Origin of the sequence: Acinetobacter sp. YH12106, from assembly GCF_013418995.1 — a bacterium.
GTDB lineage: Bacteria > Pseudomonadota > Gammaproteobacteria > Pseudomonadales > Moraxellaceae > Acinetobacter > Acinetobacter pseudolwoffii.
In genome coordinates this window covers 1-57,671 of sequence record NZ_VPAV01000006.1, presented here as the reverse complement: position 1 = coordinate 57,671, position 57,671 = coordinate 1, and the positions used below count along the sequence as shown (strand labels likewise).

57 protein-coding genes and 1 pseudogene (1 of these 58 running past the window's edge) are annotated in these 57,671 nt (G+C 44.0%); 11 read left to right on the top strand and 47 right to left on the bottom strand.

Annotation, left to right across the window (positions count from 1 at the left end):
* The 5 genes from FTU45_RS07105 to FTU45_RS07085 form a co-directional block, all read right to left on the bottom strand.
* Positions 1-549 carry the 5' portion of an SOS response-associated peptidase family protein gene (locus tag FTU45_RS07105; RefSeq protein WP_100355363.1) on the bottom strand. The gene continues 114 nt to the left of window position 1, outside the view, so only the first 549 of its 663 coding nucleotides appear in the window; the start codon lies at positions 547-549; the stop codon falls past the left edge of the window.
* Positions 550-632: 83 nt separating this feature from the next.
* Positions 633-2,081, bottom strand: a complete 1,449-nt coding sequence (locus FTU45_RS07100) for an aldehyde dehydrogenase family protein (RefSeq protein ID WP_180076200.1) — start codon at positions 2,079-2,081, stop codon at positions 633-635.
* A gap of 127 nt (positions 2,082-2,208) precedes the next feature.
* The gene (locus FTU45_RS07095) at positions 2,209-4,374 is read right to left on the bottom strand and encodes a malate synthase G (RefSeq protein ID WP_180001811.1); all 2,166 of its coding nucleotides are present in this window, start codon (positions 4,372-4,374) and stop codon (positions 2,209-2,211) included.
* Positions 4,375-4,745: 371 nt separating this feature from the next.
* Entirely contained in the window at positions 4,746-5,891 is a 1,146-nt protein-coding gene (zapE, locus tag FTU45_RS07090; protein WP_005097301.1) for a cell division protein ZapE, read from the bottom strand.
* An 84-nt stretch (positions 5,892-5,975) separates the two neighbouring features.
* A complete protein-coding gene (locus tag FTU45_RS07085; RefSeq protein ID WP_005097302.1) occupies positions 5,976-6,983 on the bottom strand; it encodes an AraC family transcriptional regulator in 1,008 nt (335 codons plus the stop codon).
* Positions 6,984-7,124: 141 nt separating this feature from the next.
* Here FTU45_RS07085 and FTU45_RS07080 point away from each other — a divergent pair, with 141 nt between their 5' ends.
* Positions 7,125-8,624 carry a flavin-containing monooxygenase gene (locus FTU45_RS07080; protein ID WP_373685742.1) on the top strand — a complete coding sequence of 500 codons (1,500 nt, stop codon included), beginning with the start codon at positions 7,125-7,127 and terminating at the stop codon, positions 8,622-8,624.
* Positions 8,625-8,692: 68 nt separating this feature from the next.
* Entirely contained in the window at positions 8,693-9,601 is a 909-nt protein-coding gene (locus FTU45_RS07075) for a lysine exporter LysO family protein (protein WP_180076198.1), read from the top strand.
* Positions 9,602-9,715: 114 nt separating this feature from the next.
* Here the strand turns inward: FTU45_RS07075 and FTU45_RS07070 are convergent, their stop codons facing one another.
* From FTU45_RS07070 to FTU45_RS06930, 29 genes are all read right to left on the bottom strand, one after another.
* Positions 9,716-9,943, bottom strand: coding sequence for a hypothetical protein (locus tag FTU45_RS07070; protein ID WP_074383246.1), 228 nt, complete (start codon positions 9,941-9,943; stop codon positions 9,716-9,718).
* 113 nt (positions 9,944-10,056) lie between these two features.
* Entirely contained in the window at positions 10,057-10,737 is a 681-nt protein-coding gene (gene pyrF / locus FTU45_RS07065; protein ID WP_005097309.1) for an orotidine-5'-phosphate decarboxylase, read from the bottom strand.
* A gap of 36 nt (positions 10,738-10,773) precedes the next feature.
* The gene (locus tag FTU45_RS07060; protein WP_074383247.1) at positions 10,774-11,133 is read right to left on the bottom strand and encodes a lipopolysaccharide assembly protein LapA domain-containing protein; all 360 of its coding nucleotides are present in this window, start codon (positions 11,131-11,133) and stop codon (positions 10,774-10,776) included.
* A 23-nt stretch (positions 11,134-11,156) separates the two neighbouring features.
* On the bottom strand, positions 11,157-11,462 hold the full coding sequence (locus FTU45_RS07055; RefSeq protein ID WP_005097312.1) for an integration host factor subunit beta: 306 nt from the start codon (positions 11,460-11,462) through the stop codon (positions 11,157-11,159).
* A 163-nt stretch (positions 11,463-11,625) separates the two neighbouring features.
* Entirely contained in the window at positions 11,626-13,305 is a 1,680-nt protein-coding gene (rpsA, locus tag FTU45_RS07050; RefSeq protein ID WP_005097313.1) for a 30S ribosomal protein S1, read from the bottom strand.
* A gap of 110 nt (positions 13,306-13,415) precedes the next feature.
* Positions 13,416-14,099: a (d)CMP kinase gene (cmk, locus tag FTU45_RS07045; RefSeq protein ID WP_180040955.1), complete on the bottom strand. Its 684-nt coding sequence runs from the start codon at positions 14,097-14,099 to the stop codon at positions 13,416-13,418.
* Between the two features lie 17 nt (positions 14,100-14,116).
* Positions 14,117-14,548 carry an SRPBCC family protein gene (locus FTU45_RS07040; RefSeq protein WP_180076197.1) on the bottom strand — a complete coding sequence of 144 codons (432 nt, stop codon included), beginning with the start codon at positions 14,546-14,548 and terminating at the stop codon, positions 14,117-14,119.
* A 55-nt stretch (positions 14,549-14,603) separates the two neighbouring features.
* Entirely contained in the window at positions 14,604-15,119 is a 516-nt protein-coding gene (gene tadA, locus FTU45_RS07035) for a tRNA adenosine(34) deaminase TadA (RefSeq protein WP_100358124.1), read from the bottom strand.
* A gap of 7 nt (positions 15,120-15,126) precedes the next feature.
* The gene (locus tag FTU45_RS07030) at positions 15,127-16,248 is read right to left on the bottom strand and encodes an enoyl-CoA hydratase/isomerase family protein (protein ID WP_180076196.1); all 1,122 of its coding nucleotides are present in this window, start codon (positions 16,246-16,248) and stop codon (positions 15,127-15,129) included.
* Positions 16,245-16,958, bottom strand: a complete 714-nt coding sequence (ung, locus tag FTU45_RS07025) for a uracil-DNA glycosylase (protein WP_074383250.1) — start codon at positions 16,956-16,958, stop codon at positions 16,245-16,247. The genes FTU45_RS07030 and ung overlap by 4 nt, the downstream gene beginning before the upstream one ends.
* 46 nt (positions 16,959-17,004) lie before the next feature.
* Complete coding sequence (locus tag FTU45_RS07020) at positions 17,005-17,601, bottom strand: 6-carboxytetrahydropterin synthase (protein ID WP_180076195.1); 597 nt, start codon at positions 17,599-17,601, stop codon at positions 17,005-17,007.
* 153 nt (positions 17,602-17,754) lie between these two features.
* Positions 17,755-18,723 (bottom strand): type II secretion system minor pseudopilin GspK, encoded by a 969-nt coding sequence (gene gspK, locus FTU45_RS07015; RefSeq protein WP_180076194.1) that lies wholly within the window; start codon positions 18,721-18,723, stop codon positions 17,755-17,757.
* 12 nt (positions 18,724-18,735) lie between these two features.
* A complete protein-coding gene (gene gspJ / locus FTU45_RS07010; protein WP_180076193.1) occupies positions 18,736-19,371 on the bottom strand; it encodes a type II secretion system minor pseudopilin GspJ in 636 nt (211 codons plus the stop codon).
* Positions 19,368-19,814 (bottom strand): type II secretion system minor pseudopilin GspI, encoded by a 447-nt coding sequence (gspI, locus tag FTU45_RS07005; protein ID WP_180076215.1) that lies wholly within the window; start codon positions 19,812-19,814, stop codon positions 19,368-19,370. Before gspI ends, gspJ begins: the two co-directional genes overlap by 4 nt.
* Positions 19,815-19,875: 61 nt before the next feature.
* Positions 19,876-20,427, bottom strand: a complete 552-nt coding sequence (locus tag FTU45_RS07000) for a type II secretion system protein (RefSeq protein ID WP_180076192.1) — start codon at positions 20,425-20,427, stop codon at positions 19,876-19,878.
* Positions 20,428-20,436: 9 nt separating this feature from the next.
* Positions 20,437-21,051, bottom strand: a complete 615-nt coding sequence (locus FTU45_RS06995) for a TetR/AcrR family transcriptional regulator (protein WP_180076191.1) — start codon at positions 21,049-21,051, stop codon at positions 20,437-20,439.
* 40 nt (positions 21,052-21,091) lie between these two features.
* Positions 21,092-21,865 (bottom strand): TatD family hydrolase, encoded by a 774-nt coding sequence (locus tag FTU45_RS06990; RefSeq protein WP_100535277.1) that lies wholly within the window; start codon positions 21,863-21,865, stop codon positions 21,092-21,094.
* A 27-nt stretch (positions 21,866-21,892) separates the two neighbouring features.
* On the bottom strand, positions 21,893-22,234 hold the full coding sequence (locus tag FTU45_RS06985; protein WP_005170399.1) for a PilZ domain-containing protein: 342 nt from the start codon (positions 22,232-22,234) through the stop codon (positions 21,893-21,895).
* Between the two features lie 15 nt (positions 22,235-22,249).
* Positions 22,250-23,230, bottom strand: coding sequence for a DNA polymerase III subunit delta' C-terminal domain-containing protein (locus tag FTU45_RS06980; protein WP_180076190.1), 981 nt, complete (start codon positions 23,228-23,230; stop codon positions 22,250-22,252).
* Between the two features lie 14 nt (positions 23,231-23,244).
* A complete protein-coding gene (gene kdsB, locus FTU45_RS06975; RefSeq protein ID WP_180076189.1) occupies positions 23,245-24,006 on the bottom strand; it encodes a 3-deoxy-manno-octulosonate cytidylyltransferase in 762 nt (253 codons plus the stop codon).
* 12 nt (positions 24,007-24,018) lie between these two features.
* Positions 24,019-25,023 carry a tetraacyldisaccharide 4'-kinase gene (gene lpxK, locus FTU45_RS06970; protein ID WP_180076188.1) on the bottom strand — a complete coding sequence of 335 codons (1,005 nt, stop codon included), beginning with the start codon at positions 25,021-25,023 and terminating at the stop codon, positions 24,019-24,021.
* Positions 25,024-25,026: 3 nt separating this feature from the next.
* Positions 25,027-26,754, bottom strand: a complete 1,728-nt coding sequence (gene msbA, locus FTU45_RS06965; protein WP_005097331.1) for a lipid A export permease/ATP-binding protein MsbA — start codon at positions 26,752-26,754, stop codon at positions 25,027-25,029.
* Positions 26,754-27,176, bottom strand: coding sequence for a biopolymer transporter ExbD (locus FTU45_RS06960; protein ID WP_004278885.1), 423 nt, complete (start codon positions 27,174-27,176; stop codon positions 26,754-26,756). Before FTU45_RS06960 ends, msbA begins: the two co-directional genes overlap by 1 nt.
* 10 nt (positions 27,177-27,186) lie before the next feature.
* Complete coding sequence (locus tag FTU45_RS06955) at positions 27,187-27,825, bottom strand: MotA/TolQ/ExbB proton channel family protein (protein ID WP_180076187.1); 639 nt, start codon at positions 27,823-27,825, stop codon at positions 27,187-27,189.
* A 33-nt stretch (positions 27,826-27,858) separates the two neighbouring features.
* Positions 27,859-28,746 carry a ParB/RepB/Spo0J family partition protein gene (locus tag FTU45_RS06950; protein WP_005097335.1) on the bottom strand — a complete coding sequence of 296 codons (888 nt, stop codon included), beginning with the start codon at positions 28,744-28,746 and terminating at the stop codon, positions 27,859-27,861.
* Entirely contained in the window at positions 28,743-29,525 is a 783-nt protein-coding gene (locus FTU45_RS06945; protein ID WP_005170377.1) for a ParA family protein, read from the bottom strand. The genes FTU45_RS06950 and FTU45_RS06945 overlap by 4 nt, the downstream gene beginning before the upstream one ends.
* Positions 29,526-29,550: 25 nt before the next feature.
* On the bottom strand, positions 29,551-30,183 hold the full coding sequence (gene rsmG / locus FTU45_RS06940; protein WP_005097338.1) for a 16S rRNA (guanine(527)-N(7))-methyltransferase RsmG: 633 nt from the start codon (positions 30,181-30,183) through the stop codon (positions 29,551-29,553).
* A gap of 85 nt (positions 30,184-30,268) precedes the next feature.
* Entirely contained in the window at positions 30,269-30,958 is a 690-nt protein-coding gene (murU, locus tag FTU45_RS06935) for an N-acetylmuramate alpha-1-phosphate uridylyltransferase MurU (protein WP_180076186.1), read from the bottom strand.
* Positions 30,959-31,972, bottom strand: coding sequence for an aminoglycoside phosphotransferase family protein (locus FTU45_RS06930; protein ID WP_005170371.1), 1,014 nt, complete (start codon positions 31,970-31,972; stop codon positions 30,959-30,961).
* 121 nt (positions 31,973-32,093) lie between these two features.
* On the opposite strand from FTU45_RS06930, the gene FTU45_RS06925 reads away from it, so the two are divergent.
* Together FTU45_RS06925 and FTU45_RS06920 are read left to right on the top strand one after the other, a co-directional pair.
* Positions 32,094-34,547, top strand: a complete 2,454-nt coding sequence (locus tag FTU45_RS06925; protein ID WP_180075022.1) for an LPS-assembly protein LptD — start codon at positions 32,094-32,096, stop codon at positions 34,545-34,547.
* Positions 34,547-35,854, top strand: a complete 1,308-nt coding sequence (locus tag FTU45_RS06920; RefSeq protein WP_100329628.1) for a peptidylprolyl isomerase — start codon at positions 34,547-34,549, stop codon at positions 35,852-35,854. Before FTU45_RS06925 ends, FTU45_RS06920 begins: the two co-directional genes overlap by 1 nt.
* A gap of 119 nt (positions 35,855-35,973) precedes the next feature.
* Here the strand turns inward: FTU45_RS06920 and hfq are convergent, their stop codons facing one another.
* From hfq to tsaE, 4 genes are all read right to left on the bottom strand, one after another.
* Positions 35,974-36,507, bottom strand: a complete 534-nt coding sequence (hfq, locus tag FTU45_RS06915) for an RNA chaperone Hfq (RefSeq protein WP_074383259.1) — start codon at positions 36,505-36,507, stop codon at positions 35,974-35,976.
* Positions 36,508-36,599: 92 nt separating this feature from the next.
* A complete protein-coding gene (miaA, locus tag FTU45_RS06910; RefSeq protein WP_005097348.1) occupies positions 36,600-37,544 on the bottom strand; it encodes a tRNA (adenosine(37)-N6)-dimethylallyltransferase MiaA in 945 nt (314 codons plus the stop codon).
* A 6-nt stretch (positions 37,545-37,550) separates the two neighbouring features.
* The gene (gene mutL / locus FTU45_RS06905) at positions 37,551-39,527 is read right to left on the bottom strand and encodes a DNA mismatch repair endonuclease MutL (RefSeq protein ID WP_005170358.1); all 1,977 of its coding nucleotides are present in this window, start codon (positions 39,525-39,527) and stop codon (positions 37,551-37,553) included.
* Positions 39,517-39,996 (bottom strand): tRNA (adenosine(37)-N6)-threonylcarbamoyltransferase complex ATPase subunit type 1 TsaE, encoded by a 480-nt coding sequence (gene tsaE / locus FTU45_RS06900; protein ID WP_005097351.1) that lies wholly within the window; start codon positions 39,994-39,996, stop codon positions 39,517-39,519. Before tsaE ends, mutL begins: the two co-directional genes overlap by 11 nt.
* A 125-nt stretch (positions 39,997-40,121) precedes the next feature.
* On the opposite strand from tsaE, the gene FTU45_RS06895 reads away from it, so the two are divergent.
* The 3 genes from FTU45_RS06895 (at position 40,122) to FTU45_RS06885 (ending at position 42,033) form a co-directional block, all read left to right on the top strand.
* A complete protein-coding gene (locus tag FTU45_RS06895) occupies positions 40,122-41,030 on the top strand; it encodes a pseudouridine synthase (RefSeq protein ID WP_005097353.1) in 909 nt (302 codons plus the stop codon).
* A gap of 114 nt (positions 41,031-41,144) precedes the next feature.
* Positions 41,145-41,492 (top strand): type II toxin-antitoxin system RelB/DinJ family antitoxin, encoded by a 348-nt coding sequence (locus FTU45_RS06890; protein ID WP_005097354.1) that lies wholly within the window; start codon positions 41,145-41,147, stop codon positions 41,490-41,492.
* A 97-nt stretch (positions 41,493-41,589) separates the two neighbouring features.
* Complete coding sequence (locus FTU45_RS06885; RefSeq protein ID WP_005097355.1) at positions 41,590-42,033, top strand: N-acetyltransferase; 444 nt, start codon at positions 41,590-41,592, stop codon at positions 42,031-42,033.
* Between the two features lie 39 nt (positions 42,034-42,072).
* Here the strand turns inward: FTU45_RS06885 and FTU45_RS06880 are convergent, their stop codons facing one another.
* The gene (locus FTU45_RS06880) at positions 42,073-42,783 is read right to left on the bottom strand and encodes a pseudouridine synthase (RefSeq protein ID WP_005097357.1); all 711 of its coding nucleotides are present in this window, start codon (positions 42,781-42,783) and stop codon (positions 42,073-42,075) included.
* Positions 42,784-42,922: 139 nt separating this feature from the next.
* Between FTU45_RS06880 and FTU45_RS06875 the strand changes: the two genes are divergently transcribed.
* Positions 42,923-43,375, top strand: a complete 453-nt coding sequence (locus tag FTU45_RS06875) for a DUF441 domain-containing protein (protein ID WP_005097358.1) — start codon at positions 42,923-42,925, stop codon at positions 43,373-43,375.
* Between the two features lie 272 nt (positions 43,376-43,647).
* Here FTU45_RS06875 and FTU45_RS06870 read toward each other — a convergent pair whose 3' ends face one another.
* The 6 genes from FTU45_RS06870 to hrpA form a co-directional block, all read right to left on the bottom strand.
* Positions 43,648-43,974, bottom strand: a complete 327-nt coding sequence (locus tag FTU45_RS06870; RefSeq protein ID WP_180040984.1) for a gamma-glutamylcyclotransferase family protein — start codon at positions 43,972-43,974, stop codon at positions 43,648-43,650.
* A gap of 30 nt (positions 43,975-44,004) precedes the next feature.
* Positions 44,005-45,720 (bottom strand): AAA family ATPase, encoded by a 1,716-nt coding sequence (locus tag FTU45_RS06865; RefSeq protein ID WP_005097360.1) that lies wholly within the window; start codon positions 45,718-45,720, stop codon positions 44,005-44,007.
* A gap of 89 nt (positions 45,721-45,809) precedes the next feature.
* Entirely contained in the window at positions 45,810-47,816 is a 2,007-nt protein-coding gene (locus FTU45_RS06860; RefSeq protein WP_180076185.1) for a hypothetical protein, read from the bottom strand.
* A 160-nt stretch (positions 47,817-47,976) separates the two neighbouring features.
* Positions 47,977-48,753: a 1-acyl-sn-glycerol-3-phosphate acyltransferase gene (locus FTU45_RS06855; RefSeq protein WP_180076184.1), complete on the bottom strand. Its 777-nt coding sequence runs from the start codon at positions 48,751-48,753 to the stop codon at positions 47,977-47,979.
* A 26-nt stretch (positions 48,754-48,779) separates the two neighbouring features.
* The gene (locus FTU45_RS06850) at positions 48,780-49,889 is read right to left on the bottom strand and encodes a beta-ketoacyl-ACP synthase III (RefSeq protein WP_005170328.1); all 1,110 of its coding nucleotides are present in this window, start codon (positions 49,887-49,889) and stop codon (positions 48,780-48,782) included.
* 30 nt (positions 49,890-49,919) lie between these two features.
* Positions 49,920-53,843 carry an ATP-dependent RNA helicase HrpA gene (gene hrpA / locus FTU45_RS06845; protein WP_167381280.1) on the bottom strand — a complete coding sequence of 1,308 codons (3,924 nt, stop codon included), beginning with the start codon at positions 53,841-53,843 and terminating at the stop codon, positions 49,920-49,922.
* 489 nt (positions 53,844-54,332) lie between these two features.
* On the opposite strand from hrpA, the gene ahpC reads away from it, so the two are divergent.
* Together ahpC and FTU45_RS06835 are read left to right on the top strand one after the other, a co-directional pair.
* Positions 54,333-54,896: an alkyl hydroperoxide reductase subunit C gene (gene ahpC, locus FTU45_RS06840; RefSeq protein ID WP_005097370.1), complete on the top strand. Its 564-nt coding sequence runs from the start codon at positions 54,333-54,335 to the stop codon at positions 54,894-54,896.
* A 308-nt stretch (positions 54,897-55,204) separates the two neighbouring features.
* Complete coding sequence (locus FTU45_RS06835; protein WP_005170323.1) at positions 55,205-55,411, top strand: KTSC domain-containing protein; 207 nt, start codon at positions 55,205-55,207, stop codon at positions 55,409-55,411.
* Here the strand turns inward: FTU45_RS06835 and FTU45_RS06830 are convergent.
* Positions 55,408-56,013 (bottom strand): annotated as a pseudogene (locus FTU45_RS06830) (O-methyltransferase). The gene FTU45_RS06835 and the pseudogene FTU45_RS06830 sit on opposite strands and share 4 nt — an antisense overlap.
* 24 nt (positions 56,014-56,037) lie before the next feature.
* A complete protein-coding gene (locus FTU45_RS06825) occupies positions 56,038-56,256 on the bottom strand; it encodes a DUF1653 domain-containing protein (protein ID WP_005097373.1) in 219 nt (72 codons plus the stop codon).
* Between the two features lie 234 nt (positions 56,257-56,490).
* Here FTU45_RS06825 and ahpF point away from each other — a divergent pair.
* On the top strand, positions 56,491-57,671 hold a 1,181-nt coding region (ahpF, locus tag FTU45_RS06820), incomplete at its 3' end, for an alkyl hydroperoxide reductase subunit F (RefSeq protein WP_180076183.1).

Sequence of the window (57,671 nt, the reverse complement as noted above, 5' to 3'; positions counted from 1 at the left end):
ATGACGCAATGTCAGCCATTCTTGCAGTCGCTCATGCGGGATCACGATAACCGAACGTTTGATGTTTCCAGGCTCATGAAATTCTTTCATCATCGGATGGTCGATGGCATCCATGGTGATCATACTGGCAGAGCGTACAATTTCTCCCTGAATCCGGGCAATCTCGTAGACTGCGGCTATGAAAGTCGCCTGACCATCTTTACGTCTTACTCCCCAACGCTGCGGTTTATTGTCAAAATATTTGGACTCATAAAACTCTGATACCGGAATAACGCCAAAATGACATTTGGCCGTGGCTTCAGCAAAAGTGGGTTTCTGCAATAAAGTTTCATTTCTGGCGTTATAGGTCTTGGTTCCTATACTTTTGTCTTCTGCCCATTTCGGAATGAGGCCAAAATTCACCGAGCGCCATTCCAACCCTTGAACGGACTGGAATAAAAGTGGTGCAGCATAATTGGGATAGACTTCTTCTGGATATTCAAAAGGAATGTCTGGCAATCCCAGATCATGCAATTGTTTTAAGCTTAAAGGTTTAAAGTTGGCGCACATGGCTCATACATGTAAATCATTCGTCTATGAGATTATAGCCTGCTGCCAACTCTAAACCTGTAATATTGATATAGATTTGAGTATCATGAATTCGGTATAGTCAACCAGTGTGTCCGGGTAAACTCCTCAAAAATCCAGCGACCATTAAAACGTCCGAGTCCTGAGTTTTTCTCGCCGCCAAAGGGTGCATTAGACTGATCTGCAACACTGATCCCGTTAATATGGGTCATGCCAATATCCAGTTGTGCCGCAAAAGCGCTGCCGCGTTCGATATTTGATGTACAGACTGCACTGGACAAACCGAACTCTGTTGCATTGGCTAGATTTAAAGCATGGGCCTCATCACGTGCTTTTAAGATCGGTAAAATCGGACCGAAGCTTTCTTGTTGTGCTAAATCAGAATCGGCTGCGACGTTAATGAAAATATGCGGATAGACCAGATTTCCTTCAATTCCGCCCTCATATACCAGCTGTGCGCCCTGCTCGCTGCCTGTCTGAATGATCTGTTGATGCTTTTTGACCTGACTCCGATTAATGATCGGCCCGATGATGGTATCTTCCAGATTCGGATCGCCCACTGGAATCATTTTGACCCGATCCAGAAGCTTATCCACATAAGCATCATGAATAGATGCATCGATAACAACCCGATTGGTGCTCATGCAAATTTGTCCCTGATGCATAAAACGCCCCATCAAGGTCAGTTCAACCGCCAGATCAAGGTCGGCATCATCCAGAATCACCAAGGGTGCATTGCCGCCCAGTTCCAGTGCCAAACGTTTGATTCTGGAACTGGCCAGAGCTTTACTGCCGACACTTTTCCCCACTTCAGTCGAGCCGGTAAATGAAATCATTTTTGGGACTGGATGTTCTACAAAATAGTCACCAATTTCACTACCGGAACCGGCAACAATGTTTAATGCACCTGCGGGCAAACCGGCCTCTTCAAATAGCTTGCCAATTAATGTACCGCCAGTCACCGGCGTATCACTGGCTGGTTTCAAGACAACCGTATTGCCACAGGCAATCGCTGTCGCCACTGAACGCAAGGACAGATGAAATGGAAAGTTCCATGGGCTGATGACTGCAATCACGCCTAAAGGTTTACGCAAGACCAAACTTTTCCGTACTGGATCTTTGCTTTCGAGCTGTTCAGTTTTCAGCTGATCTGGAAATGCCAGACTTTCGTGAATAATCCCCAAGGCAGCATCTACCTCAAGGCCGGCTTTAATGCGCGTACTGCCTGATTCAATAATCAGCCAGTCAATGATTTCTGCACGGCGCTGCTGAATAATATTAATTAAATTTTGCAATACTGTTTTACGGACTTCAATGGAATTCAAAACACCCTGTTGAAAAGCCTGTTCTGCTGCCGTATACGCACTGTCTACATCGACAGAGCTGGCAGCTGCAAGACTCATAATTTCGGTTTGGGTAAAAGGATTGATATTTTTTATGATTTTGGTTGAAGTTCCATGTTGCCACTGACCATGAATAAACTGCTGGTCTAAGTCCTGATATACCGTCATCATTTTATTGTTCCTCGCAAGCTTTGCTCCACTTTAAGAGTTCAACTGAAAAATTTCTAGTCAGAAAGACAGCCGCTTACCATTAGACAATAAAAAAGCCTCCGAAGAGGCTTTTTTAAGTTAGACGGGATTAGTCACCTGTATAACCTTTTAACTTTAAACGTGCTGCATGTAAAAGTGGCTCGGTATAACCTGATGGCTGTTCACCACCTTTAAAGATCAGGTCAGACGCTGCCTGGAATGCAATATTGTTGGCAAAGTCTGCAGACATTGGCGTATACAACGGATCATTGGCATTTTGCTGATCTACAATTTTCGCCATACGCTGCATCACTTCTTCTACTTGCTCACGGCTTACCACACCATGACGCAACCAGTTCGCCACGTGCTGTGAAGAAATACGTAGAGTCGCACGGTCTTCCATTAACCCGACATCGTTGATATCGAGTACTTTAGAACAACCTACACCTAAGTCTACCCAGCGAACTACATAGCCCAAGATCCCCTGACAGTTATTTTCAAGTTCTTTGGTTTTCTCTTCTTCAGACCAGTTAGTGTCTGTTGCTAATGGTGGCGTTAACAAGTCATCTAGTGACAAGGCTTCAGTTGCCAATAACTCTTGCTGACGATCCGCAACATTAATCTGATGATAGTGAATCGCGTGAATTACCGCACCTGTTGGTGATGGCACCCATGCACAGCTCGCACCTGCTTCCGGATGTTCAGTTTTGGTTTTATACATGTCGAGCAACATGTCTGGTTTTGGCCACATGCCTTTACCGATTTGCGCTTTGCCACGTAAACCTGCTTGCAGACCGATCATCACGTTACGGTTTTCATAAGCCGGGAACCAGATCTGACCTTTGACTTCGCCTTTACGTACGAATGGGCCTGCTTCCATAAAGGTATGGATTTCGTCACCGGTACGGTCCATGAAGCCTGTATTGATGAAAATAGTACGGTCTTTGGCTTGTGCAATACAGTTCTTCAGGTTTACAGAAGTACGGCGCTCTTCATCCATAATCCCGATTTTTAAAGTTTTTGCAGGCAAACCCAGTACCTGTTCCGCACGTTCAAACAATTCAACGGCAAATGCCACTTCTTCAGGACCATGCATTTTTGGTTTAACGATATACATTGAACCTTGACGCGAGTTCTTAATGGTATTTTCACCTTTGATGTCGGCAAAAGACAACAAAGGTGTAATCAAGGCATCCATGATGCCCTCAAAAATCTCTGCACCATCGACCAGAATGGCAGGGTTTGTCATCAAATGACCGACATTACGCAGCAACATCAATGAACGACCATGAACCTTGGTTTCACCACCTTCCACATTTTTGAAAGTACGGTCTGCATTCAGTGTACGGGTAACTGTTTTACCATTTTTCTGAATGGACTCTTCTAAAGTGCCTTTCATCAGACCTAACCAGTTACGATAGCCTTCCACTTTTTCTTCAGCATCAACCGCCGCAATCGAGTCTTCCAAATCCTGAATGGTGGTAACTGCAGCTTCAAGAACTACGTCTTTTACGCCAGCGGCATCAGTCTGGCCAATCGGGCTCGTTGCATCAATTTGCACAATAACGTGCAGACCGTTATTTTTAAATACGATTTCAGTCGGTGCTGACGCTTCGCCATTGAAGCCAACAAATTTAGCGCTATCCGCAACAGTCGTTGTAGAACCATCTTTTAATGTTACAACCAGTGCGTTGCCATCAACTGCATATTGAGTTGCGTCTGCGTGTGAACCTTGTGCCAATGGGAAAGTTTCGTCAAGGAAATTTTTCGCAAATGCGACAACTTTTTCACCCCGTTTCGGGTTATAGCCTTTGCCTTTTTCAGCGCCATCTTCTTCAGAAATGACATCGAAACCGTAAAGCGCATCGTACAAAGAACCCCAACGTGCGTTAGCTGCGTTGAGGCAGTAACGTGCATTACGTACCGGAACGACCAGCTGTGGGCCTGCCAGTACAGCGATTTCTTCATCTACGTTTTCAGTGCTGATCTGGAAATCTTCTACTTCTGGTAACAAGTAGCCAATTTCAGTCAAGAAAGCTTTGTAAGCTTGTAATTCAAATGTGTTATTGCGGTGCCATTCATCGATTTTCGCTTGAATGTCATCACGCTTAGCCAAAAGTGCTTTATTTTTAGGGCTAAGATCAACAACGACTTGTTCAAAGTTTTTCCAGTAAGTTTCACTATCCAAACCAGAACCTGGTAGTGCTTCATTTTCGATAAAATCGTAAAGTTCTTTAGCAATCGCTAACTTGCCTTTTTGAATACGTGCAGTCATTGTCTTTCCTGATATTGCTACTTTTTATACAAGAGATTCTAGTATACCGATTAAAATCTAGCTGAATAGTATTATCAAATTGCTAAATACTGAGCATTTTTCATAATATGAGTACCCTCATAAACATATCAGACGTCGCTCAGCCGCATTGAGATATCATTCTGCTAAATACCCTAATGACAGTGTATAAAGTTTTCGAAATGTAGAAATTAGACTTAAGTTCAGATTTTCGAGTAAAAATTATGCATTCTAGTTATACACGATCATATTTAGATCAAGATTAAGCCATGTTTGGCCCTAGTTGTCGATCAATTACCTGCTTATTTTTATAAAAAAGCGCCAGTCAATGACCAGCGCTTTTATTCTGCTTCCTACTCACTCGAGATAGTTTTCTGAATCTGACGATGTTCAGAATTCAGATATTCATCCGACTGCATTTCCAGTAAACGTGAACGCGTCCGTTCAATTTCAAAGACCAGTTTTTCACCTTGGTAAATATCAATAATATTGTCTTCCGAGGTCAATAACAGTTTGACACCACGGTCATAGAACTCATCGACCAGATAAATAAAACGGCGCGTCCCATCATTGAGGAAATCGGTCAGGTGCGGCACATTACTGACTAAAACCGTATTATAAATATTGGCAATTTCAATAAAGTCAGCCGGGCTACGTGGTTTTAGACACAGCTCAGAAAACTCGCACCACAATACATCTTCGGTATGTGACACAGTTTCCACAATACGGTTATTGATGATAATCGGCTCTTCAGAGCAGGTTTGCGTCTGAGTCAAAGCGCTGAAACGTTGCGCAATCCAGTTTTTATGATCATGGGTTAATGGGAATTTGAATAACTGCGCCTGTTTTAATACGCGTAAACGGTAATCGACGCCGGCATCGACGTTTAACACCACACAGTTTTTCTTGACCAGTTCAATCGTCGGCAGGAAACGGTCACGATGAATCCCGTTTTTATACAAACCATCTGGGGCAATGTTCGAAGTTGCAACCAAAGTAATCCCGCGTTCAAATAGTTTCTGGAACAGATCACTCAGAATCATGGCATCGGTGACATTGGATACAAAGAACTCATCGAAACAGATAATCACCGCGTCTTTATAAATCTGATCCGCGACCAGATCCAGCGGATTACGCTGCCCAGAGAGCTTATTTAATTCACGATGCACATGCTGCATAAAGTGGTGAAAATGCATCCGGGTTTTACGGCGAAATGGAATCGAATCATAAAACTGATCCATTAACCAGGTTTTGCCACGACCCACACCACCCCACATATACACGCCATTGGGAGAAGTCTGACGGCGAAAACGGCGAAAGGCTTTTTTCGAGGCCTTAAAACGCTGAATCAATTCCAGCCAGACACGATTCAGTTCATGTACTGCCATTGCCTGTGCATCATCAGGCATAAACTGTCCCGAAGATATTGCTTGTGCATAACGTTCTGCAGGAGAAATCGGACTAAAGGCGGTGCTGTGCTGTGAATTAAAATCAGACATAGAATTTCGTACTATTTGGGATCAATTTAATTATAGCGGAGTTTAATCAACACACTATAACACTTTGGCATAAACAAGCTTAGGCTATTTCACATATTGCCGAGGGCTTTGCCCAAACCAGCGTTTAAAGGCATGGTTAAAAGCAGCCGGCTCAGAATAGCCCAACAACTCTGCAATCATTTCAATTGAATACTGTTTATATTCAATCAATCGCAAAGCCTTATCTTTAATAATGTCTTCGCGAATCTGTTTATAACTGGTATCGCACTGCTGTAACTGATGCCGCAAGGTTCGCTCCGGAATATTTAGCGCCTGCGCAGTTTCGGCCATGCTCGGCATCAAACCACTTTGTATTTCCAGATAATCCTGAACGCGCTGCACCACTGTCGGTGTCTGCTCATCCTGTTGCAAACGTTGCAATTCAGCAAAACACTTGGCTTCATACAGCGCAAAGGTCACCGTATCCGCAGAGGGAATTTTAATATCCAGAACTGCTTCATCAAACCAGAATGCCGCACTTGGTGCATCGAACTGAACCTGTGTCCCATAATAATCATGATAGACTTTTAAGGTGTTCGGCTCTTGCGGATGGGCAAATGGTAACTCGATCCGTAAATCAGGTTTGGACAGGCCCATCATTTTGTAAATATCACGGATAAACTTGAAAGTTCCCGAAATCTCCGCCTGTGCCAGCAACACACCCAAACCATCTTCCAGATTTTTCGGTCGATAACACAGCGCGCTATGATGCTCGCTTTGTTGCAAACCCAATTGTCCTGTCAAATGCGTCAACTGTTGAAAGCGGATCACCTGATGCAGCGCATCACGTACCGTCGGACTGGTAACCAGTAACATCAACAACGGACCATAACCTGCCAATGCATAATGCTGGCCAATCAATAATCCCTGCTCAGCTTCGATTTCCTGCCCTACCACCTTAAGTACATCATGTTCCAAACTCGGATGAATAATCGAGCCAGGATCAAAGGCATCGACACGCAGTCCAATGTTTTGTAGCTTCTGATCGACGTCTATGCCCGCCTTTCGCATCCCTTGAATCAAATACATTAGACTGAGAACAGAACGTTTCATAACCATACAAATACAATGTGATAGTCTTAGTTGTACTATAAAAATAAGTGTACTGCTATTGCCGTTTAGATCAATTTTAGGTCTAATCTTTTATCAGTGAATGATGATAATAATCTCTTATTAAAATAAGCAAGGAATGCAATGATGCTGGAAAATACAAGTGCCACCCGCTCGCCACCCTTTACCAAAGTCGCCATTATTGGCGCCGGTTTTGGCGGTATTGCCATGGCAATACGTTTACAGCAGCAAGGCATCCATGATTTTATTCTGCTGGAAAAAGGCCATGAATTTGGTGGAACCTGGCGAGACAACCAGTACCCTGGCGCAGCCTGTGATGTGCAGTCACATTTATATTCCCTCTCATTCGCTCCGAAAAGTAACTGGTCAAAACGCTATGCCGAAGCACCCGAGATATTTTCCTATATTCAGGATCTGGTAAACGATTATAAGCTGCGTGCGTTCTGCCGCTTAAATACTGAAGTCCTTTCAGCGCATTACCAGGCAGAGCGCTGTCTGTGGCAATTGCAGTTACAAGATCAAACTATCCTGGAAGCCCAATTTGTCATATTTGCTTCAGGGCCTTTACATATTCCCCAGATTCCACCTATCCCCGGTATTGAGAAGTTTCAAGGGAAAGTCTTTCATTCTGCACAATGGGATCATGCTTATGATTTAAATGGCAAAAATGTCGCATCGATTGGCACAGGTGGCAGCGCCATTCAATATGTTCCGGAAATTGCCCCACAATGCAAACAACTCTATGTCATGCAACGTACTGCAGCCTGGATCATTCCTCGCGATGAACGTGTCTATCACCCTCTCGAAAAGACACTATTTGAAAAATATGACTGGTTCCGAAAACTGCACCGTGCCCGCTTATATTGGTCAAATGAATCGCGGGTCATCCCCATCGTTAAACCCGGAATCATGAAATACACCCAGAAACTGGCAGAACTGTTCATCAAATACCAGATTAAAGATCCTGAGTTAGCTCAAAAACTCACTCCGGATTACATCATGGGTTGTAAACGAATTCTGGTTTCTAATAGCTATTTCCCGACTTTTAACCGCAGGAATGTAGAACTGGTGACTGAAAAGATTCAGGAACTCACTGAAAATAGCATCATTACCCAAGATGGTCAGGAACGGCCAATTGACTGTCTGATTTATGGCACCGGGTTCATTACCGATCCACGCATCTATATGAAGAATTTTCAATGTACTGGGCTGGATAATCTACAGCTCAATGACGTCTGGAAACAGGGGGCTGAAAGTTATTATGGAATTTGCATGAAAGGTTTCCCAAACCTATTTCAGTTACTGGGCCCAAATACCCTATTGGCACACAACTCTGTGATTTTTATGATTGAGGCACAAGTTGACTATATCTTACAGCTCATGCAGCGGGTCGATCAATCACATAGCGATGCCATTATGGTCAAAGAGCAGGCGCAAGATACATTTAATCAGCAGGTGCAACATATGTTTGAACAGACCGTATGGCAATCTGGCTGTGTCAGCTGGTATCAGCAGGAAGGTGGCAAGAATTTTGCCCTATGGCCGACTTATACCTGGAAATACTGGCTGAAAACCAAGAAACCCAATACCGCAGATTATCGATTATTCAATAAAGTTAGCTAAAAGCTTTTCACCATCTAGCATCAAGCGATGGCATAATTTAAAGATAATTTTTTCAATCTATTAAACTTATGCAATCGCTTTGGCTCATCTTTCAGCTTCTTCTCTGTTTGGCACTCGGTTTTGCTTTGGCGAAACGGATTCCAGTATCGATGATTAAAATCTGTTTCAAGCTCTTACCTTATTTTAGCTATGTGTTACTGATTGCGATTTCCTTTGAATTCTCACAGCTTGTGGATGAATTACAGCATCCCCTACAGATTCTGAGTACATCCATCAGCATTGCCTTTCTGACATCACTCGGTGCTTTTGCTATTTGCTATTTGCTGTTCAAGTGGGCTGGTTTTCTTCCCAGTTCAGGCAGAGTATCCCTTGATCTGGTAATTAAATCCTTACTGAATATGAGTTATGCTTTTTTGGCACTCGCAGGCGGATACTTTTTACATGCTGGCTTGACTCTGTTTGATTTATCCTTGCACATTAGCACCTGGCATTTGTTACTGATATTTATGTTTTTCATTGGTTTAGATCTGGCTTATTCGCCACTGGATCGTTCTTGGTTAAATATCAAAATTCTTCTGGTTCCAATCGGTTGTATCTTCGGTTCATTATTCGCAGTTATGCTGTATTCATTCTGGAACACACAGATTGGCCTGAAAGATTTGATCATGCTGTCACAAGGCTATGGATTTTACTCAATGTCAGGCGTTGTCGTGACCGAGCTTCGAAATGCAGAACTCGGCAGCATTGCACTAATGAATGACCTGTTTAGAGAAATTTTTGCCATCTTACTGATGTATTGTATGGGCTGGAGATATCCAAGATCGGCCATTTCCGCAGCGGGTGCAACTGCAATGGATGTGACTTTACCGATGGTTAAGCAGGCATGCGGTCACGATTTTATTCCGCATGCTATGGTCAGTGGATTTATTTTGTCATTGTTAGCACCAGTCATGGTGAGTGTACTGGCAGCGATTTAATTGCTTTATTGCTTTCTCAATCCCCCTAAGTCTCTCTTTTCTAAAGAGAAACTTTCCTTCCTGACTAAGTTCTAAAGCAGGATTTTAAAACGAAGCACAAGCAAGAAAGGCTGACTAAAAACTTAAATCAATATCACTTAAGGCATCGCCTACTGTTTCAATAACATCCGAAGCAAGGCTGATGGCATCAGATGCCAAACTGACCACATCGATCCCCGTTGTCCAATCTGCTGAGCTTGCCTGCTGTTGTTGCTGTTCTTGTTGCCTAAGCTGTTCCGCCTGTTGAACATTTTGAATCACGTCATTCTGTTCTTTTTCTAATTGTGGTTCAGATGAAGTCATCATTTTTCCTTTTTATTTTATAACCATTTTTTTCAATAGGCGGATTCAAGCGGCAAGTGCAACAGTATAAAAAAAGCCTTTCGACTGAAAGGCTTTTTGTCATTCAAACCATATTAAAGCGTTGCCAAAATATCTTTTAAAGTCTGACGCATATTCTTAGACTGGGTAATAGGACGGCCAATCACCAGATGAGTCGATCCGTCCAGCATCGCCTGTTTCGGTGTCACAATACGCTTCTGATCATCGGCATTTGAGCCTTCAGGACGAATACCGGGTGTTACCAAAGCAAAGTCTTGGCCTAATGTTTCACGTAACATTTTTGCTTCTTGAGCTGAACACACCACCCCGTCCAGGCCACTGTTTTTGGTCAGTTGAGCCAGACGCTTGACATGCTCATTTGGCTCAATATCCAGACCAATATCTTTGAGGTCTTCACGACCCATTGAAGTCAGCACTGTCACAGCAATGAGTTGAGTTTTATAGTTGCCTGCTTGTAAACGCTCCACACAGGTTTCCATCATTTTTCGGCCACCAGATGCATGTACATTCACCATCCATACACCCAAATCAGCTGCCGCGCAGACTGCCTGTGCAGTCGTATTTGGAATATCATGAAATTTCAGATCCAGAAATACATCAAAACCTTTGTCTTGAAGTGCTCTGACAATGATTGGACCTTCATGGGTAAATAACTCTTTGCCCACTTTTAGTCGACACAAGGCAGGATCTAGCTGTTCTGCAATGGCTAAGGCATCAAATTGGCTTTTGGCATCTAGTGCAACAATGATACTCAAGAGATTATCCCTTCAAATAGGCAAAAAATAAGCCCATTATAATGGGCTTTGATTTTCATTGGTAATATCTAATACAGTTTTTTCATGCCGGGTATGGGCTGCTGCTTCAGCGGCCATTAACTTGGCTGTATTCAACTGTTCCTTACGCAGATGTTCAATGTCTTTACGTAATCGCTTGATTTCCCAATTGGTCTGGAAAACCCGGAAGATTTGAACGCCCAATAACAGGCCTAACACGACGCCTAGAGATAGGGTAAGGAGCAGCAATAATCCTAGACGCATTGCAGGAACTTGAGTAAATAACAAGTCCACGGACAATTCGGTACCATTTTGCAAAACCAAAGCCAATGAATAGCCAAACAGCACCAATAAAAGAACGACCAGAACGTAACGCATGAACACCCCGTAAATATTTACAATTATTTATTTGCAGATTCGTTTACAGCATCCCGAAGGGCCTTACCTGGCTTAAAGTGCGGAACTGCTTTTGCAGCCACTTCTACAGATTTACCAGTTTTAGGGTTACGACCCACGCGTGGCTCACGATGATGCAATGCAAAACTACCAAATCCGCGAATCTCGATACGATTGTCAGATGATAAAGCTTCTATCATTTGATCAATCATAATTTTAACCGCTTCTTCCACTAAAGGCTCGGCCAAATGCGGATTTTTTAATGCAATGCGCTCTATTAAGTCAGACTTATTAAGTGCTTCAGTAGTCATCTGCGACCTCTTTAATTATCAAGCTACTTGGGATCTATTTCCCGATAATAACCTGTTTAAATACAAAACGGTAGCGCAATAATTAAATACTACGCTACCGTTTACAGTATTTGTATAAAAAGTATTAGTTAACTTACATTAACAATACAATTCAAACGTCTACTTAGTTGCCCATTTGAGCTTTGATCAGGTCACCAATCGTCTTAGGACCATTGTCTTGACCAGCAGCTGGCGCTGTTTTCAAGTTAGCAACTGCTTCTTTCTCTTCAGCTTCGTCTTTCGCTTTGATAGACAAGTTGATTGCGCGAGATTTACGATCAACGTTGATGATCTTCGCTTCTACTTCTTGACCAACTTCAAGGAACTTAGTTGCATCTTCAACGCGATCGCGGTTGATTTCAGATGCTTTCAGAGTCGCTTCAACTTCGTCAGCTAACTTAACAGTCGCGCCTTTCGCATCAACTGCAGTTACAGTACCTTTAACCAACGCACCGCGTTCGTTAGCAGCAAGGAAGTCATTGAACGGATCGTTGTTCATTTGCTTGATGCCAAGGCTGATACGGTTGCCTTCAGCGTCTACAGAAAGGATAACCGCTTCAACAGTGTCGCCTTTCTTGTAACGACGAATCGCTTCTTCGCCTTGTTCGTTCCAAGAAATATCAGACAAGTGAACTAGACCGTCGATACCGCCTGGTAAACCGATGAAGATACCAAAGTCAGTGATAGATTTGATCGTACCAGAAACTTTTTCACCTTTGTCGTGGTCTTTAGCAAACTCTTCCCATGGGTTAGCACGAGTTTGTTTGATACCAAGAGAAATACGACGACGCTCTTCATCAACTTCAAGAACCATAACATCAACTTCATCACCGATCTGAACAACTTTAGATGGGTGGATGTTTTTGTTCGTGTGATCCATTTCTGAAACGTGTACTAAACCTTCAACGCCTTCAGCGATTTCAGCGAAACAACCGTAGTCAGTCAGGTTAGTTACGCGCGCTTTAACGATTGAACCTTTAGGGTAACGGTTCATGATCGCTAACCATGGATCTTCGCCAAGTTGTTTAAGACCTAGAGAAACACGGTTACGCTCGCGGTCGAACTTAAGTACTTTAACAGTAACTTCTTGACCCACTTCAACAACTTCTGAAGGATGCTTGATGCGTTTCCAAGCCATATCAGTGATGTGAAGAAGACCATCAATACCGCCAAGGTCAACGAATGCGCCGTAGTCAGTAAGGTTTTTGATTGTACCAGTAACAGTTTGACCTTCTTCAAGCTGAGCAAGAAGAGCTTCACGGTCAGCTGAAGATTCAGCTTCCATAACAGCACGACGTGAAACAACAACGTTGTTACGTTTAGCGTCAAGTTTGATTACTTTAAATTCTAACTCTTTGCCTTCTAGGTGAGTCGTATCACGAATAGGACGAGTATCAACTAAAGAACCTGGAAGGAACGCACGTACTGGACCGATGTCAACAGTGAAACCGCCTTTAACTTTACCAGAGATAACACCAGTAACGATTTCGCCGTCTTCAAAGATTTTTTCAAGTTTAGTCCAAGTCTCAGCGCGTTTAGCTTTTTCGCGAGAAAGAACAGTTTGACCCATACCGTTGTCAAGCGCTTCAACAACTACGTCTACAGTGTCGCCAACTTGAACTTCAAGTTCGCGCTGTTCATTTAAGAACTCAGCACGGTCAACAACGCCTTCAGATTTAAGGCCAGTGTCAACAGTTACCCAATCAGAGTCAATGCTTACTACAACGCCCTGGATAACTGCACCCTTTTCAACGTTGAGGTTTAATTCACTTGCTTCAAAGAGGGCTGCAAAAGATTCGGTCATGATATTTCCGATAAAGTCAGCGGTCTTGGATCAGACAAGGCCGGTTTAATTAAGCATCTACATAGTCCATATAAAACTGATCAAGCTATGCGTTTGCTGATAAAATCAGGTTAATTGGCTAACTGCTGGTCCACATAAGTGGTCATCAACTGGAATACCTCATCAATGTTCAAATTTGAACTATCGATAATGTAAGCATCATCGGCAGGCTTGAGTGGAGCGACAGTGCGTTCCATATCTCGTTTATCACGCGCGATGATATTAGCTAAAATATCGTTTATTTTAACATCCAGCCCCATACCCTGCAACTGCTTTACACGTCTTTGCGCGCGCGATTCAGCCGATGCAGTCAAATATATTTTAGCCTGAGCTTGCGGGAAGATACTTGTGGCCATATCGCGGCCATCTGCCACCAAACCAGGTGCCTGTGCAAAAGCATGTTGACGTGAAACCATTGCCGTTCTAAGCTCAGGAATTGCAGCAACTTTTGAAGCAAATTCTCCGACGCGTTCAGTTCGAATAGTCTGGGAAACATCTTCGCCATCCAAGTACACCTGCACCCCGGTTTCGCTACTGACAAACTGGATATCCAGATTTGTTGCGATTTGTACGCATTCTGGCAACTTAATGTCCATTGAATCCAGTAAATCATGGTGATGCAATGACAAACCCAAAAGCCGGTAGAGCGCGCCAGAATCCAATAAGTGAAACTGATAATGTGCAGCCAGTTTTGCTGCCAACGTGCCTTTGCCAGACCCACTTGGACCATCAATGGTAATAATTTGAACTGTCATTGCTTTCCCGTTGTTGTTTAAACAGATTTTGCGAGTTTCGTCAGGCCTAGTTTAATCGCTGCCTGTAACTGTGCAAGAATTAATTTACTCACAAAAGGCGCACGCGCCTGTAATTCAATCGTATAGGTGACCAGGGTTTTATCATCGGCCAGCGCTTCAAATTCGATAATCCCCAGATGATGCTTGATCAATGGATTTTTAATAATCTGATATTCAATACGAGCATTCGGCTCAAACAATGTAATCTGCTCTTTCAGCGGCTTGAGCGGCCCCACCCCCATAGCACGCACCGAACCTAGTCCATCCGGATGTTCAGCATCTGCAGAATCCTTGATGCGTTCAACCTGCATCGGCGCAAAGGCAATATTATAGGCGGTATGCTTGGACATCAAATCAAAGACTTTATCAATCGATGCCGGAAATTCTTTTTTTACTTGAATGCTATGCATTATTTTTCCTGAAATTATAGATTCGAAACTAAGGAATTTTAGCGATAAAGTAGATTTATTTCTGCGTATTTAATAATTTTTCTTGTAACCTGAGTTGCCGCTTCTGCTCACGACGCAACTTGAAAAATGCACTAAGCTGTTCGGAGCATTGCTGCTGCATGCAGCCTGCTTCAAAGGAAAATACATGATTATAATAGCCCGTTTCAAATAATTGACGTGCACTGACCAGTGAACCCGCTTTCGCTTCAAATGCGCCAAATACTACCCGTGAAACCCGTGAATGTACCAAAGCACCAACACACATGGTGCACGGCTCAAGGGTTACATACAGCACTGCATCGTCAGGTAGTCGATAATTCTGGATATTTTGACAGGCATCACGCAGCGCCACAATCTCGGCATGCGCGGTCGGATCATTTAAGGAAATCGGCGCATTAAAGCCCTGACCAATGATCTGATTCTGACTAACAATAATCGCACCCACCGGAATTTCGCCCTGTGCGGCAGCAAGTGCAGCCTGCGCATAGGCAAGCTGCATCCAGTATTCATGACTCAATTGTGTTTCGGACATGTAAAACTTAAATCACACCATACTGTTTTAACAAGGCATTCCAGCTTTCAATATTGGTCACCGGAGGGTTTGCAGACAAAATACCTTTTAAGCTCATATCTGCACCCTTTTTCCATGCAGGAGAAAGGTCTTTATCGACCAGACGCGCGCGTACCCCCTCAACGAAATCATGATGACGGATTTTCCAGTCAGAAATCTGGGTTTCCAGTTCAAAAATTTCATTCCAGGAATGTACCTGCTTACCCCATTGCCAGAGCAACCAGGTCAATGCAGCTGTAGTTGGTGAACCTTTTTGCAGATTTTCACTGGCTTGACGCAACCAGTCACTGCGCGCATCACTGAGACCGATAATCGATTCATAATCATGCTCGAAGTTGATGCCACGACAAACACTATGAATCACATCCAGAGAGTTTTGCAGTGGTCCTGGCCCTACCGGACGATGCATACTATTTAAAGTGTCATCAATGGCACGGAAGTCACCGGCAGGATAATGATCCCAGTCAATATTAATCACTTTATCTAAAACTGAATCACGCTGTGCATCACAAATATGTGTTGCCCAGCCAATCCCATAAGCACCTGCAGCGGTCATGATTGAACCGGTCAAGCCGGTAAATAAACCAATCGCGCCCCGATCGGCCAGGAAGCGAGTTGCACCCACATCGGGATATAAACCGATATTGATTTCAGGCATCGCCAAACGCGAATACGGCGTCACTAAACGGAAAGGTGCCGCCATAAACAGACCAAGGCCCCCACCCATCACATAACCTTCACCCCAGACCAAAACCGGTTTGGCATAATTATGCAATAACAGATCCAGCGCATATTCCTGTTCAAAAAACTTATTGGCAGCCGCCACTTCATCGTTAATGACCAGTTGACGTAATTTACGCACATCGCCGCCGGCACAGAATGCTTTCGGTGTGGTTGAATCTAACCAGATCGCTTTTACGCTGTCATCCGTATGAAAATCCTGAAATACTTCCAAAAGTGCAGAAGCAATCGATTCATCCAGAGCATGCAAAGACTTTGGACGATTTAAACGAACGATACGCCAGCCATTATGCGCTTCTTCAACGATCAAATCCGGATGATAAGTTTTAGTAAGGGGAGAATATGTCATGCGTCCAGCTGCCAATCTATAGGCTCAATGCCATGTTGTTTGAGATAGTTATTCGATTTTGAAAATACTTTACAACCAAAAAAACCACCACGGTTTGCGGCCAAAGGCGATGGATGTGCGGCCTTTAACACGAGATGCTTGTCCTGATTGATGCGCTGTCCTTTACGCTGTGCGTATGCGCCCCAAAGAATAAAGACAATATGTTCACGCTGCTCATTTAAAACATCAATGACGTGATCGGTGAATTCTTCCCAACCGCGCTTTTGATGCGAAGTCGGCTGACCTGCCTCTACAGTCAGTACTGCATTTAACAGAAGCACACCCTGCTCTGCCCAATGCGTCAAGTCACCATGCTTTGGTCGTTCAACCCCGACATCCGCATGTAACTCGTGAAAAATATTACGCAAAGATGGCGGCAATGCAACCCCTTTTTGCACCGAAAAGCTTAATCCATGCGCCTGATTCGGGCCATGATAAGGATCTTGCCCTAAAATGACCACTTTAACCCGATCGAGCGGCGTGGTATTCAAGGCATTAAAAATCAGATGATTGGGAGGATAAATTGTTTTATCTGCTTTTTTTTCTTCAATCAGAAAAGCTTTTAATTCGTCCATTTTCGGACTGAGTAAAAACTCACTCAATCCATATTTCCAGCTTTCATCCAACTGAACCTTATTCAGTTTGGCCAGTTGCTGTTCATTTAAAGACATTCTTCAATCCTAAATCTATGTCAATGGATTTAAAGTCACGCAGACTTTAAATCTGTACCTGTAAATCTACAGTCGGGTTATGAAATGCTGTGCCCTGTTTCAGCTTGTTCAACATGTCCGGATCGGTCCATTCAGCTTGCACCTGTTCAGAGAACTCAATTTGATTCAGACTCAGAATGCCCATCTGTTCATTTTGAATATCTTCTAAAAAGCTTTGTGCATAACCGGTATCGGTTTCATGCATAATCACAGAATAGACTTCGACATCACCTTCGCCATTTTGAGTCACGGTCGATGCCAGCACTTGTTGCGCCAGAAAGAAAAAGATACGTGAAAACTGCTCTGCCGATGGTGATACCGGTAACGACACCCATCGCGCACTGAAAGTTTTGCAAGCCTGAATATATTCCGGGTCGTCATTTTGCCAGAAACAGATCGCATGATCGAAAGAATCAAAGAAATCCTTAATCACACCTTTAAGCAGACCAAAGTCATAGACCATTTGCCCATGATCTAATTTCGAGGCTTTTAACAGTAGCTCGACTTTATAACTATGGCCATGGATCGAACGCTTACAGCGATCTGACGTGCAGTTACGCACAATATGAGCATTCTCAAACTTAAATAACTTACGAATTAACATATGCCGTAATGTCGTCAAAAAATAGGTGAATTGATTTTGATTATAAAGCAAAACTACAGCTTTGAGGATTAATTTTGCTGTTCAGCCTGATAGGAAAAAGGGATCAAGCTGCTGTTCAGATTTAGACTGACAGTATAACTGAATAAGCCCTGACTAAAAGGGTGCCATACTGCGATAAGCCACATATACCTGTTTGTCCTGACGAACCAGATCACTACTGAACTGGCGCTTGCGTTCACTCAAGACCACTTCGATCTGAGCTTTAAAATAATTGGATTGCACTCCGAGCAAGCTATTAAACAGATTACGCTTGGCAGCATCGACTTGCGCAAACGGTTCGAGTGACCATAACTCAGACACATTAGAAAAGTGTTCCAAATTGGCCTGTCGCTGATCCAGCAATTGCTGTACCGCATTCACATCCAGTTTTTCATCCATACTGGCTAAAAGAAAAGCAGATGCTGTATTAATATTGACCGGAATTTCCTGCATCGGTGCAGCACTCAGATAAGGTGCTATCCGTTTGTACTTATTTTCTTCAAAACCACGTACCAGCTTTAATTCCTCTACGCTATGAAATTTTGCATTCGGTGGTAAAGCGGCATTCGGTAAGCCTTGATAATAATTAGATTCGGCACCCATACCTCCACTCACCAGCTCGTTTTCATCCTGCCAGTCAATTACGGCTTCACTGAGCTGCGCTGGCAAACCTGCACGTTTTAAAATCAGCTCGAACCATGCTTTGGCATTTTCATTGACGCTATCTTCAGCAGTGATCAGGCTATTTAAATTAAACTTGCCCGATTCATCCTGGATGATTCCGGAAACATAGCCGTCATCGACCGGAAAAGCCGGCATCGGCTGCGCCCAGGTTTCCTGTAGATGATCAACCTCTGCGGCATTTTCAGCATCATCCACCAGTAATTCAGAAAAAAAGGCTTCGGCACTTTTGGCATACATCAGCGACTGATTTTGCCGCATCAGATAGGCGGTACTTTCAGCAGTTGCAGCCTGACGCTGGGCAATCGTGGCTGCCAGAATAGTCGCCAATGCCACCATCACCAGAATGGTAATCAGTGCAATGCCCTGCTGCTGCTTCAGCCTCTGTTTATTCATTTTCATTTTTTATGATTCTTAGCCGGGTTGACCTGTATTCTGATTATCAAGCAAAAAGTCCGTATTTAATAAACTAAACAGCCACTCATAGCTGACGCCATTCACGGTTAAATTGATTTTAATGCCTTTGGGCAAGCGCTGTTTCTGCTCTCGCTGATTTAAATCCATAGAAGAATCAGGCCACTGTGTGAGTTCATTTGGATTCAGCACCACAACCTGAAATTGCTCAACGTCCGATAATAAAACACTGGATTCTGGCTGATCACGACCGGTCTGGTTCAGGTTGCGGTATTTCAAGCGATAAAGTTTCTGCTCATCGGCCCGATACTGATATTCAATCCGCTCATCTGGCGAAATGCCCTCTTCCAGAGGATCTGTCACCCCGGTTTTACTAAAATTAAAACGGCCATTTTGCAAAACCAGAGCCGGTTGAATATCACCATTGATATTGGCAGTTAAAGGCACCGCCTGTATCGTATCCCGCAAAATTTGCTGATAGCTTTCCTGTAACTGACCTAAACGCTGTTCATGTATCGTATTTTGATCTTTAGTTTTGACAATATAGTCAAACACCTTCCAACCCAAGGCAGACAACACCGCAAAGATCGCAATGGCGACCAGTAGTTCGACCAGGGTAAATCCTCTAGGCTTCATGGATTATTGTTCATACGATGATTAAAGAACATCAGGTTACTGATCCCGGAGTCAACCTGACCGGTCTCCTGATTGACCAGACTGATCTGCAGCTCAATACGCTGTACATTCGGGCTGACCGTTGGCTCACTGCGCTTGTCAATCTGCCAGGTTTCACCTTGCTGGGTCAACTGCTTGGAAGCAGTACCATCCATCCATTCCTGATTGATTTCCATTTGAGCCACTTCGTTCAGGGCAACAAACTGTGCTTTGGTGCGCAGAATGGCATTCGAGGTTGACTGGGTATATTGCATCGCGACTTTGGTCAGCGTCATGGCTGCGGTGGCGAAAATTGCCAGTGCAACCATAACTTCCAGCAAGGTAAAGCCTGAGCTGCGATGAGTGAAATGCTGTTTCACCGCTGCGCAAGACCAAGAGCTCTGCTCGAAGTGCCCACAATGCAATCGATCAACACTCGATTTAAATGGTTTGATCAGCCTGGAGCACACACTTTGCTTGAAAGATCTAGATTTCATTGATTTTACCCAGATGATCCACCTCAATCGCAGAGCCGACTTCACGATCTTCTAAAAAGAACTGAATCCGTACCGGCTTGACCTCACCATTCCCCAGCCAGATCAATTGCGGAGAATTCACCTGCGTCAGATCACGATTTTGCGCACGGGCATAACGCTGTTGTTCTAGCCTCTGAATCCGAAAAGACACATGATCAGGTAAATTACGCAATTTGAAATCTGTATAACTCTGCCATTTCTCATTTTGCAAAGTTTGTTCAGATTGCGCTTGCGCACGATATTCCACTACCCCATACCGAAATGGTGAAACATCGGTTGCTGATTGAACATCCAGTGCCAGTACTCTGGACTGGTCATTCGCCTCGCGCATGACCCGCTGTAAATCCAATAACAAAATCTCGCGTGCCTGCATCGCCTTACGCTGATCGACCCCACTGGTATTTAACAATACCAAGGAAGCCATGATGCCCATAATCACAATCACCACCATCAATTCGATCAAGGTAAAGCCACGAACTGTAGTGTGATGTGATCTGATCATGGCAAGGCCTTAAGCGAACTGCTCGGCAGAATGCACCTGCTTCGGCAAAGCCAGCGCCTGATCGATATAGGCCACGCGTAAAGTATCGCGTGAACCCAGATAACGCTGATAGAAACTGGAATTAAGAATTGCGGCTGCACCATGGGTCAGCGACCAGATCGACGCCAGATAATCACGTACCGACATGCGGCTGTTGATGGAAGCCAGATAACTTTCGGTCATGCGGATGATCAGGCGTAAACGCTGTTTGCGCACCTGATACAGCTCACTGAACAGATGCTGAATGCCAACACCTGTGGTGGACAGGCGCTCTTCAATCTGATGGAACAGCACCGTACGTTCCGGATGATGTAAATGGTGCAACATAAAGAAGGCCAGATGCTCAGGAAAGGCTTTATCGGCATCCTGAATCATTTCCAGCAACATGCGCTCATTACGGATAATCAGCAGCATATACAGTTCATCTTTACTCTGAAAATGTTTATAAAGTGTCCCTTTGGCCAGATCCAGCTCGGCAGCAAGCGCATCGAGCGTCATTCCTGCTTCACCATTTTCCAGCAGGAGCTGCTCTGCGACTTGAAAAATCAAGGTTTCTCTTGCTCGAAACTGAGCCTGACGATCCATCTTCACCCTATAAACTCTCTTGTACTTTATATAACTTTATTTACTTTAAATTTAGAAGATTTTCAAAGTTCTGCTTTGTGATAGAAGCCATTTCTTCTAGCGACTTATCATATACATCACAAAGCGCTTTGGCTACATAAGGAACGTATTTAGGTTCGTTAGATTTACCACGATATGGCATCGGCGCAAGATAAGGACTATCGGTTTCAATCAGTACACGATCCAGCGGAACCTGTTTGGCCACATCACGCAGATCCTGGGCATTTTTAAACGAGATAATCCCGGAAAATGAGACATAATAACCGCAGTCTAAAACCGCTTTGGCAGTTTCCCAATCTTCAGTAAAGCAATGCAAGATGCCATGCGTGGATTTTTCCGCACGGATAATATCCACGGTATCATGCTTGGCAGCACGGGTATGTACCACCACCGGTTTCTTAGTGATTTGCGAAGCATGGATATGACGGGCAAAGCAGGCTTTTTGTTCTTCGACAAAATCTGTACTGTGATAATAATCCAGACCGGTTTCACCGAGCGCCCAGACTTTTTCTGGTTGTGCCAGCTCGACCAGATATTCAGTCGTGGCACGCGCCATAGTTGCAGCATCTTCGCAAGGATGTACCCCGACGGTATAACCGACATCCGGGTGACGCGCGGCAATTTTCGCCAGCGCGATATGATCATCCAGATCGACCGAGATACTCATGAATCTGGATACACCCGCTTCACGGGCCTGTGCGAGTGCCTGATCCAGATCACCGTTATACGGCGTTAAATCCAGCATCGTTAAATGACAATGGGTATCTACAAACACAATGCGTTCCTACCACAGCTAAATGAACTACATAGTGTAACTTTTACGCCCTTCAGATTTAAGACCTGCAACCAGACGATCTGCTTCATTTTTGAAATAAACACCCTTTTCACCGCTTAACTGGATGCCAAAGCCTTGTGGCTTGATGCCATTCTGCTTTTGCGAGACCCAGATCACTTTACCGGTTAAAGGAATTTTCTGGGTCTGTTCAGGCAAAGTGGTCAATACAAAAACTTCTTCACCCAGCTTGACCGGCTGCTTGGACGGAATAAACAGTCCACCACCCCATACATAAGGCATATAGCTGGCAAACAGTGTTTCAATATCAGGAATATTGGCCTGAATAATACCGCCCATACGTGGTTGCATGTGATTTCCCCTTAATTAAAGATTCATCAGCTTGATAAACAATTCATCAATAACCAGATTGCTTTGAACATTCTGCTCGAGATATTGCTTGGAACGCTGAAAATCCTCATAAATTTTAAAAAGTGCTGCTAATGAATATTGTTCGGCAAGCACATTAAACTCAAGATCAATGTTTTTCACCGTTTGATTGAGCTTGACACAAATTAAATCGGACAACAAGTATTCAAACATGGGAGCAAATTCACCAAAGCTCAGGCTTTTGTTCCATTTGGTCGCAATTGCAAGCGGCATATTTTTTTGCATCACCAGTTTTTGCCAGTCTTGCAGGAATTCCTGACGCAGTGGCAGCCATGAACTTTGTGCAACCTCGAGTGCTTGTAAGGGCATCTGATTGGACAGGTTCATCAATAACTGTTGCTGGCTAGAACCTGCATCCGGCAACTGTGCCTGAACATAATCACTAAATTGTTCTGCGGAAATCCGGTCTAAGGCAAAATGCTGCAAGCGACTCCGTATCGTTGCAGGCAATTTTAAATAATGATCTGCCAGCAAAATAATGACCGTATTGTCACCGGGTTCTTCTAGCGTTTTCAATAAAGCATTGGCAGAGGAGATATTTAAGGCTTCCGCAGGCTCAATTACAATCACTCGCCAGCCATCGACGGTCTGCTGCACAAAAGGCAACAGATCACGAATCTTTTCAATCTTGATTTTGGCATTCTGTTTTTTATTGTCTTCGTCGGTGCTGATATGCACATAATTGGGATGCGTGTCGGCCTTGAGCCATTGGCAACTGCCACATTCACCACATGCACCAGAAGGCTGCCGATTCAGACACAAGACCCAAGCCAGAAACTGCTGGCTAAATGCCTCCTTGCCACAGCCTTTTTTGCCATAAAACAATAAACCATGCCCAAGCTTGGGAAAACGTCCGGTCAGCGTTTCCCAAACCTGTTGCTGCCATGGATAAATCTGTGCATTGACATCAAAAGGCATGTATTCAACTCTTCTTAAGCAAAATGAGAAAGATCCATTTGATTCAATCGATCCAGATCTTCCTGAGTATCCACACCCGGTGGCAAATTGGCTTCAGCCACGGCAATCGCAATACGGTGACCATTTTCCAGTACCCGCAATTGCTCTAGGGATTCCAGTTTTTCCAGAACCCCCATCTCCCAGGTGACATATTCTTGAAGCAGTTTCACCCGGTAAGCATATAAACCTAAATGACGATAGGCCTGATTATGCAGTTTTGCTTCAGCCAGTTTCGCACCATCACGGTCATAAGGAATGGTAGCACGGCTAAAATACAAAGCTTGATTATGTTTGGACATCACCACTTTAACAATGCTGTCACGCTTAAATTCGTCTAGTTGATGAATCGGCTCACATAGCGTCGACATCGAAGAATCCGGTTGATCTTCTAGAAGTTGTGCCACCTGCTTCACCAGTTGTGCCGGCAATAAAGGCTCATCACCCTGCACATTGACAATAATATCGTGACTGTCCCAACCTTTAATCCGCGCCACTTCACTGAGGCGGTCTGTCCCGGAAGGATGATCCGCCGAAGTCATCACCACATCAACACCTTCGGCACGGCAAACCTCAGCAATACGCTGATCATCGGTCGCCACACACAAATCATCAAAACCTTGTACTTTTTTGGCTTGATCCACCACACGCAAAATCATGGGACGACCATGAATGTCCAGCAAGGGTTTACCCGGCAAACGTGAACTGGCAAAACGTGCAGGAATAACAATGTGTTTCATACTGAATAAGCCTTAAGAAATTTGAATACCGTATTGTTGTAACTGTTGCTGCAAGACCGTATAGCAGGCTGGCGATAATACTGCATCGACTGGCACCACCCAGATATCCTGCTTAAAGTCGGGATATTGTTTCAGTAATGCCATAATCTTGACTGCGTCTTTTTCCGTGGTAATGATCGGATTGGCATCATCAAACTGTAGATCTTCAATGTCATAATCATGATGATCGGGAAATTCATGACACTGGAATTGTTCTATGCCCAGATTTTTCAGGGTCTGATAAAAGCGCTGCGGAAAACCGATTCCCACCACGGCATAAAAAGCCGATTGAGGATCGAAGATTTTATTGTTGTCTTGATTGAGTAGATAAGGCTGTGATGCAGCCAGATGCATATGCAGCTCAGAACTTGGACTTGCCGAATGCTCAATTACCGTTCCTGTTTCTAAGCGGCTCACCGGTTCACGCAGATAACCTTCCGGAAGCAACTTCTGATTGCCCAACCCCCGATTATTGTCCAGCACAATCCATTCAATCTGGCGGTTCAAGGCCCAATGCTGTAAACCATCATCACAAATAATCAGATCCAGCTGATGTTTTTGTAACAACAGTTCAATGCTTTTTTGCCGGTTCGGCCCCACCGCCATGGACACGCCCGTCGCCTGTACAATCAAGGCAGGCTCATCACCGACGACCTCAGGCAAGGTATTAAAATCCACATAAGCCGGAAATGGACCTTTGCCGCCATAACCACGACTAATCACCCCAACTTTTACACCTTGTTGAGTTAAATAATCAACCAGATGAATCAGTAAAGGGGTTTTACCACTACCACCGACAGTGATATTGCCAATCACCATGACCGGAACCGGAGCACTATAGCTTGTCTTAATCCCTTTCTGGTACAGCCAGTGATTGCTGACAAAACCTAAACGATACAAGCATGACAAAGGACGCAGCACCACCAGCCACTTTGCCTGTGCATTCCAAGCATCCTGAATGATTTGCGCCAATGCCATAACTTATTGTTCCTCAAAATTACGTTGATGCAGCTGATAATAAGCCCCATGCAATGCAATCAGTTCTGCATGAGTCCCTTGCTCGACAATACACCCCTGATCCATGACCACAATACGATCCGCATTTTCAATCGTCGATAAACGGTGTGCAATCACAATGGTTGTACGATCTTGCATGGCCTGATCAAAGGCACGCTGAATAAAGTATTCGGATTCATTATCCAGGGCACTGGTTGCTTCATCCAGAATCAGAATAGAGGCATTTTTCAAAATCGCACGTGCAATCGCGATGCGCTGACGCTGACCACCAGACAGATTTAAACCTTGAGCACCCAGTTGGGTATCATAACCTTTTGGCAGAGCCATAATAAAATCATGTGCATAAGCGGCTTTTGCTGCTGCAATAATGTCTTCATCAGTCGCACCTTCGAGCTGACCATAGGCAATATTTTCTCGCACAGTCCGATTAAACAGCACCACTTGCTGATTCACCATCGCAATCTGGGTACGCAAAGCAGTCAGCTCAAAGTCTTCAATCGGTTTCTGATCCAGTAGAAGCTGACCTGACGTTGTATCCTGATAACGTACCAGCAAATTCACCAGTGAGCTTTTACCGGCACCGGAACGCCCAACCAGAGCAACCGTTTCACCAGCTTTTACCTCTAAATTAAAATCACGAATGGCATGATGACCATCATCATAAAACAGGTTGACATCTTTAAACTGAATATTACCTTTTAAGCTATCGCTTAAAGTCCCGGTATTTTTTTCTTCGGGCATGTCCAGCAATTCAAATACCGAATGCGCTGCGGCCATACCCCGTTGAATTTTTTCATTGATATCGGTTAAAGCCTTGATTGGTCTTGCCAACATGCCCGCAGCCGTAATATAAGCCACAAATTCACCGGCAGAGGTATCGCCAAGGATCTGTGGACGCAAGGCAATAAACATGACAATACTGAGTGAAATAGACATGATCAGCTGAACCACAGGACTGTTCAACTGCTGCACAGCGACCATTTTCAAGCCACGACGCAAGTTTTCCAGCGAGTTCTGCTTAAAGCGTTCCTGCTCGTAACTTTGGCCGCCAAAACCCTTGACGATCAGGTTGGCATTGACCGTTTCCTGAACCACATGGTTGACATCCCCCATGGTATCTTGCACTTGCTGTGACAATTTACGCATCCGTCTAGCTGCCTTACTGATCACAAAGCCAATGACGGGTGCAAAAATCAGGATACACATGGTCAGACGCCAGTTGCTATATAACAGATAACCTAATAGTGCAATCGTAATCAAACCTTGTTGCAACAGGGTTCTTAACGCTTCTGTTGAGGCAGCGGTCAGCTGTTCCACGTTATACATGATCTTGGCAGTAATATGCCCGCTGGTATTGTCCAGATAATACTGAGACGGTAAACGCAGCAGTTTTGCAAAAACTTCCTGACGGATATTGAACACCAGATTACGGGAAATCACCGCAGTAAAATAACCCCCCATGAATAATCCCAGCCCACGAAAGAACATCAGGACAACCACTAAAAATGGGAAAAGTGAAGTGAAACTCTGGTCTTTGTCTTGAATGGCCTCAATGATATATTCCAGTAATTTAGCCACAGAGACTTCTGTAGCCGCATTAATAGAAAAACCGAGCAGGACAAGCAATCCGATGCCCCAAAAGGGTTTTAAATAACTTAAAAGGCGAAGATAGACCTTAAAATCGTGCTTCACTAATAACCTCGGGTGGGTACTTTGGTACTGATATTAATATTGACAAAGCCGAGCTGCCCGGCCACATCCATAACGCGAATCACGTCCTGATGGCTGGCTTTCGCGTCAGCGGCAATGACGAACATTAAATCACGGCGTTCATTAGAAATCTGTTTAATTGCAGTATTTAAATCTGCGACTTCTTTACTGGCCAAGGATTGACCATTGACTGCATAATGACCATTGGCATCTACAATCACTTCAACTTTCTGATCATAACTTTTAGGCGGAACACCCTGCGCATCTGGTAAGGTCAAGTTCATACGGCTCATTTGGCTAAATGTTGTCGATAACAGTAAAAAGACCAGAATAAACAGCAAACAATCAATCATAGGGGTCAGATTAATATGCACATCTTCTACTTGGTTGCGTTTGAATTTCATCATCCGCCTCCTAGCTGGCTTTTTGCATATCTTGGTCTATATCTGCAATATTGCGATAAAAAAGATCCGCATGAAACAAGGTCGCCTGCTGTTCAAGCTCCGCCACATATTCCTGAACCAGTCGCTGGAAGTAACGATGGGCAAAAAGTGCCGGAATCGCAATCAGCATCCCGGCTGCTGTGGTAATCAAGGCTTTGGAAATACCTGGCATCATCAATACCGGATCACTCCCAGTCCCCACATCGATCATCAGAAAAGATTCGATAATCCCAAGCACAGTCCCCAACAAACCCAGCAATGGCGCCACAGCACTTAAGGTTCCCAGAAAGTTAATATTCTTTTCCAGATAACCAATTTCCTGCGATGCCATCACTTCCATTTGTGCACGGGCATACTGTTCGCCCTGCGGCTTGCTGGCATAGCCTGCTGCAAATACCCGGCCTAAAGTACTGTGCTTCAATTCTGTACTTTGTTGAATTTTTTGCATGACTTGTGATGCATGTTGCACTGGACTCATCAGAAGTGTAGACGGAAGTACCGCTTTCTTTTTCAGGCGAATCAGGCGCTCGATCGAAATCGCCAGCATAAAAATAGAACACAAGACCAGTGGCAGCATGAGCCAGCCACCCGCTTTAACCAATTCCCACATCTAATTTATTCCCCAATAAAAAAAATATATAAATTATTCATCTTCTAAAATAGAAAGAATGCCATCCAGCTCTTCTAAAGAATGATAACTAATGACTAATTTTCCTTTACCTTGTTTGTTATAGTCAATTTTCACATCAGCACTGAAACGCTCTGAAAGGCGCTGGGTCAATTGCTGAATATCCGGTGCAAGCGCTTGTTTTACTTTTTCTTGTTTAGGTGCATTAAAATCACGGACTAACTGCTCGGTTTGACGAACAGATAGACTTTTTTCAATCACGATATCAGCGACTTTGAGCTGGTCTTTTGCCTTCAGTGTTAGAATCGCACGCGCATGCCCCATATCCAGCAGGCCTTGCTGCATAAAGTCTTTCACTTCTTCAGCCAGACTGAGCAGGCGAAGTAAGTTACTGACCGTAGTACGTGCCTTGCCGACTGTGTCTGCAATTTCCTGATGGCTTAAACCAAATTCTTCATGGAAACGTTGCAGAGCCATGGCCTGATCAATCGGATTCAGATCCTGACGTTGGATGTTTTCAATCAGAGCCAATGCAATCGCAACCTGATCCTGAAGTTCGCGCACAATCGCAGGAATTTCAGTTAAACCTGCCAACTGCGCTGCACGCCAACGACGTTCACCGGCAATAATTTCATAAGGATAGCGTTCATCATCGACCGGACGAATCACAATCGGCTGCATAATGCCGTGTTTTTCAATCGATGCCGCCAGCTCTTGCAAGTCTTGCTCGTTGATATAACGGCGCGGCTGGTATTCACCACGCTTGAGCAGGTTCACATCAATCTGTTTGAGCTGACCATGATCAAGACCTTGGGCTTCCATCTGTAATTTTTCTTTTTGAATTGAACCTAGCAAGGCATCCAAGCCACGACCTTTGGCGAGTCCACGTTTCTTGACGGTCATGCTTTACTTCCTTTTTTCACTTTGCTTTTCTTTAATACTTCAGCTGCCAGATTTAAGTAAGCAACTGCACCCTTTGAGCTTTTCTCAAAATAAATCACCGGCAAACCATGTGCTGGTGCTTCAGCCAGACGAATATTGCGTGGAATCACGGTGTCATACAGTTTTTTACCGAAATATTGTTCTAATTCTTCAGAGACATCACGGGTCAAGGCATTGCGTGCATCGTACATGGTACGTAATACACCAACAATTTGCAGGTCTGGATTCAATGCTTGCTGAATCCGATCGATGGTCTGGGTCAAATCAGCCAGACCTTCCAGTGCATAATATTCACACTGCATCGGAATCAGCACCCCATCAACCGCTGCCAAAGCATTCACTGTAATCAGGCTCAGACTTGGCGCACAATCGACAATAATATAATCAAATGACTTTTCGACTTCTTGCAATGCATCACGCAGGATGAATTCACGTCCTTCTTGATCTGCAATTGCCAGCTCAACCCCAGCCAGATCACGGTTGGCACCCAGAACCTTATAACCGACTTCTGCCTTGGCGATCGCCGTTTCAATCGGCACTTCACCCAGCAATACATCGGTGACCGAATAGAGCAAGTCATTCTTTTGAATGCCCGACCCCATGGTTGCATTGCCTTGCGAATCCATATCGACCAGCAAAACGCGCTTTTTTAACACAGCTAAAGATGCCGCCAAATTTACTGCGGTTGTGGTTTTACCAACACCACCTTTTTGGTTTGCAATCGCAATAATTTGTGCCATGTTGCCCCCAATCCCTTTAAAATTCTTAAATACGTTTTAATAGCAGTAAATGACGCTGTTCGTCTAAGCGCGGAACTTTAAGTTCAATAATCTCACAACTAAATTCATTTTTTAAAGCAGTGACTTCATCTTCAGGAATTAAGCCTTTCATTGAGGCAATAATGGTCTGTTCATGCATATACGGTTTAGAGGCATCCACAAAGTCAGTCAGAGATGCAAACGCACGACTGGTAATCACATCGAATTGACCCAGCTCGTTAATGCTGTCTTCATTTTCTACACGCGTTTGCACCGCAATGACATTTTTAAGTTTCAGATCGGCAATAAACTGCTTCAGGAAACGAATTTTTTTACCATTTGAATCGAGTAATACACATTCACGCTCAGGCTGACATAAAGCAATGATCATACCTGGCATACCGCCACCCGTACCGATATCGAGCAGACGGCCCGCTGGCAGATCTTTTAGAATGCTGAGACTGTCCAGCAGATGCTTGACCAGCATTTCTTTCGGATCACGGATTGCAGTTAAATTATATGCTTTGTTCCACAGCACCAAAGCGTCCTGATACTTGAGTAATAAATTCAAAGCTTCTTCAGATAGCTCTAAACCCAAAGCTTGGCTACCTTGCTTTAGTTCTTGAAAAAACATGTGCATAAACAATCTACGCTCGAAAAAGTTAGGTGGAAGTATACCGTTTTCTATATCTTGTCATAGTAGGCAGTGCTTAGTGAATATTCACTTAAACAGACTTAGCTTCACGGATTGCCAAATCTAGTGCCGTTAAACGTTCAGGCGTGCCGACATCTACCCAAATACCTGCCAGTTTAGAGGCAACCACTTGATGATTCAGCATCGCTGCCTTCAATAAAGGTGCCAAAGGACGCTTTCCAGCCTCTAAGCCTTCAAATATTTTTGGACTGATGACGGATACACCGCTAAAAGTCAGGTTTTCACCCTCGACCTGCTGATCAAAGGTATAAGCCTTCCCTTCTGCAAGGGTGAAATCACCCTCTGGATGTTGCTGCGGATTTTCGACCAAGACCAGATGTGCCAAATTATCGTTCAGATCAACATCTAATAAAGGTGCAAAATCCATTGTGGTCCAGACATCACCATTTAATAGGATAAAAGGCTGATTACCCAAAAGCGGCAAGGCATGAATGATCCCGCCTGCCGTTTCCAGACCTTCACCTTCATGTGACCACAGAATTTTTACGCCAAACTGTGAGCCATTGCCCAGGGCTTGTGCCAGTTTTTCACCGAGCCATGCAGTATTGATCACGATTTCAGTGACGCCAATCGCAGCCAGTTTCTCGATATGCCAGACAATCAGCGGCTTGCCACCGACTTCAAGCAAAGGCTTTGGGGTATGCAGCGTTAAAGGCCGCATACGATTACCGAGGCCTGCGGCTAAAATCATCGCTTTCATTTAGGCAGCCACCTCATATGAACCATATTTTGCTTCAAAAGCTGGCATCACTTTTTCATGCATAAACTGCATAAAAGGCTGCAATTCTGGATAAGGTTTAGATTCTTCTAATAAATACCACATCACCCGTGGTAAATCTTTTAAATAACCGGACTTACCATCACGTTCAAACAGACGCACAAAAATACCCAGAATTTTGATATGACGTTGAATCGCCATCATATCGGCATCTTTCTTGAACTGCTCAAAATCACGGTCTTCTTTGGCTGAGGCTGGCAATAAATTATAAAAGGCTTCAAACCAGCGATAGACACGATCAGCATTCCATTGCACATAAGCATCACGGGTAATCGAGATCAGATCGTAGGTATCCGCACCAATCACCGCATCCTGAAAATCAATCACACCGAGTTCGGTTTCATTATCAATTTTCATCAGATTACGGCTATGAAAATCACGATGCACAATCACTTGTGGCTGCGCCAGCGCTGCATTGGCCAGAATCGCAAAGCTACGTTTGATCAAGGCACTTTCTGATTCAGTCGGCTGGATCTTTAAGGCTGGCAACATCCAGTCAGTCAGCAGCTGCATTTCCGAGATCAGTTTTTCATAAGAGTATTCCGGAAAATGTCCTTCTCCAGCAATTGATTGCAGTTGAATCAGCTGCTTAAAGCTTTGCTCATAATAAGCATCCACCGTCTCTTCATTCAGCAGATTGGAAAGCAGGACATCGCCAAAATCTTCGAGCAGCAAAAAACCATTTTCCAGATCTTTGGCGACAATATGCGGAACACGCACGCCATGCGCATCAAAAAATTCATCAATCGTCACAAAAGGCACACAATCTTCTTTTTCTGGTGGTGCATCCATCAGCATAAATGTTTTATTATTCAGTTTGATTCGTGCATAACGACGGAAGCTGGCATCACCTGCTAAAAAATGAGTTTCAAATTGATCTGAACCGAGTACAGAGGCAATCCAAGATTGTATCAATTGTTCGCGTTGTGTATTCATTTGCAATTAATTCTAATACAGGCTGAGTTTTTAAAGTGCTAAGTGTAGCTACTTATCAACTTTTTCTCTATGATGCGACAATAATTAATTGCGATAAAAGCATGATTGGTTAATGAGACAAATGAAGCATCACTTTAAAATCAACCCTCTAGCGACTGCGATCTTAACCCTTTTATGTGGCAGCTCAGCCTCAAGCTATGCTGCATCAACTGTCTCATCCGATGTAAATGCAGAACAACTCAAACAGCGCATTAATGAGACCTATCCAGGTGAAGCCTTCTTTTCACAATACTATGTCGATAAATCCTCGGCTGAAGCGCAGCAACGTCAGGGACAGTATTTAAGTTCGGCTTATTGTGAAGGTGCCTGGGTCACCCCGATCGCTCCAGATGCAGCGACTATTGCGCCAGACCAAGCCACCTCGACCATTACCGCCGATTATGGACATTACAATCCGGCAGGCGACTCCTATCTGGAAGGCAATGTGGTTATTGATCAGCAAGGTCGTCAAATCCGTGCCGAACGAGTGACCATTGATCAGACCCAGACCTATGCCAAAGCAGCAGGTCAGGTACAGTTAGCACAAGGCGGTCTGATCTCACAAAGTGATGATATTAATTATAATTTAAAAACCCAACAGGGCGATTTAAACAACAGTTTCTATATTGCAGAGCAGCAACATGCCCACGGTCGTGCAGAAAAGATTGCCAAAACATCGACTGATACGATAGAACTGGAAAATGCCACTTACTCTACCTGCCCGCCTGAGCAAAAGCCGACCTGGAAAATACAGGCAGAAAAGATCAAGCTGAATCAGGAAACCGGACGTGGTGAAACCCGCAATACCAAACTGTATGTCAAAGACGTTCCGGTATTGGCAATACCTTATTTCAACTTCCCGATTGATGACCGCCGTACTACCGGCATTCTAACGCCAACTTTTGGTTTTACCAATGATGGCGGACTTGAACTCGGTGTTCCTGTTTATCTGAATTTGGCCCCACAGTATGATGCTACCCTCACGCCGCGCTATATTGGTGATCGTGGTGCCATGCTAGATGGCGAGTTCCGTTATCTGACAGAAAATTATGGTGAAGGTCGCATCTGGGGTGGCTATCTACCTTCGGATGAAAGTTATGATAATGAGGATCGTAAAAGCTTACATTACTTGCATAATTGGCAAATCAACGATCAGTTCTCGACCAATCTGGAATATAATTACGCCTCAGACAAAGATTACTTTGCCGACTTGGACAATAACCCGAACTCAAAAACTGACTTAAACCTGCGCCGCGCCTGGGAAGTCAATTATAAAAATGGTATTCCCGGCTTAAAGGCACAATTCAAAGTCGAAGATTTCCAGACACTCGATCCCACTGTACTGGATGAAGATCGTCCTTATGCACGTTTGCCACAGCTTTTAGTCAATTATAAAACTGGCAATCCACTCGGATTACAGCTTGAGTTTAATAACGATACTGCTTATTTCCAGAAAGACCTGAGAAATTTTGCTGATATCCCTCAAAATGATGACAAGATTTATCAACCAAGTGGCACCCGCATCTATAACGACTTTTCGGTGCGTTATAATCACTATAACCCGTGGTCGTTTTTTATTCCGGAAGCATCTGTACGCAACATCAATACCTTCTATGATGAGAAAACCCGAGACCGTGGTGGTTCTAGTGAAAGCCAGTCCATTGTGGTGCCACAATTCACGCTGGACACCGGCTTAATTTTCGAAAAAGAAGGCACCTATTTACAGACCTTAACGCCTCGTCTGTTCTATGCCTATTCACCTTATGAAAACCAGCAGAATCAACCTAACTTTGACTCAGTCGTCGCTTCGATTAATTATGATCAGCTTTTCAGTGCGCGTCGCTTCTATGGCAACGACCGCCTGGAAGACAACAACTTTGCCTCTTTAGGTCTGAGTTATAGCCTGTTTAATGAAGAAGGTCTGGAACGCCTACGTGCGAGTGTCGGTCAAAGTTTCTTCTTTGAAGATCGCCGTGTCACACTGGAAAATGATGCAGATGAATTCGACCGTGAAAGTCATACTGGCCCTGTAATTCAACTGACCAGCCAGCTGTCAAATAATGTTCACATTAATCTGAACTCAAGCTGGATGTCGAATGGCCAAAATGCTGAGCGCGATCTGCAGGTTTATTATACCGGTGAGCAAGGCAATCTATACAACGTCGGCTATTTCTATCGTAAAGACATTCCGAACCGTCAGAAGAGCTATGATCATGTAGTGGGTTCATTTATCCAGCCGATTGCCAACAACTGGCGTCTGGTGGGACATGCGCAGTTTGACCTCGACAATAGTGTCGCACGAGAATATTTACTTGGCGTGAACTATGAGTCATGCTGTTGGGGAGTTTCTGTATATGGTCGTTCATATTACAATGACTTAGACAACGTTAATGATTCAAACGTCAAAGCCAAACGCGCCATTATGGCCGAGGTCAGCCTGAAAGGCTTAGGTGGGTTAAGCAGCAAACTCACCTCATTACTAGAAAATCGCATTCTAGGTTTTAACAATATCAATCAAACTTGGACAGAACGTTAATGAAGACAAAACAGTTAAAACAAATTTTTAAAGCGACTGCACTTGCGCTATGCCTTTCTTCAGCGATGACGACGTTTGCTGTTGCCCAACCTAAAGATGAAGTTGTAGCTGTGGTCGACAATAGTATCATTCTGCGTAGTGATCTGGCTCAAGGTGTGGCCGAGATTTCTCATCAGCTGCAAAAGCAAAATCAGACAGTTCCACCCCAACAATTTCTTGAGCAACAAGCCTTAGAGCAGCTCATTATTCGTCAAGCACAACTTGAACAAGTTAAACGCTACAATATTCGTCCCGATGAAAAATCCCTGAATGATGCAGTACTGAAAGTTGCACGCGATTCGGGCTCAACCAGTCTGGAAGCTTTCCAGCAAAAACTGGATGCCATGGCGCCCAATACCTATGCTTCTTTACGCAACCGTATTGCGGAAGATTTAGCGCTGAATCGTTTACGTCAACAAGTCGTGACTTCACGGATTCAAATCACAGACCAGGATGTTAAAAACTTCCTAAATACCCCGCAAGGTCAGGCTTTACTCGGCAGTCAGGTACATGTGCTGCATTTACGTGTAAGCGGCGAAAATGCTGAACAGATTGCTACACAGGTAAAGCAAGAGCTGAATAACAGCAATGATATTCAGGCAATCAGCAAAAAATACAGCACTGGCGGCATTAAAGTCGAAGCTGCTGACATGGGCGTGAGAAGCCTGTCAGAAATTCCGGCAGAACTGGCTGCACGTGTCACGACCCTACAGCCAGGTCAAACCTCTGAACTCATTCCGGTTGCTGATGGGGTACATGTACTCAAGCTACTAGAACGTAAAGGTGGCGAACAAAAAGCCCTGGTTCCTCAATACTTGACCCGTCACATCCTGATTCAACCCTCTGAAGTAGTCAGTCCGGAAAATGCCAAACAGATGATTGACAGTTTATATAGCCGCCTGCAACAAGGCGAAGATTTTACTGTTTTAGCTTCAACTTTCTCCAATGATACCGGTTCAGCACGTGATGGTGGCAGTCTTGGCTGGGTAAGCCCTGGGGTAATGGTGCCTGAATTTGAACAACAGATGAAAAGCACCCCAGTGGGTCAGTTCAGTAAACCGTTTCAATCCCAGTTTGGCTGGCATATCCTGCAAGTCAGCGAAACACGTCAACAGGATATGACAGAGGAATATCAAGAACGTATGGCCCGTCAATTACTTGGTGAACGACAGTTTGATGCCGAGCTGGACAGCTGGTTACGTGAAACACGCAGCAATGCCTATGTAGAAATCAAAGATCCACAACTGGATCCTAAACGTAATCGTTAAGCCCAGATCCATTTTAAAAAGCCAGCGCTAGATTGCTGGCTTTTTAATTTTTATCCATGCAAAACTTACAGGCATAAAAAAACCTCTCGATGAGAGGTTTTTTTAATTTTCAGACTCGATTAACGATTATTTTCGTCGTCTTGAGTATCTTCAAATTTAGTATCGTTGTCAAAGCCAGCGCCTTGACCACCAAAGCCACCTTGACCACCGAAGCCAGCACCTTGACCGCCACCGAAGCCGCCTTGACCACCAAAGCCACCACCTTGACCACCAAAGCCAGCGCCTTGACCGCCACCGAAGCCACCTTGACCACCAAAGCCAGCACCTTGACCGCCACCGAAGCCACCTTGACCACCGAAGCCAGCGCCTTGACCGCCACCGAAACCACCAGTAGCACCTTGACCGCCAAAGCCAGCACCTTGTGGACCAGCAGGCGCACCAGCAGGACGAGGATTACGTGCAGGCACTACAGTTGAAATTGCATGCTTATAAACCATTTGGCTTACTGTATTTTTTAATAAAACCACGTATTGGTCGAAAGACTCGATATGACCTTGTAATTTAATACCGTTTACCAGGAAGATAGATACTGGGATACGTTCCTTACGGAGAGAATTCAAGAATGGATCTTGTAAAGTTTGACCTTTAGACATGTTATAACTCCAAAAAAAATTAAAAATCAGCGCAAAAACTATCTCTATTTTTCAATTAAAAATTATAAAAAAGATAGTCCCTAAATTTTGCTTTATCCGTGACAGTTTCGCAAGTCTTGTTGAGCCTGCTGTAGCGTAAAATATGTTGTAAATTTATGCTTTTCTTGCAAAGACCTCAGCCACGTATATTGACGTTTTGCAAGTTGTCGTGTCGCAAATAAAGCTTTATCCTCCATTTCCTGTTGCTTTTCCTTGGTTTTGTCAGCATTTTTTAAGAATTCTATAGCTTGACGGTAACCTACCGAACGCATAGAAGGTAGATTTTCATTAAAATCGTATTTTTCAATTAAACTAACAACTTCATTTAAAAAACCGTTTTTCCACATCATTTGCAGACGTTGTTCAATACGCCCGTGTAATTCTAACCGATCTGGCATAAGTGCATAGTTATAAAAACTGTAACGATATGGTAAATTTTTAGGTTGCTCTGCCTGTAGTTTTGTAATCGGCTCACCGGTCAGTTTAAACACTTCTAAGGCACGAATAATACGCTGCTTGTCACTAACCTTGAATTTCTCCGCAGCAACGGGATCTACGGCACTTAATTCTGCATAAACAGTCTCCCAACCTTCTCGCTCGCCTTTGGCTTCAATTTCAGCACGAATCGTATAGTCGGCACTGGGCAGATTATCTGACAACCCCTCAAGTAAGGCTTTAAAATACAGCATGGTTCCGCCCACCAATATCGGTGTTTTACCACGTGCATGAATATCATCAATTAACCGGCAAGCATCTTCAACAAAGTTTGCCGCAGAATAGACTTCAAGCGGACTGATAATATCGATCAGATGGTGCGGATAGCGCGCCAGTTCCTCTTTAGAAGGCTTGGCTGTTCCAATATCCATTTCCCGATAAACCAGCGCAGAATCGACTGAAATCAGCTCGAATTTTCCCTGCTCATACAGTTCACATGCCAAAGCGGTTTTGCCACTTGCAGTTGGCCCCATTAAATTGATGACCGGCAATTGATTGGACATGTAAAACTACTCTCCTCGAGCAAAAAGTTTGTCTAGTTTATTCAATGGAAAAGCGCGCCAAGTCGGACGGCCATGATTACATTGACTGGCAAATTCAGTGTGTTCCATCTGACGCAGTAAAGCATTCATTTCAGACAGGCTTAAAATGCGATGCGCACGTACTGCACCATGACAGGCCATACCTGCCAGAATCTGGTCACGTTTCTGCAATAGACCCTGTACCTGATCATTCGGATCCAGATCATTTAACAGCTCGGGAATCAGTGCATCAAAATCTGCTTTGTGCAAAATGGCAGGTACGCCACGCACAATCACCTGTTCATCACCATACTGGTCAATTTCAAGCCCCAAACGCATTAACTGCTCTTTGAGTTCTTCGACCCGCATCGCCTGCATTCGAGTGATGTTGACCACTTTGGGAATCAGCAATTGCTGTGATGTCCAGAATTCAGGTTTATCCCAAGCCGATTTCATTTGCTGCAAGACAATCCGCTCATGTGCTGCATGCATATCCACAATGATCAGCCCTTCGGTATTTTGTGCCAGAATATAAATCCCATGTAACTGGGCAATCGCAATCCCGAGTGGATGTTCATCGACTTTGGCCTGTATATGACTTTGCAAGGCTTGCTCTGCAACTTGTGGCTCATAGGCAGACGCTTGATCACGCAGCGGTGCCAGATAGCTTTGCAGGGCATTATTCAGCTGCTGCGAGCCTGCATAAGACGCATTATAGTCTCGCGCATAATGTACCGTTTGCGGCCGCGAAGATTCAAAGTCGGTCAGGACATCCGATGCCTCATTTTCATCTTTAGCAGCTACAGGTAGGTTAGAGGATAATTGCTGCTGCGCATGCGCAGTCTGGTGCAGGCTAAACTGTTCCTGATAACGCGGTTGCGGTACAAGTGCAACAGGTTCATCATCAACTTTCATCGCAGTTGCTAAATCAGCAGTTGCCGTCTGGAATTGTGCCAGAGTTTCTTTGGCATAATGCCGTACAAACTCATGTACTTCACGCTGATTCAGAAAGCGAATTTCATGCTTAGTGGGATGGACATTGACATCAACATTTTCAGGATCAACTTCTAAAAACAGCAAATAAGCCGCATGTTGATGGCCATGCAAAATGCCATCATAAGCCATCCGCAAGGCATGAGAAATGGTTTTGTCTTTGACAATCCGGCCATTGACATAGACATATTGCAAGTCGGCCTGTGCACGCGCATCTGAGGGATGACCAAGCCAGCCTGATAAACGCATGTTGATACTGTCAGCATCGATCCAATAAGCATTTTCAGTGAACTGACGACCCAATAACTGCTGTACCCGCTGGAAACGTAAAGCACCGCTGTCCGCCACGGGTAAATTCAGCTTGATGCTTTCATTATGTTCCAGCACAAACCGGATATCAAAATGCGTCAGTGCCATACGGCGTACAATTTCTTCAATGTGGCCAAATTCAGTGCCCGGTTTCTTTAAGAATTTACGCCGCGCAGGCACATTAAAAAATAAATCCTGAACCCGGATATGCGTCCCTTTCGAAGCCGCGACCGCTTGAATCTGCTGATGATCAAAAGCCGTACCGTTTACTTCTACCTGATAACCAATGCCATCCTCATTTTGACTGCTGATCATGGTCAGGCGTGAGACTGCTGCAATCGATGCCAGCGCTTCTCCACGAAAGCCTAAACTGCTGATCGCATACAGCTCATCGGCACTCTGGATTTTGCTGGTGGCATGACGCATGACGGCCAATGCCAGATCTTCAGCATGAATACCACGGCCGTTATCCATAATTTCAATTAAGGTACTGCCACCCTGTTCCACCCGGATGATCAGCTCGGTCGCACCCGCATCAATCGAGTTTTCCAGTAATTCCTTGACCACGGATGCCGGACGTTCAATCACCTCACCTGCAGCAATCTGGTTGGCCAGCGCAGGATCAAGGGCACGGATACGGCGTAGGCTTAAATCATTCGACATGTGAAAATTGACGCTCCAAAGCCTCTCGCAAAGCAAGATTAGAGGAAATCAGGCTTGCAGTACGGGTCAGTTCATCTTCAGATTTTAAAATTTCAATAATCAGGTCAGCTTGCGGAATTTCATCGCCACCTTTGGAGGGCCATTCAAATAAAAATAGCGCATTCGGAGTTTCCAGATAATCCCGGATTCCCATCAATTCGAGTTCATAGGGGTCATTCAGACGGTACAGGTCAAAGTGAAAAATATCCTGCCCATTGATCTGATACGGTTCGACCAGCGTATAAGTCGGACTTTTCACCGAACCTTGATGACCCAGCTGTTGCAAATAATAGCGCGTTAAGGTCGTTTTTCCTGCCCCCAAATCACCGATCAGATATACGACTCCCGCAGGGAAATTTTCGGCCAGAACCTTGGCCAGTTTCTGGGTATCGTCTTCATGATTTAAAGTGACATTAAATGAATAAGGCATATTACTCACGACATGATGCAAAAGAATAAATATGATAGCATCGCCACGCTTTAAAAGCCTATTCACCTGTGTGAGAAACTGTATTTTTTCACCATTTCTGTTTCTGAGAGGTTGATCTGCCTGCCATGCATCCGACTGTTGAGTTTAATCCGCCCATGTTAAATGGGGTCAGTGCCAGTAAAGTGTTCTTGCAGGATAGTCTAGATGCACCCCCGACAGTTTTTGCTTATTTATGCACGCAATTTGCGCATATCGCAGCAGATGAATGGCAAGCCCGTTTCGCCAAAGGTCTGGTCTATGATGCGCAGGGCCATCAATTAAGCACAGAAAGTCCATTTCAGGCCAATAGTCATTGTTTTTATTATCGATTTTTGGCACATGAAGTGCATGTTCCTTTTCAACATCAGATTTTATTTGAAAATGAGCATTTCATGGTGATCGATAAACCGCACTTTTTGACCATGAGTCCGACCGGTCAGTATGTACAGGAAACCTTGCTGGTTCGTCTCAAAAAACAAACAGGCAATGAACATTTAACACCGATTCACCGGCTAGACCGTGAAACGGCCGGCGTAGTTCTCATTTCAAAATATGTAGAATCTCGTGGCCTGTATCAACAGATGTTTGCCACACGGCAAGTGCAGAAGACCTACCATGCGATTGCAGCATACAAGGCTGATTTAGAATTTCCATTGATCACACGATTAAGAATGGAAAAAGGTCAGCCCTTCTATACCATGCAGGTGGTCAACGGCGAAGCCAATAGCGAAACGGCAATCCAGCTGTTAGAACATAATAAAGAATGGGCCAAATATGAACTGAAACCACACACTGGCAAACAGCACCAATTACGCGTGCACTTGAATCATCTCGGTATTCCAATTCAGAATGATCCGTTTTATCCACGGATAGCGCACAAAGCCGAAGATGATTTTTCTGCCCCTTTAAGCTTATTGGCCCAACATATTCAATTCATTGATCCGATCACGCAGAAAAGCATGAATTTCAGCTCCAGACTTGAATTGACACTGTAAATCGCTTGTCATTACAGATTATTTTCTAAAATCGGTCGCTTTAAGATTGAATTTCAAACGTAATTGATTAGAATAAAGGCGAAAAGTTAAGTAATTTAAAGCTTTAAAAATATTATGAGAAAAACTGAAGTTTATCAAATTCGCTTGGACTCGCAAGAGAAGAAACAAGCCTTTGCGGTATTTAAGCAATTGGGGATTACGCCAGCTCAGGCCGTGCGTCTTTTTTTCAAACAGGTGGTGATTACCAAATCGATCCCCTTCTCGATTGAAAACCAGAATATTAATCTGGAACAACTGATCCGACTGCGCAAACTGAAGCAAAATGAGATCCAGAATGGGCAAAGCAGCTTGCCAAATTCAACACTCAATTCTCTGGATGATCAGGAAATCCAGCTCGATGATGATCATCTGGATTTATTTGAAGAACTGAATGCCATTTTAGGTGAAAGCGACAAAATTTAACATTGTTGCATTTCCGAACAATTTCTAAAGCCGGCCACTGACAAACTTCGCTATGCTTGATGCTGATAATGAATAAAAAATTAGCATGGAGGATGCAATGCTCGTACGACGCGCTCAATCAGCAGACCTGAATCAGCTTGCGATATTATTCGATGAATATCGACAATTTTATGGCACCTCCTCTAACCCCGAACTCTCCTACCAATTTTTAAAACAACGTTTTGAAGATGGACAGACCGTCATTTTCATTAATACCAAAGATGATACTTTTACCGGCTTTATTATCCTGTATCTGGGTTTTTCTTCGGTGGCCTGCTCGACCTATTATATTCTGGATGATGTCTATATCACCCCGATATTTCGGCGTCAGGGTGCAGCCAGACAACTGATTGATACCGCAATTTTATTTGCCAAACATGAACAGGCCTTAAGAATTACCCTGGAAACCCAAAAGAACAATTACCAATCGCATGAATTGTATGAATCTATGGGATTTATTAAGGATAATGAGTTTCAGACCTATCATTGTTTCCTGAGATAAAATCTGATCGTTCAAATAAACTTGAGAAGAATAACTCAATTATTCTTCTGAACGGAATTTTGCCAAAGCCACCTGTTCTGCATTTAAATAGATCCATTCTCCTTCAGCCAGCTCAGGCAGAGCCAAAGCACCAATTTGAGCACGATGCAATTGCTCGACTTTATTTCCGACGGCTGCCAGCATGCGTTTCACCTGATGATATACCCCTTGATGAATGCTCATTTGCAGACGGCTTTCAGACAGACGTATCACTTCAGTGGCTGCAAAAATACCTTTTTCATTGCGTAGCTCAACGCCTTGTTCCAGTTGCTGTAGCTGAGCATCAGTGACTGGATCTGCCGTTTGCATTTGATAAACTTTGGCCACATGTTTTTTCGGATGTGTTAACGCTTGCAGAAACTGGCCATCATCAGTCAACAATAACAGTCCGGTGGTGTCCTGATCCAGACGACCCACGCATTGAATGCCACGATTCAGCAGCATCTCATCAAACAGATCAAACACACTAAAATGATGCGTGGCCTGATGCGAACACTCATAGTCCTGCGGTTTGTTTAAAGCGATATAGACTTTCTCTCGATAGCGATGGGCCTTGCCATAGACCTCGAAGTCTAAATCATTCAAATCCAGTTTATGTTTAGGATGATCAATCACTTCATTCTGGATAGAAACAGCACCATTTTTAATCAATTGCTGACAATGCTTGCGGGAACCGAAACCTTGTGACTGCAACATTTTTTCCAATAGCATCTGCTTAAACCTGTATCGCGTGAAGAGTTGTGCATTCTATCCTGAAACACACCTAAATTGATTGCTTCGCTTATTTTCTTCGTATCACCAGCTGAAACGCTCTACAATGGTGGCATTTTCCATGTTTCCTCTCCCGCCCATGTCACAACTCGATTTAAATTTGATGGTTCTTTTGGTATTACTGGCCTGTGGTATATTCAGTCACAATAGTGCTGTCACCATCGCTGCAGCGGTACTGATTGTTCTTAAAATTACCCCGCTACACGACCTGTTGCCTTATGTACAACAACATGGTTTGAATATCGGCATTATTATTTTAACCATCGGGGTATTGGCACCGATTGCGAGTGGCAAAATTGCCGGAGAAAGTATTCTCAAGTCATTTCTCAGCTGGAAATCTTTACTGGCCATTGCCATTGGTGTTTTTGTGGCTTGGCTCGGTGGCCGCGGTGTGAAACTGATGTCGAATCAACCGGATATTGTCGCGGGCTTATTGATTGGTACTGTAGCAGGTGTGGCGGTGTTACGCGGCGTACCTGTTGGGCCGCTGATTGCAGCCGGGATTTTATCTTTATTGATTGGTACACAATAGATTCAAATCATCAGCACGCATCACCCGTATGCAAAGATTTCTCAAAAATACATCACATGACCTATAATATGCAGGTCATCTATTGATTCCCTTGCACCAAGCTTTAAAGCAGTGTTTCAAGCTTGCTCAGGATATATCATCAGATCAACAGAAGATTCATCTTGGTTGTAAGCTTTCCAAGCTAAAATAAAAGCGATACAAAAAAATAGAATGATCTTTAACAAGCTGTGACCTGATAAAAATTTGAAATTTACTGCATGACAAATCCGAGCCTAATCTTTTAAGGCATAAACCAAACTTTCTATCATCTCGCCGTTTTCCAAATATACTTTAACCGGAATCCGTTGATATTCATCACCTTCAAACGCATCCAGCTCTTCCCAATATTGGGGAAGATGCTCAGATATAAATACATAACCCTGAACAGTCTCGCCCGAATCACTGAGCTGAATGCCCGGGCTACCCAGTTCAGCCCCCCAGCCACGCTGTTGCAAATGCCCACGGATATAAGCGGCTTTCCAGCTTCCCCCAATCCGCTCCATGACATGGGCATTGGGTTGCTGCGGACGAAGCGTGCCGTATACGAATAAACTATGCATCTTAAAAGTTCTGAAGGATCATTTCGGGGATTACTCTACAAATAACAGTGCCAGACGGACTTGGTCATAGGCCATTTTAGGCGTGGTGAGTTCTACAATCGGGCGCAACTTAATCGAGCCATCATCATTAAAATGCTCAGCACTTTGACGTTTGGTTAAGCGTTTATAAATTTTACGCACCTGCTCCACCACTTCCTCACCCGGATGAGCCACCGAAATATCCAGTCCCTGCTCTTTGTGTAAACGGCCTAGATGATTAATGATTGTCGCTGGCGTCAGACCACGTTCAGTCGCGATATCCGCAACTTCATAGCCTTCTTCAAACAGTGCTCGGGTTTCATCCAGTGTGGCAGTGGCATAACTCTGCTTCGTGCCACTCTTGGAAATTTTCTTTTCATTGCGCTGGATTTCTGCTTCATTCAATGTGCCACCGCAGTGACGAATAAAGGCTTTATGCTGCGCAGTCAAATCGACATTTTCAAAATTCGCTTCGGCTTCATCAGAAAGTTCCTGAAAACGACGATCAGCTTTAATCGCTAAACTGTCAAGTTCCAAAGCCTGCTCATTAAAGCCTTTTAAACGTAAGCCATTTAAGCTTTTCAACCGTGACAGCGCCACATAACCTTGACCTTTCTCGAAAGTATGACTCAGATCAATTTCTGCTGCTTCCAAGGTCATCCCTTGAGATTTATGAATGGTAATCGCCCAGGCCAAGCGTAAAGGAATTTGCTGGAAACTGGCAATAGTCTTACCAGCTTCATTGTCTACCGACCAGGTTTCCGGCTCCACCACCAAGGTCGTGCCATCGGTCAGTTTTACTTTGGGCAGCACACCATATTCATCGTCTTCTTCAAAACTGATCACTTCACCCAGACTGCCGTTGATATAGCCCATATCAAAGTTATTTTTTACAAACATGACTTTGGCATGCTTTTTCAAGGTTAAGGCTTCTGGTGCACGTACTGAAGATTTTAAAGTTTCAATCAGCTTTTCATTGCCATCACACTGGGCATCAAACTGGCGCGGATCATTGTCAATTTCATTCAGATGTTTAAAGTTAAGACTATCCACATCCATATTATGGGTATACAGACGCGTATAGGTATCGCCGATTTCTTGATGTCGGGTTGCCTGTAAAGCCGTGCGATGTTCATGGCTAATCGCCTGCGCACGGATCGCATTCAGGATGTCATTCAGATAATCATTGCCCTGACGATGCTGCTCGGTCAGATAACAGACCCGAAACTTGGCTTCTACCCAGGCTTCCGACATAAAGCAGAATTTATCGCGATTACGCTCGTCATTCTTACCGACTGGCGGCAACTGGAAAAAATCCCCGGCCACAATTACCTGAATACCGCCAAAGGCTTCATCACTGTCCTTAAAATATTTCAGCACCTGATTGACCAGATTCAGCTGCTTGGCATGCAGCATGGAAATTTCATCAATAATCAGAACTTGGGCATTTTCCAGATGTTCTTTTAAGTATTTACGCTCTTTCATGCGCTTTAAGTCATCTTCGGACAAAAAGTCTTTAATGCCGATGCCGGCCCAGGTGTGAATGGTCATACCATTCATATGCGTGGCTGCAATACCGGTCGATGCCGTAATCGCGACGGCGACTTTACGCGCTTTTAAATAATTAATATATTGATTCAGCGTATAGGTTTTTCCTGCACCCGCAGAACCGGTTAAAAAGACATTTTCTCCTGCTTTGAGTAACTTAAGGGCAGTTTCCTGTTTCATAAGAGCAATACCGTGAAAGAACGGCTATAGCCTAACGATTTTTGGCAGAAAAGTTAAGCGTCATGGCGGAAAACCACTTAATCTTGCACTTAAGCCTGCAAGTTGAGCCAGTTGATAAAATGCATCGCGATATTGCTATATTCAGCTTCTGCCTTTTGATTGTTCGGATATTCCAGCTGATCGAAGATCACTTGCCCATTGACGATTCGACAGCCCAGAATTAAAGGTAAACGCACATCCGGATGCGACATGCGAAAGGCCACATATTGCCCTTCAATAATCTGCTGGGCATAACTGGCAGCCAGACAGTTCCTGAAAACCTTGGATTCTTCCAGAATACGATCCAGATTTTTAAGCTCCTCAAAACGCCAGTTGAAATATAATAAAAATGAGGCCTGCGTCAAAGGTGACCAAGTTACGAGCGCAAACTCTTTTTTCAGCTTGGCCATCATTTCCTGCTTCTGAATCTGATCATGCCAGATCACGGCCTGAGCGAATAATCCACTCCAGCTGAGGTTTTTCGGAATCTCGTTATGACTGGAAAAATATTCCACTAAATAGTCACGCACATAACTGTCAAATACAGACTCACGCACATGTCCACTGTGTAAATAAAACAGCTGTCTAAATTCGACAAAAGGAATCCGATAGCGCTGCAACACATGATAGAAATCCCGATTCTGCTGGCTTTGAGGCTGAATATAGGTCAAGACTTCTTCTGGAAGATGTGTGGTAATTTTATATAGATGCTGCATATATGCCTGCATCACCCGGCTCAGTTGCAAATAGACTTTCTTGGTGATCTGATCATCCATTTTGACCACGTTACGCAGCAGTTCTATCCATTCGTCCAGATACAGAATCGAGGGAGTGATGGCAATCCGCTGATCATCCATCGATTGGCGTGTGCCTTTTAAGACCACCGCCTGATTATGCTGATGTTGAAACCAGTCATGCTGGATTGCATATTCATGCATGCTATGAATAAACAGTCGCGCTGAGACATATTGAAAATATTGTAAGGTCGCCAGAATAATCTGCGGATGAATATGATGGCTGTCTACAAAACTTAAGGCCGTCACTGCCACCCGCACGCTGCTGTGCTGAATATTGCTACTGATCCAGTCCAGTACTTCGGCTGGTTGCCTGAAAATCCAGTTCACTGCACGATGACAGTCAAATAGTGGTAATCGGGCCACCTTTTTTTGCCATAAATAGGGATGATTTTCCAGAAAATTTCGTTTGGCTAATAAGTCATCGCGATGCCAGACCTCACGGTTCATCAAACGGACAAAACCGAGCAGGTGGCTCTGCTCCTCGGCATGTCGATACAACAGCCGAATATCATCGCTGTGATCATTCAGTTCATGTAAATTAAAACGCTCTTCAAAAGACAAGGACATAATCCGAAACGTCGCCGGATGCAAAAACTGTGCGGCACTAAAACAGAATTCATCCAGAGTGTCCATTAAGGACTGGATGGACAGGAACTCATCCTGCTGTAGAAATGCCAAAGAAAAAGCCTGTTGCAAGCTTTCAAGAATTTGCGGGGGAATATCCTGTTCGTCCAGAACAACGTTTTGCATGACTGGTGTTGTATACAACCCGGCCTCTATTAAATGATGATCAATAATCTCAGCCTGAACCACCGACATCTGTCGCAGGAATGCCAATACCCGTGCTGGGCCATTTACCGCTTCATAGACCTGGTTCAGAATCAGTTTGCGTAATTGCTTGGCTTTGTCACGTAAATACAGCGAATGCTGCGGTTTCGAGTCCCCAGTCAGGAAATAGATATCCTGTAAAAAAAATTCTTCTAGCGCTTCTGCTTTGTATTGCTGAAAATAAAAATGACTCTCAACCAAAACGGGTGCAGTTCCGGAGTCCAGTGCATATGCAGTATAAAACTGGATATAGAACAACCCGTCCAGCAATTCAATCCGGTATTGACCCTGCTGAATTTTTAATAGATTTTGTGCAGTCAGATGACCAATCATCGCCATCTGATCCAGATAAAGCTGGTTCAACTCCGGAGAAATCCGCAAACATTGTTGTGCCAGCAATTTTAACGGCGCTACCCAACCACCCTGTTCCATATACGCACCTATTTATTTTATTTTTATATTGAATCATGTTGAGCCCTCGATCATCGATCAGTGACTATTTGACCATACATTATGGCAGTACTCGCACAATAAAACAGCACTGCAGGATGACTTCTAAATATAGCGCATCTCAATATGTCACAACTTGGATTTACAACGAGGATTCGGTTGCCTGCTGATCTTGCTGACGGTGCACAGTGAGCGCTGCCAACCCCGTATAAATATGCTGTTGCAAGCTATGCCGAAACTCAACCAGCTCTTCTTGCGTCTGCACCTGAGCAATCGATAGTCGTGGCATAAACTGAAAATAAAAGGGCAAGCGTTTTGGCAACAGGTGTTTGGGCAGAGAAGGAATCACATCGCCCTGACGTAGTAATTTATTGAGTTGTGGTATTTTAAGTAGTGTTTGAAAATACTTATGCTGGATAATCTTATTGGCATTAAAGCCAATCTCATAGACCTCATCCGCACCGAGAGCGGCAAAAGGGACAAGATCATAGTTGAATTCTTGCGCCAGCTTTAAAAAGCCGTAACGCTGCTTCCAGATCAGCTGATACTGCTCACCCTGACGTTTGAGCACTTCACGACCGCCACCCGGAAAGACCAGAATGGAATAGCCTTGCTGCATTGCAGCACGCACATAGGCTTGTGTTCCATCAATGGCACCAAACTTTTTCACGGCTTCACGCCACAGCGGCACATAAAAATGGCTATGATCTGCAATACTGACCACAGCCACCTTATGTTCGTTGTAGAGGTAATCAATCAGCATCGGCGCATCAAAGATGCCATACATGGAATGATTACCGACATACATTGCAGGTCGACTGGCATCCATATACTCAGCCCCTAAAAATGTCGGGGTAAAATATAACTTGGAGAAGGCGCTTAAACGCCTGATCCACTGCCCGTCATGCTTGGCCTGCAATCTGTCTACTCTCTATTTATTGCGGATCATGCCACACGTTTTTGAACCAGAATCGAACCCACTGAATAACCAGCACCGAATGAACAAAGTACGCCGTATTCACCATCTTCCACTTCATGGGCAGTGCGGTGTAATGCAATGATCACGCCTGCAGAAGAAGTATTGGCAAACTCGTTCAGAATCATCGGCACCAGACCAGGTTTGGCATTTTCTTTGCCAACCACCAGTTTCAGGATCAGTTCATTCATACTGGCATTGGCTTGATGGAGCCAGAAGCGTTTCACGCCAGTCGGTGCAATCTGATTCTTCTCCAGTTGCGCTGTAATCATTTTCGCAACCAGTGGGCAGACTTCTTTAAAGACCTTACGGCCATCCTGACGGAAACGCTTGTCATCAATGTCGGCATTTTCAGAGGTATTCAAGAAACCAAAGTTATTGCGGATGTTATTCGAGAACTGGGTGAACAACTCGGAATCCAGAATTTCAAAACCGGTTTTGCTTTCAGTGTTTTCAATAATTGAAGCGGTTGCCACATCACCAAAAATAAAGTGACAGTCACGTGAACGAAAATCGGTATGTGCAGAGGTAATTTCCACATTAACCAATAACACACGACGCGCACCAGCCTTAATCGCATCATAGGCCTGTTTCAGACCAAATGTTGCTGCCGAGCAGGCCACATTCATGTCATAGGCATAGCCTTTAATTCCTAAAGCGGTTTGAATCTCGATGGCAACGGCAGGATAAGCACGTTGCAAATTCGAGCATGACAAAATCACGATATCAATATCTTCAGCAGTTACGCCTGCATTTTCCATCGCCTGCTTGGCTGCGATTACACCCCATTCTGCTTGCAGTGAAATTTCATCATCTGCACGTTCAGGTAAATTCGGACGTAAACGTTTCGGATCTAGAATACCGCTTTTTTCCGCAACATAACGGCGTTGGACACCAGATGCCTTTTCAATAAATTCTGCACTAGAACCACGACGCGCTTCAATTTCGCCTGCAGCGATTTTGTCCGCATTTTCGTGATTAAACAGTTCCACATAAGCATTTAAACTTTCAACTAATTCTTCATTGGTGATGACATTTTCCGGATGGAACAAGCCAGTACCCGTAATGCGGATGCCCATGTAAAACTCCTTCTCTGAATTACCTATATCTTAACTGATTCCAAGACGATCCCATACTTTTTGCAAGCGAGTTGGAGACACGGGTGCTTTTGTTTTCATCGGTTGTGAAAACAATGAGATTCTTAACTCCTCGACCATGAAGTACAACTCTTTCAGACGAGGGTCATCTTTAAACTTGAACAATTTTTCCATCCATTGATCAATTTGGTCAATGGCGGAATTGTCCCTTTGTAGATTATTGGGCAAGCGGTCTAAACGCAAGATCAAGGCTTTCAAATAACGTGGAAATTCGATCCATACATCGGATGGTTTACGATATACAAAGTCAGAAAGACTCATTAAATCAAGTTGATCTTCAATATCATTGATATTTTTCTCAAACACAGAATGGTCTAAAACCAATAATTTCCGGCGGATTTCCTGCCACTGGATATAAATATCTGTAATCTCTTTCAGGGTAACTTGCCCATGACTTAAGAAAGATTTTTTTACATCTTCAACCAGTTTTTGGAACTCTTGCGCATTGACAGGTAGCTCATTCATGGACACTTGCAGTGTGGCATAAACTAACATTTGTTCTAGTTGGGCCTTGTCACCGAGTGGCGAATAAGCCAGTGCCAAAGGTTTGGAGATCTGTTTTTTTAACTGGCGAATCAGGTCTCCCAGTTGCATATGCACCAGTCGGATCACCCCTTCACGATGTTTTTTGATCGCTTCCGCCTGATCGTTAAAGGTCTGAATCACCACGCCCGACTCATCTTTTTGCTCCAGTGCAGCAAAGGCTTTGGTCGGCACCAGCGCCTGATACTGCTTGACCACGACACCCGTGACTTTTTGTGAGGCTTCAAACACAAAACTTTCCGGGAAGGTTTTAAATTCACCTTTCAGCTGCTTGACCGGACTATGGGTTTCAGCCCGGCAACGTGCTTTCAGCTCTGACAAATCACGACCCTGTTCAATGACACGACCTTTTTCATCAGTGACTTTAATAAACGGTAACAGATACTGTTCGACCCGGTCAAAGCTGAAATCTTTCTCAGTGATTTGATCGCCACGTAACTGGAACGCCAGGAAACCAAAGATATGTTTCTGCAGATCCTGTACATCGACTTTTGCCATGAGTTTTCGTGCAGTATCTGGAATTGGCACCAGATTACGGCGCTTGTCCTTCGGCAAGCCTTTTAGCAATGCTTCAATCAGGTCCAGACGCCAGCCTGGAATTCCCCAGGACCAGATTGATTCATCTACCTGAGCCAAGGCTTGCAGTGGAATTTTAACTGTCGCGCCATCTTCATCATGACTCGGGTCAAAGCGATAGGTCGCTGCCAGACGAAGTTCACCATTACGTAAATAGTCAGGAAATTGCTGTGTGGTTGGACGGTCATTCAGCCATAATGCATCATCATCAACAAATAAATAACGTGGCTGCTGAGGCTCAACAGTAGCCCGCCAATCTTCAAAAGTACGGCGGCTGGCCACTTCAGCTGGCACTTTAGATGCATAGAACTGGTAAATGGTTTCTTCGTCTACCACCAGATCACGACGACGCAATTTATCCTCAACCCGTTCGACTTCTTCCAGTTTAAGCAAGTTATGCTTTAAAAATGGCGGACTAATACCGAGATGACCCGTAGTTAAAGCATCGCGTAAGAAAATTTCATGCGCCGCAGCCTGATCGACTTTTTCATAATTGATTGCTCGTTTTGGCTCAATGATCAGACCAAATAATGAAATCTGGTCATAAGCGTTCACCACACCGGCTTTTTTCGACCAGTGCGGTTCAAAATAATGATGCTTGAGCAGATCGCGGGCGGCTAGCAGTATCCATTCCGGTTCAATCTTGGCCAGAGTGCGTAAATACACTTGCGAGGTTTCCACCATCTCAAAAGCCATGACCCACGGCGTATTGCTCTTATGCAAAGTCGATGCCGGGAAAATCCGGGCTTTCTGCTGACGTACCGCCATAAACACATTACGTTCATCGGTCTTGTTGGCAATAAACGACAATAAGCCGGTGAGTAATGCACGATGCAGATTTTCATAACTGGCAGCTTTGTCATTAAATGACAGTTTTAGACCTTGAGCCAAGTCCACCAGTTGTTCATGGGTTTTTTTCCATTCACGTAAACGCAGCCAGCTCAAGAAATGATTCCGCGCAAATGTACGGCGTTTATTCTCACTCATACTTTCGCGATTGCCGTGCAATGTTTCCCAGAGTTTTATATAGAACAAAAAGTCAGAATCAGCTTCACGGAACAAGGCATGTTTCTGGTCGGCCTGCATTTGTTTGTCTGCAGGACGTTCACGCGGATCTTGCACCGCGAGCGCCGCAACAATAATCAAGACTTCGTTTAAAACACCAAAATGTGCGCCACCCAAAATCATACGGGCCAGACGTGGGTCAATCGGCATTTTTGCCATTTGCTGACCGATTTTGGTTAATCCACTGCTTTGAAGTCTCCCTTTCTCAAAGGGAGATTTAGAGGGATTTGCTTGATCATCTTCAGTTTTAGGAGAATTTTTCTCGGCCATTGCCCCCAACTCAATCAGCAACTTACGGCCATCATTCACCAGACGGTGATCCGGTGGTTCGATAAAATCAAAGTCCTCCAGCGAGCCTAAACCCAGACTCTGCATCTGCAAAATCACCGATGCCAGATTGGTACGCTTGATTTCAGGTTCAGTAAATTCCGGACGGCTCAGAAAGTCGTCTTCTGAATACAGGCGGATACAGACACCGGGCGCAATACGACCACAACGGCCTTTACGCTGATTGGCTGCAGCCTGAGAAACGGCTTCAATCGGCAGGCGCTGCACCCGTGAACGATAGTTATAACGTGAAATACGCGCAAAACCACTATCAATTACATAACGAATATTCGGTACAGTCAACGCTGTTTCCGCGACGTTGGTGGCAATAATAATACGTCGCCCACCACCGGAAGGATTAAAGATTTTTTGCTGCTCTGCCAAGGCTAAACGGGCAAATAAGGTTAAGACTTCAGTATGCCGTGGTCCATGCTTGATCAGGGTTTCCTGTAGCTCGCGAATTTCCTGTTCTGTACTGGCAAAAATCAGGATATCGGCATGTTCGGGATGGCCTTTTTCTTGTGCATCCTGAAAACATTCTTCTACCGCTTTAACCACAGCACGCGGCAAGTTTTCTTCGAAGTCATCAAATTCATCATCATCGCTGCCGCCAATGCTCATTTCCGAGATCGGGCGATAACGCAGTTCAACCGGGAAACTACGGCCTTCTACTTCAAAAATGGGTGCACCATTAAAGTAATTACTAAAACGGTTTACATCCAGTGTGGCAGACGTAATGATGACTTTCAGGTCTGGACGACGCGGCAGTAACTGCTTCAGATAGCCCATAATGAAGTCGATATTCAGCGAACGTTCATGTGCTTCATCAATAATAATGGTGTCATATTTGCTTAGGTAGCGGTCATGCGTCAGTTCGGCAAGCAGAATACCGTCAGTCATCAAGCGTACAATTGAATCTTGGGAACCCTGTTCAGTAAAACGCACTTTAAAGGAAATTGATTCCCCGAGTTTTTCGCCAACTTCTTCAGCAATACGCTGTGATACGCTTCGAGCCGCCAGTCGGCGTGGCTGGGTATGTCCAATCAGACCAGTCAGGCCGCGTCCAGCCAGCATGGCAATTTGCGGTAATTGTGTGGTTTTACCAGAACCGGTTTCGCCAGCCACAATAATGACCTGATGCTTTTGAATCGCGGCTATCAGCTTGTCAGCGTATTGGGTAACGGGCAAATCTTGATTCAGCTTGATGTCTGGAAGACGTTCCAGCCGCTGCCGCACTTTCAGATTGGATTTTTCAAATAGTTCCTGATACTGCTTGGCATTGGCATCTTTCCCCTTCTTCAGTCGATTTAAACGGTGACGGTCACGCGCCATTATCCATTGATCTACATTTAAATGACTCTGCACAGAGAAAACACCCACATCAAAAAACCGGAAAAGTTTATTTTACTTGGTTCATTAGCTTTCAGATAGTCGTAGTTCTGTTAAGTGCCGGACAAATTGGCTTTACTCGTCTCATTTCCCTTAATTCGGCGTAGTAAATCGAGCAAATTACCCCGCTACTCTCACCTGTCCACATGATTAAGTTTAAGCATAAACCTAATTTTTAAATTGATATCGAGAGTATTTTGAGGAAAACAGGATTTTTTTCCTGATTTGCCCTTGAATTTTTCAGTTTCAGCATCATGTTTGTTAGCACGAGGAAAAAGAGATAATTTTGTCATGAAGCCATCATCTTGATGCTGCTCAATGAACAAAGCTATTTTGTGAAAATGGAGAATTTTTACATGATTCGGTTTTTCCGATTTTTGTAATGTAAAAATACCATTTCACCAATAAAGTAAATTTCTATAAGCTAATTGAAATTCAAAACAAACCTCAATCATGGAGACAATGATGAGCTTAATTAATACTGAAGTTAAACCATTTAAAGCAACTGCATTCCAAAATGGCCAATTTATTGAAGTAACTGAAGCTGACCTTAAAGGCAAATGGTCTGTAGTATTCTTCTACCCAGCTGACTTCACTTTCGTTTGCCCAACTGAACTGGGTGACCTTGCTGACAACTACGCTGAATTCCAAAAATTAGGCGTTGAAATCTACTCAGTTTCTACTGACACACATTTCACACACAAAGCTTGGCACGATTCTTCAGAAGAAATCAAAAAAATCCAGTATGTAATGGTTGGTGATGCAAACTGGACGCTTGCTAAAAACTTTGACGTATTAATCGAAGCTGACGGCCTTGCTGATCGTGGTACTTTCGTCATCGATCCAGAAGGTAAAATCCAAATCGTTGAAATCAACGCCGGTGGTATCGGTCGTGATGCTCAAGAACTTCTTCGTAAAGTTAAAGCAGCTCAGTATGTACATGCTCACCCAGGCGAAGTTTGCCCAGCTAAATGGAAAGAAGGCGATGCAACTCTTGCTCCTTCAATCGACCTAGTGGGTAAAATCTAATTTTAATTAGATTAAACTGACTCAAAAAAACCACGCTCTTTAGCGTGGTTTTTTATAACTTTTGATTTGATTTATTTATTTTAGAAGTAATGTTTACACGCAGATTGAGTGTGTGTATTTATCCCGAAATTGCTTGAATCGTCTATTTCTTTGCGATCTATCAAACTGCGCTGAATAAGTTTTAATTTCTCGCTGCAGCTATTTTCTTACAATCCTCTGCCCATTCTTACAATATAGCTATACATCTACAGCACGGCATGGCATAAGTTCAAATGATAAGAAAATAAATATTCAGTGGAGGAACGCATATGCAAAAACTGCTTACAGTGATTTCATGGAAATATAATCCCTCAAGCCGCCACCTGAAAATCGTTTATAGTAATGGCCATAAGGAACTCTATCATCCTGTACCCGAATTTATTTATGACAACCTGCTCAGACGTGACGATAAAGCTGCTTTCGTACATAAATATCTTGAATATAATTTACATTTCAATAAAGTCTGTATGGATTAAAACTCATGCGATTCACGATATCCGACCATCAGCAGACCCGCACCGATCGGTACAGTGCTGATGATAAAACGCTGATCTTGCTGAATCAGATGAATAAACTCTTCCACTTCTGCTGCATGTGAAATGACATTATCCACCACAAGCATCCCACATTTTGGCTTGAGTAATCGAGCCAAATGCTTCCAATAGCCTAGATAGGCATCGCGCTCTGCATCCAGTAAAATAAAATCAAACTGTTGCTGTGAAGCTTCTAGATATTGCTGCGCATCCATCACTTTAAAATCAATAAGATGCTCAAAACCCAATGTATTTGCATAGTGTTTCGCTTGAGTGACACGTGCTTTATCTATTTCCAGTGTGGTTATCACTGCTTGGGTATGCTGAGCAGCTTCAGCTAGCCATAAAGTCGAATAGCCTGTGGATGTACCAATTTCCAAAATATCTTTGGCTTACTGGGCACAAATCAACATGGATAAAAATCGACCTGATTCTAGTTCTATATTGCGATATCGTTGCAGTCGATCTGTCTGCTTGAGATCATGCATATGAAATTTTTCATATAATTCATGCATGAATTTTTCAAATTCATCTGGATTTAGCATAGCCCCTCCCTGAGCTTTTTTAGCTTAAAGCGCCTGAATTAATTTAAAGCGTTCCACTTCACGATCATCGTTGGTGGTAATGGTTTCAGTGAACATTGTTAAAGGGCGCACCCAAATCGAATAATCCCCATAGAGACATTGATAAACCACCAGCTTTTCTTCAGTTTCACTGTGCGTGGCGACATGTAATACCTGATAAAGCTGGCCTTTATAATGCTGATAAATTCCGCGCTGTAATTCCATGATTCAGCCCTCCTGTTATAGATGCCTAATACTAACTGAATTAAGCAAATATCAAGTTAAATTACTTGAAAATTCTTATTCTAACGCCATATAAAAATCTGAAATTAATGATGCATTTTTCAATAAATCAGTAATTCCGATCGATACTATAAAAACAAACTGTTTTACCTATTTTGATTTATGCACTAATATCGCTTTATCAAATAAATATTTATTCCTTTGGAGACGTTAGCCATGTTAGACCAAAATACTTCAGCCCAATTAAAAACACTACTCGAACGTCTGGAAAGCCCGATTGAACTGGTTGCGACTTTAAATGATTCCGACAAATCTGCAAAAATCAAAGAACTGGTTGAGGAAGTGGCTGCATTATCTGATTTAGTCACTGCACGCTTTGACGGTACAAACCAACGTGCTCCAAGCTTTGGTATTGCCAAAGCAGGTGAAGAGCCACGGGTCTACTTTGCAGGTCTGCCAATGGGGCATGAATTCACCTCACTGATTCTGGCTTTACTGCAAAGCTCTGGTTATGCACCGAAAGTATCTGCTGAAGTTTTAGAGTCGATTAAAGGCTTAGGAATCAAATCTGATTTTGATGTATTTGTATCACTCAGCTGCCATAACTGTCCGGATGTGGTTCAAGCCTTAAACCTGATTGCAATTTACAACCCGGGCACAACAGCCACCATGATTGATGGGGCATTCTTCCAGGATGAAGTGGAAGAACGCAAAATCATGGCAGTTCCAATGGTGTTCCAGGACAACCAGCATATCGGTCAAGGTCGTATGACGTTGGAAGAAATCGTGGCAAAACTGGACTCCAACTCTGCAGCAAAAGAGGCTGAAAAGCTCAATGCTAAAGATGCCTTTGATGTACTGGTGATTGGTGGTGGCCCTGCGGGCAATACCTCTGCCATCTATGCTGCACGTAAAGGCATTAAAACCGGTATCGTGGCTGAACGCATGGGTGGTCAGGTCATGGACACCATGGACATCGAAAACTATACATCGATTCAAAAAACTCAAGGTCCCAAGTTTGCTGCTGAAATGGAAGCACATGTACGTGAATACGGTGTTGACATCATGAACCTGCAACGTGTCTCTAACATCAAAGGTGCAGATGAAACAACGAATGGTCTGGTAGAAGTGACTTTAGAGAATGGTGCCAAACTGGAATCGAAAACCGTGATTCTGTCGACCGGTGCACGCTGGAGAGAAATGAACGTTCCGGGTGAGCAGGAATACAAAACCCGTGGTGTTGCCTACTGCCCACACTGTGATGGTCCATTGTTTAAAGGCAAACGTGTTGCGGTAATCGGTGGGGGTAACTCTGGTGTTGAAGCTGCGATTGACCTTGCAGGGATTGTAGAGCATGTGACTTTGGTCGAATTTGATACTAAACTGCGTGCGGATCA

Bases quoted from the DNA above. Each gene is read 5' to 3' on its own strand.
- FTU45_RS07100 (WP_180076200.1), bottom strand. From the start codon at position 2,081: ATGATGACGGTATATCAGGACTTAGACCAGCAGTTTATTCATGGTCAG.
- FTU45_RS07095 (WP_180001811.1), bottom strand. From the start codon at position 4,374: ATGACTGCACGTATTCAAAAAGGCAAGTTAGCGATTGCTAAAGAACTT.
- zapE (WP_005097301.1), bottom strand. From the start codon at position 5,891: ATGTCTGATTTTAATTCACAGCACAGCACCGCCTTTAGTCCGATTTCT.
- FTU45_RS07085 (WP_005097302.1), bottom strand. From the start codon at position 6,983: ATGAAACGTTCTGTTCTCAGTCTAATGTATTTGATTCAAGGGATGCGA.
- FTU45_RS07080 (WP_373685742.1), top strand. From the start codon at position 7,125: ATGATGCTGGAAAATACAAGTGCCACCCGCTCGCCACCCTTTACCAAA.
- FTU45_RS07075 (WP_180076198.1), top strand. From the start codon at position 8,693: ATGCAATCGCTTTGGCTCATCTTTCAGCTTCTTCTCTGTTTGGCACTC.
- FTU45_RS07070 (WP_074383246.1), bottom strand. From the start codon at position 9,943: ATGACTTCATCTGAACCACAATTAGAAAAAGAACAGAATGACGTGATT.
- FTU45_RS07060 (WP_074383247.1), bottom strand. From the start codon at position 11,133: ATGCGTTACGTTCTGGTCGTTCTTTTATTGGTGCTGTTTGGCTATTCA.
- FTU45_RS07055 (WP_005097312.1), bottom strand. From the start codon at position 11,462: ATGACTACTGAAGCACTTAATAAGTCTGACTTAATAGAGCGCATTGCA.
- rpsA (WP_005097313.1), bottom strand. From the start codon at position 13,305: ATGACCGAATCTTTTGCAGCCCTCTTTGAAGCAAGTGAATTAAACCTC.
- cmk (WP_180040955.1), bottom strand. From the start codon at position 14,099: ATGACAGTTCAAATTATTACCATTGATGGTCCAAGTGGGTCTGGCAAA.
- FTU45_RS07040 (WP_180076197.1), bottom strand. From the start codon at position 14,548: ATGCATAGCATTCAAGTAAAAAAAGAATTTCCGGCATCGATTGATAAA.
- tadA (WP_100358124.1), bottom strand. From the start codon at position 15,119: ATGTCCGAAACACAATTGAGTCATGAATACTGGATGCAGCTTGCCTAT.
- FTU45_RS07030 (WP_180076196.1), bottom strand. From the start codon at position 16,248: ATGACATATTCTCCCCTTACTAAAACTTATCATCCGGATTTGATCGTT.
- ung (WP_074383250.1), bottom strand. From the start codon at position 16,958: ATGTCTTTAAATGAACAGCAACTGGCCAAACTGAATAAGGTTCAGTTG.
- FTU45_RS07020 (WP_180076195.1), bottom strand. From the start codon at position 17,601: ATGTTAATTCGTAAGTTATTTAAGTTTGAGAATGCTCATATTGTGCGT.
- gspK (WP_180076194.1), bottom strand. From the start codon at position 18,723: ATGAAAATGAATAAACAGAGGCTGAAGCAGCAGCAGGGCATTGCACTG.
- gspJ (WP_180076193.1), bottom strand. From the start codon at position 19,371: ATGAAGCCTAGAGGATTTACCCTGGTCGAACTACTGGTCGCCATTGCG.
- FTU45_RS07000 (WP_180076192.1), bottom strand. From the start codon at position 20,427: ATGATCAGATCACATCACACTACAGTTCGTGGCTTTACCTTGATCGAA.
- FTU45_RS06995 (WP_180076191.1), bottom strand. From the start codon at position 21,051: ATGGATCGTCAGGCTCAGTTTCGAGCAAGAGAAACCTTGATTTTTCAA.
- FTU45_RS06985 (WP_005170399.1), bottom strand. From the start codon at position 22,234: ATGCAACCACGTATGGGCGGTATTATTCAGGCCAATATTCCTGATATT.
- FTU45_RS06980 (WP_180076190.1), bottom strand. From the start codon at position 23,230: ATGCCTTTTGATGTCAATGCACAGATTTATCCATGGCAGCAACAGGTT.
- kdsB (WP_180076189.1), bottom strand. From the start codon at position 24,006: ATGAAACACATTGTTATTCCTGCACGTTTTGCCAGTTCACGTTTGCCG.
- lpxK (WP_180076188.1), bottom strand. From the start codon at position 25,023: ATGGCATTGGCGCAAATCATTCAGGATGCTTGGAATGCACAGGCAAAG.
- FTU45_RS06960 (WP_004278885.1), bottom strand. From the start codon at position 27,176: ATGAAATTCAAACGCAACCAAGTAGAAGATGTGCATATTAATCTGACC.
- FTU45_RS06955 (WP_180076187.1), bottom strand. From the start codon at position 27,825: ATGTGGGAATTGGTTAAAGCGGGTGGCTGGCTCATGCTGCCACTGGTC.
- FTU45_RS06950 (WP_005097335.1), bottom strand. From the start codon at position 28,746: ATGACCGTCAAGAAACGTGGACTCGCCAAAGGTCGTGGCTTGGATGCC.
- FTU45_RS06945 (WP_005170377.1), bottom strand. From the start codon at position 29,525: ATGGCACAAATTATTGCGATTGCAAACCAAAAAGGTGGTGTTGGTAAA.
- rsmG (WP_005097338.1), bottom strand. From the start codon at position 30,183: ATGCACATGTTTTTTCAAGAACTAAAGCAAGGTAGCCAAGCTTTGGGT.
- murU (WP_180076186.1), bottom strand. From the start codon at position 30,958: ATGAAAGCGATGATTTTAGCCGCAGGCCTCGGTAATCGTATGCGGCCT.
- FTU45_RS06930 (WP_005170371.1), bottom strand. From the start codon at position 31,972: ATGAATACACAACGCGAACAATTGATACAATCTTGGATTGCCTCTGTA.
- FTU45_RS06925 (WP_180075022.1), top strand. From the start codon at position 32,094: ATGAAGCATCACTTTAAAATCAACCCTCTAGCGACTGCGATCTTAACC.
- FTU45_RS06920 (WP_100329628.1), top strand. From the start codon at position 34,547: ATGAAGACAAAACAGTTAAAACAAATTTTTAAAGCGACTGCACTTGCG.
- hfq (WP_074383259.1), bottom strand. From the start codon at position 36,507: ATGTCTAAAGGTCAAACTTTACAAGATCCATTCTTGAATTCTCTCCGT.
- miaA (WP_005097348.1), bottom strand. From the start codon at position 37,544: ATGTCCAATCAATTGCCGGTCATCAATTTAATGGGGCCAACTGCAAGT.
- mutL (WP_005170358.1), bottom strand. From the start codon at position 39,527: ATGTCGAATGATTTAAGCCTACGCCGTATCCGTGCCCTTGATCCTGCG.
- tsaE (WP_005097351.1), bottom strand. From the start codon at position 39,996: ATGCCTTATTCATTTAATGTCACTTTAAATCATGAAGACGATACCCAG.
- FTU45_RS06895 (WP_005097353.1), top strand. From the start codon at position 40,122: ATGCATCCGACTGTTGAGTTTAATCCGCCCATGTTAAATGGGGTCAGT.
- FTU45_RS06890 (WP_005097354.1), top strand. From the start codon at position 41,145: ATGAGAAAAACTGAAGTTTATCAAATTCGCTTGGACTCGCAAGAGAAG.
- FTU45_RS06885 (WP_005097355.1), top strand. From the start codon at position 41,590: ATGCTCGTACGACGCGCTCAATCAGCAGACCTGAATCAGCTTGCGATA.
- FTU45_RS06880 (WP_005097357.1), bottom strand. From the start codon at position 42,783: ATGCTATTGGAAAAAATGTTGCAGTCACAAGGTTTCGGTTCCCGCAAG.
- FTU45_RS06875 (WP_005097358.1), top strand. From the start codon at position 42,923: ATGTCACAACTCGATTTAAATTTGATGGTTCTTTTGGTATTACTGGCC.
- FTU45_RS06870 (WP_180040984.1), bottom strand. From the start codon at position 43,974: ATGCATAGTTTATTCGTATACGGCACGCTTCGTCCGCAGCAACCCAAT.
- FTU45_RS06865 (WP_005097360.1), bottom strand. From the start codon at position 45,720: ATGAAACAGGAAACTGCCCTTAAGTTACTCAAAGCAGGAGAAAATGTC.
- FTU45_RS06860 (WP_180076185.1), bottom strand. From the start codon at position 47,816: ATGGAACAGGGTGGTTGGGTAGCGCCGTTAAAATTGCTGGCACAACAA.
- FTU45_RS06850 (WP_005170328.1), bottom strand. From the start codon at position 49,889: ATGGGCATCCGCATTACGGGTACTGGCTTGTTCCATCCGGAAAATGTC.
- ahpC (WP_005097370.1), top strand. From the start codon at position 54,333: ATGAGCTTAATTAATACTGAAGTTAAACCATTTAAAGCAACTGCATTC.
- FTU45_RS06835 (WP_005170323.1), top strand. From the start codon at position 55,205: ATGCAAAAACTGCTTACAGTGATTTCATGGAAATATAATCCCTCAAGC.
- FTU45_RS06825 (WP_005097373.1), bottom strand. From the start codon at position 56,256: ATGGAATTACAGCGCGGAATTTATCAGCATTATAAAGGCCAGCTTTAT.